Origin of the sequence: Haloglycomyces albus DSM 45210, from assembly GCF_000527155.1 — a bacterium.
GTDB classification, from domain to species: domain Bacteria; phylum Actinomycetota; class Actinomycetes; order Mycobacteriales; family Micromonosporaceae; genus Haloglycomyces; species Haloglycomyces albus.
The window spans coordinates 3,221,540-3,279,210 of record NZ_AZUQ01000001.1; the positions used below are offsets into that span (position 1 = coordinate 3,221,540).

At 61.8% G+C, this 57,671-nt stretch carries 48 protein-coding genes and 1 pseudogene (2 of these 49 running past the window's edge); 6 read left to right on the forward strand and 43 right to left on the reverse strand.

From position 1 onward, the window contains the following. On the forward strand, nt 1-243 hold the 3' end of the coding sequence (locus tag HALAL_RS0114885) for a TetR/AcrR family transcriptional regulator (protein WP_025274759.1). It extends 351 nt beyond the left edge of the window; 243 of the gene's 594 nt are visible here — the last part of the coding sequence; the start codon falls outside the window, past its left edge; the stop codon is at nt 241-243. Between the two features lie 22 nt (nt 244-265). Here HALAL_RS0114885 and HALAL_RS0114890 read toward each other — a convergent pair whose 3' ends face one another. The 14 genes from HALAL_RS0114890 to pyrR all read right to left on the reverse strand — a co-directional run bounded on the left by HALAL_RS0114890 (nt 266) and on the right by pyrR (nt 17,586). After that, a complete protein-coding gene (locus HALAL_RS0114890; protein WP_025274760.1) occupies nt 266-1,270 on the reverse strand; it encodes a zinc-binding dehydrogenase in 1,005 nt (334 codons plus the stop codon). A 163-nt stretch (nt 1,271-1,433) separates the two neighbouring features. Beyond that, a complete protein-coding gene (locus HALAL_RS0114895; protein ID WP_169732457.1) occupies nt 1,434-3,398 on the reverse strand; it encodes a primosomal protein N' family DNA-binding protein in 1,965 nt (654 codons plus the stop codon). A 77-nt stretch (nt 3,399-3,475) separates the two neighbouring features. Continuing rightward, complete coding sequence (metK, locus tag HALAL_RS0114900) at nt 3,476-4,669, reverse strand: methionine adenosyltransferase (protein ID WP_025274762.1); 1,194 nt, start codon at nt 4,667-4,669, stop codon at nt 3,476-3,478. Between the two features lie 257 nt (nt 4,670-4,926). Next, nucleotides 4,927-6,120, reverse strand: a complete 1,194-nt coding sequence (gene coaBC, locus HALAL_RS0114905) for a bifunctional phosphopantothenoylcysteine decarboxylase/phosphopantothenate--cysteine ligase CoaBC (RefSeq protein ID WP_025274763.1) — start codon at nt 6,118-6,120, stop codon at nt 4,927-4,929. A gap of 124 nt (nt 6,121-6,244) precedes the next feature. Then, nucleotides 6,245-6,514, reverse strand: coding sequence for a DNA-directed RNA polymerase subunit omega (gene rpoZ / locus HALAL_RS0114910; RefSeq protein WP_025274764.1), 270 nt, complete (start codon nt 6,512-6,514; stop codon nt 6,245-6,247). A 70-nt stretch (nt 6,515-6,584) separates the two neighbouring features. After that, the gene (gene gmk, locus HALAL_RS0114915) at nt 6,585-7,163 is read right to left on the reverse strand and encodes a guanylate kinase (RefSeq protein ID WP_025274765.1); all 579 of its coding nucleotides are present in this window, start codon (nt 7,161-7,163) and stop codon (nt 6,585-6,587) included. A gap of 20 nt (nt 7,164-7,183) precedes the next feature. Continuing rightward, entirely contained in the window at nt 7,184-7,507 is a 324-nt protein-coding gene (mihF, locus tag HALAL_RS0114920; RefSeq protein WP_025274766.1) for an integration host factor, actinobacterial type, read from the reverse strand. A gap of 495 nt (nt 7,508-8,002) precedes the next feature. Next, on the reverse strand, nt 8,003-8,920 hold the full coding sequence (gene pyrF, locus HALAL_RS0114925; RefSeq protein WP_025274767.1) for an orotidine-5'-phosphate decarboxylase: 918 nt from the start codon (nt 8,918-8,920) through the stop codon (nt 8,003-8,005). Nucleotides 8,921-9,085: 165 nt separating this feature from the next. Then, a complete protein-coding gene (locus tag HALAL_RS0114930; RefSeq protein WP_025274768.1) occupies nt 9,086-10,171 on the reverse strand; it encodes a quinone-dependent dihydroorotate dehydrogenase in 1,086 nt (361 codons plus the stop codon). Between the two features lie 130 nt (nt 10,172-10,301). Further along, a complete protein-coding gene (carB, locus tag HALAL_RS0114935) occupies nt 10,302-13,604 on the reverse strand; it encodes a carbamoyl-phosphate synthase large subunit (protein ID WP_025274769.1) in 3,303 nt (1,100 codons plus the stop codon). After that, nucleotides 13,597-14,781 (reverse strand): glutamine-hydrolyzing carbamoyl-phosphate synthase small subunit, encoded by a 1,185-nt coding sequence (gene carA, locus HALAL_RS0114940; RefSeq protein WP_025274770.1) that lies wholly within the window; start codon nt 14,779-14,781, stop codon nt 13,597-13,599. The genes carB and carA overlap by 8 nt, the downstream gene beginning before the upstream one ends. After that, a complete protein-coding gene (locus HALAL_RS0114945) occupies nt 14,781-16,082 on the reverse strand; it encodes a dihydroorotase (protein ID WP_025274771.1) in 1,302 nt (433 codons plus the stop codon). Before HALAL_RS0114945 ends, carA begins: the two co-directional genes overlap by 1 nt. Further along, nucleotides 16,079-16,999 carry an aspartate carbamoyltransferase catalytic subunit gene (locus HALAL_RS0114950; RefSeq protein WP_025274772.1) on the reverse strand — a complete coding sequence of 307 codons (921 nt, stop codon included), beginning with the start codon at nt 16,997-16,999 and terminating at the stop codon, nt 16,079-16,081. The genes HALAL_RS0114945 and HALAL_RS0114950 overlap by 4 nt, the downstream gene beginning before the upstream one ends. Then, nucleotides 16,996-17,586: a bifunctional pyr operon transcriptional regulator/uracil phosphoribosyltransferase PyrR gene (pyrR, locus tag HALAL_RS0114955; protein ID WP_025274773.1), complete on the reverse strand. Its 591-nt coding sequence runs from the start codon at nt 17,584-17,586 to the stop codon at nt 16,996-16,998. Before pyrR ends, HALAL_RS0114950 begins: the two co-directional genes overlap by 4 nt. A 725-nt stretch (nt 17,587-18,311) precedes the next feature. Between pyrR and HALAL_RS0114960 the strand changes: the two genes are divergently transcribed. Continuing rightward, nucleotides 18,312-18,812 carry a transcriptional regulator gene (locus tag HALAL_RS0114960; protein WP_025274774.1) on the forward strand — a complete coding sequence of 167 codons (501 nt, stop codon included), beginning with the start codon at nt 18,312-18,314 and terminating at the stop codon, nt 18,810-18,812. Between the two features lie 164 nt (nt 18,813-18,976). On the opposite strand, the gene nusB is transcribed toward HALAL_RS0114960, so the two are convergent. From nusB to gsmA, 15 genes and pseudogenes are all read right to left on the reverse strand, one after another. Then, nucleotides 18,977-19,489, reverse strand: a complete 513-nt coding sequence (nusB, locus tag HALAL_RS0114965; RefSeq protein ID WP_211240483.1) for a transcription antitermination factor NusB — start codon at nt 19,487-19,489, stop codon at nt 18,977-18,979. Between the two features lie 2 nt (nt 19,490-19,491). Further along, nucleotides 19,492-20,052, reverse strand: coding sequence for an elongation factor P (gene efp / locus HALAL_RS0114970; protein ID WP_025274776.1), 561 nt, complete (start codon nt 20,050-20,052; stop codon nt 19,492-19,494). Between the two features lie 219 nt (nt 20,053-20,271). After that, nucleotides 20,272-20,787 (reverse strand): P-loop nucleotide/nucleoside kinase family protein, encoded by a 516-nt coding sequence (locus HALAL_RS0114975; protein WP_025274777.1) that lies wholly within the window; start codon nt 20,785-20,787, stop codon nt 20,272-20,274. A gap of 134 nt (nt 20,788-20,921) precedes the next feature. Beyond that, on the reverse strand, nt 20,922-22,418 hold the full coding sequence (locus HALAL_RS0114980) for a YfcC family protein (RefSeq protein ID WP_025274778.1): 1,497 nt from the start codon (nt 22,416-22,418) through the stop codon (nt 20,922-20,924). A 63-nt stretch (nt 22,419-22,481) separates the two neighbouring features. Further along, the gene (locus HALAL_RS0114985) at nt 22,482-23,990 is read right to left on the reverse strand and encodes a YfcC family protein (protein ID WP_025274779.1); all 1,509 of its coding nucleotides are present in this window, start codon (nt 23,988-23,990) and stop codon (nt 22,482-22,484) included. Beyond that, a complete protein-coding gene (locus HALAL_RS17850) occupies nt 23,987-25,012 on the reverse strand; it encodes a VanZ family protein (protein ID WP_025274780.1) in 1,026 nt (341 codons plus the stop codon). Before HALAL_RS17850 ends, HALAL_RS0114985 begins: the two co-directional genes overlap by 4 nt. A gap of 58 nt (nt 25,013-25,070) precedes the next feature. After that, nucleotides 25,071-25,496: pseudogene (aroQ, locus tag HALAL_RS18300) on the reverse strand (type II 3-dehydroquinate dehydratase); the annotation flags it as partial. Next, the gene (gene aroB, locus HALAL_RS0114995; protein WP_025274781.1) at nt 25,493-27,052 is read right to left on the reverse strand and encodes a 3-dehydroquinate synthase; all 1,560 of its coding nucleotides are present in this window, start codon (nt 27,050-27,052) and stop codon (nt 25,493-25,495) included. The pseudogene aroQ and the gene aroB, both read right to left, overlap by 4 nt. After that, a complete protein-coding gene (gene aroC / locus HALAL_RS0115000) occupies nt 27,045-28,232 on the reverse strand; it encodes a chorismate synthase (protein WP_025274782.1) in 1,188 nt (395 codons plus the stop codon). Before aroC ends, aroB begins: the two co-directional genes overlap by 8 nt. 70 nt (nt 28,233-28,302) lie before the next feature. After that, a complete protein-coding gene (locus tag HALAL_RS0115005; RefSeq protein ID WP_025274783.1) occupies nt 28,303-28,890 on the reverse strand; it encodes a prepilin peptidase in 588 nt (195 codons plus the stop codon). Nucleotides 28,891-29,232: 342 nt separating this feature from the next. Continuing rightward, nucleotides 29,233-32,172 carry an excinuclease ABC subunit UvrA gene (gene uvrA / locus HALAL_RS0115015; protein WP_025274784.1) on the reverse strand — a complete coding sequence of 980 codons (2,940 nt, stop codon included), beginning with the start codon at nt 32,170-32,172 and terminating at the stop codon, nt 29,233-29,235. Between the two features lie 218 nt (nt 32,173-32,390). Then, nucleotides 32,391-34,484 (reverse strand): iron ABC transporter permease, encoded by a 2,094-nt coding sequence (locus tag HALAL_RS0115025; RefSeq protein ID WP_025274785.1) that lies wholly within the window; start codon nt 34,482-34,484, stop codon nt 32,391-32,393. Then, a complete protein-coding gene (locus HALAL_RS0115030; RefSeq protein ID WP_025274786.1) occupies nt 34,485-35,468 on the reverse strand; it encodes an ABC transporter substrate-binding protein in 984 nt (327 codons plus the stop codon). 107 nt (nt 35,469-35,575) lie between these two features. Continuing rightward, the gene (locus HALAL_RS0115035) at nt 35,576-36,403 is read right to left on the reverse strand and encodes an ABC transporter ATP-binding protein (protein ID WP_025274787.1); all 828 of its coding nucleotides are present in this window, start codon (nt 36,401-36,403) and stop codon (nt 35,576-35,578) included. Nucleotides 36,404-36,485: 82 nt separating this feature from the next. Continuing rightward, nucleotides 36,486-37,562: a sporangiospore maturation cell wall hydrolase GsmA gene (gsmA, locus tag HALAL_RS17855; protein ID WP_084472039.1), complete on the reverse strand. Its 1,077-nt coding sequence runs from the start codon at nt 37,560-37,562 to the stop codon at nt 36,486-36,488. 181 nt (nt 37,563-37,743) lie between these two features. On the opposite strand from gsmA, the gene typA reads away from it, so the two are divergent. Beyond that, entirely contained in the window at nt 37,744-39,612 is a 1,869-nt protein-coding gene (gene typA, locus HALAL_RS0115045; protein WP_025274789.1) for a translational GTPase TypA, read from the forward strand. Between the two features lie 109 nt (nt 39,613-39,721). Here the strand turns inward: typA and HALAL_RS0115050 are convergent, their stop codons facing one another. The 5 genes from HALAL_RS0115050 to mraZ form a co-directional block, all read right to left on the reverse strand. Beyond that, nucleotides 39,722-40,636: a PAC2 family protein gene (locus HALAL_RS0115050; protein ID WP_025274790.1), complete on the reverse strand. Its 915-nt coding sequence runs from the start codon at nt 40,634-40,636 to the stop codon at nt 39,722-39,724. A gap of 161 nt (nt 40,637-40,797) precedes the next feature. Continuing rightward, entirely contained in the window at nt 40,798-42,957 is a 2,160-nt protein-coding gene (locus HALAL_RS0115055) for a peptidoglycan D,D-transpeptidase FtsI family protein (RefSeq protein ID WP_025274791.1), read from the reverse strand. Between the two features lies 1 nt (nt 42,958). Continuing rightward, a complete protein-coding gene (gene ftsL / locus HALAL_RS0115060; protein WP_025274792.1) occupies nt 42,959-43,504 on the reverse strand; it encodes a cell division protein FtsL in 546 nt (181 codons plus the stop codon). A 2-nt stretch (nt 43,505-43,506) separates the two neighbouring features. After that, entirely contained in the window at nt 43,507-44,466 is a 960-nt protein-coding gene (gene rsmH, locus HALAL_RS0115065; protein ID WP_025274793.1) for a 16S rRNA (cytosine(1402)-N(4))-methyltransferase RsmH, read from the reverse strand. Next, nucleotides 44,463-44,930 (reverse strand): division/cell wall cluster transcriptional repressor MraZ, encoded by a 468-nt coding sequence (gene mraZ / locus HALAL_RS0115070; protein WP_025274794.1) that lies wholly within the window; start codon nt 44,928-44,930, stop codon nt 44,463-44,465. The genes rsmH and mraZ overlap by 4 nt, the downstream gene beginning before the upstream one ends. A gap of 344 nt (nt 44,931-45,274) precedes the next feature. On the opposite strand from mraZ, the gene HALAL_RS0115080 reads away from it, so the two are divergent. The 3 genes from HALAL_RS0115080 (at nt 45,275) to HALAL_RS0115090 (ending at nt 48,926) form a co-directional block, all read left to right on the forward strand. Further along, on the forward strand, nt 45,275-46,519 hold the full coding sequence (locus HALAL_RS0115080; protein WP_025274795.1) for a MurT ligase domain-containing protein: 1,245 nt from the start codon (nt 45,275-45,277) through the stop codon (nt 46,517-46,519). Further along, nucleotides 46,509-47,222 (forward strand): type 1 glutamine amidotransferase, encoded by a 714-nt coding sequence (locus tag HALAL_RS0115085; protein WP_025274796.1) that lies wholly within the window; start codon nt 46,509-46,511, stop codon nt 47,220-47,222. Before HALAL_RS0115080 ends, HALAL_RS0115085 begins: the two co-directional genes overlap by 11 nt. A gap of 81 nt (nt 47,223-47,303) precedes the next feature. After that, a complete protein-coding gene (locus HALAL_RS0115090; RefSeq protein ID WP_025274797.1) occupies nt 47,304-48,926 on the forward strand; it encodes an MDR family MFS transporter in 1,623 nt (540 codons plus the stop codon). Between the two features lie 46 nt (nt 48,927-48,972). On the opposite strand, the gene HALAL_RS0115095 is transcribed toward HALAL_RS0115090, so the two are convergent. The 9 genes from HALAL_RS0115095 to sufB form a co-directional block, all read right to left on the reverse strand. Then, nucleotides 48,973-50,091: a S1 family peptidase gene (locus tag HALAL_RS0115095; RefSeq protein WP_025274798.1), complete on the reverse strand. Its 1,119-nt coding sequence runs from the start codon at nt 50,089-50,091 to the stop codon at nt 48,973-48,975. Between the two features lie 269 nt (nt 50,092-50,360). Further along, complete coding sequence (locus HALAL_RS17060) at nt 50,361-51,026, reverse strand: acVLRF1 family peptidyl-tRNA hydrolase (protein WP_025274799.1); 666 nt, start codon at nt 51,024-51,026, stop codon at nt 50,361-50,363. A gap of 603 nt (nt 51,027-51,629) precedes the next feature. Continuing rightward, nucleotides 51,630-52,010 (reverse strand): metal-sulfur cluster assembly factor, encoded by a 381-nt coding sequence (locus HALAL_RS0115105; protein WP_025274800.1) that lies wholly within the window; start codon nt 52,008-52,010, stop codon nt 51,630-51,632. Further along, nucleotides 52,010-52,495 carry a Fe-S cluster assembly sulfur transfer protein SufU gene (sufU, locus tag HALAL_RS0115110; protein ID WP_025274801.1) on the reverse strand — a complete coding sequence of 162 codons (486 nt, stop codon included), beginning with the start codon at nt 52,493-52,495 and terminating at the stop codon, nt 52,010-52,012. Before sufU ends, HALAL_RS0115105 begins: the two co-directional genes overlap by 1 nt. A 36-nt stretch (nt 52,496-52,531) precedes the next feature. Next, nucleotides 52,532-53,800, reverse strand: coding sequence for a cysteine desulfurase (locus HALAL_RS0115115; protein WP_025274802.1), 1,269 nt, complete (start codon nt 53,798-53,800; stop codon nt 52,532-52,534). A 251-nt stretch (nt 53,801-54,051) separates the two neighbouring features. Beyond that, on the reverse strand, nt 54,052-54,810 hold the full coding sequence (sufC, locus tag HALAL_RS0115120; RefSeq protein WP_025274803.1) for a Fe-S cluster assembly ATPase SufC: 759 nt from the start codon (nt 54,808-54,810) through the stop codon (nt 54,052-54,054). A 36-nt stretch (nt 54,811-54,846) separates the two neighbouring features. After that, nucleotides 54,847-55,182 carry a bifunctional 3-phenylpropionate/cinnamic acid dioxygenase ferredoxin subunit gene (locus tag HALAL_RS0115125; RefSeq protein ID WP_025274804.1) on the reverse strand — a complete coding sequence of 112 codons (336 nt, stop codon included), beginning with the start codon at nt 55,180-55,182 and terminating at the stop codon, nt 54,847-54,849. Continuing rightward, the gene (gene sufD, locus HALAL_RS0115130) at nt 55,179-56,354 is read right to left on the reverse strand and encodes a Fe-S cluster assembly protein SufD (protein ID WP_025274805.1); all 1,176 of its coding nucleotides are present in this window, start codon (nt 56,352-56,354) and stop codon (nt 55,179-55,181) included. Before sufD ends, HALAL_RS0115125 begins: the two co-directional genes overlap by 4 nt. Nucleotides 56,355-56,502: 148 nt before the next feature. Then, nucleotides 56,503-57,671, reverse strand: partial view of a Fe-S cluster assembly protein SufB gene (gene sufB, locus HALAL_RS0115135; protein WP_025274806.1) — the 3' portion only. Its footprint extends 265 nt past the window's final position; the window shows 1,169 of its 1,434 coding nt (coding positions 266-1,434); its start codon lies beyond the right edge, outside the window; it ends in the stop codon at nt 56,503-56,505.

A 57,671-nucleotide genomic window follows, 5' to 3' on the forward strand; every position in this document is an offset into this window, starting at 1 on the left:
CGCCGTGACCCGATGGCCGCCGAAGCACTGACCGAGGTCGACACCATTCGGCTGGAGTTCTTCAAAAAGATCTTCATCGACGAAGGATTCGCGCCCGAGCAGGCCCATCAACGCGCGTACCTGGCCTATTGCCTCATGATGGGAGACAGCGTCATCAACAAGTCCCTCCCCGATCACATCGACCAGGAGCAGTTCACCGAGCTGGCGATGACAATCCTGTTCCAGAACGAACAGAGACAATAGGCCGGTCCGTCATATACGCGATTTACAGTTTCACGATCATCTTCCCGGTGTTTCCGCCGCGCATCATGGACAGGAACGCCTCGACCGCATTGTCGATGCCCTCGACGATCGTCTCCCGGTTGGGAATGGCTTCCTCACGCAGCAGTTTGGCCGCGAACGGTGCGAATTCACCGCCCAGGTGCTGGTAATTTCCCACCGTGAAGCCGCGCATGGTCAGGCTGTGCGAGACGACCTTGACCAGATTCCTCGGCCCGGGGGCGGGTTCGGTGGCGTTGTATTGGGATATCGCACCGACCGCCGCGATACGGCCGTGAAAACGCATCCGAGCGATGGCCGCCTCGAGGTGTTCTCCCCCGACGTTGTCGAGGTAGACGTCGATTCCGTCCGGCGCGACGTCACGCAGTTGTCCGGATACGTCGCCGGCTCGGTAATCGAATCCGGCATCGTATCCGAATTCCTCGGTAAGGCGCCGTACCTTCTCTTCACCACCGGCCGAACCGACGACTCGGGACGCTCCCAGCGCACGTGCGATTCCCGCTGAAACACTTCCGACGGCGCCCGCGGCGCCGGAAATGAACACCACGTCGCCGTCGCGTACCCCCGCGATCTCCTTCAACGCCACATAGGCGGTCAGGCCGGTCAGTCCCAGCACTCCCAGGTAGCTGGACTCGGGAGCCAGGTTCGGATCGATCGTCTCCACCGCCGTGGCGTCGACCAGCGCATACTCGCGCCATCCCTGGAAGTGCCGGACGATCGTCCCCACCGGCACCTCGGAAGTATTGGACTCGACGACCTCACCGGTAGCGGTCCCGGTCATAGGTTCGTCGAGGCCGAACGGCGGGATATAGGATTCACCTTCGTTCATGCGCCCACGCATGTACGGGTCCACCGACATGAAATGATTGCGCACCAATACCTGTCCGCTGCCAGGCGACGGTACGTCCACCTCCCGGAACGCGAAGTTCCGCGTCCCGGGCTCTCCGTGCGGGCGTTCGGCGAGATGCACTTCTTTACTCTTAACCGACAATTCCTTACCACCTTCGGCTCTTTCGATCCGCAATACTCCATCGGCCTTCGCGGTCGACAACGCACGGACCGAGTTTAAAAAGTTTCATGCAGTGCAACGAAAATCGCGACTCGGGTGTTCCCGATTCCGATGTGACAAAACGCTCGGATATTACCGGCAGGTACTACGCAATGTGGCGGGGTTCCATGACCGTTCGGACCACGGCGGACTTTGCCTCCGCACGCCGGGCGTTGACCTGAGCAAGCGCCCGGGCCAGGTCGGGAGCGTGCCGACGTCGCACCCGCAGAAGAAGTCGCTCATTGTCCTCGTCCACCGGCAACGGCCCCAGGCGTTCCACCGCGAAATCCACGGCGTCCTCCACGGAATCGGCCACTCGGTCCGGCTCGCCTGAGATTCCCTCCAAGGCGGCCATCCGCATGACCGGGGGAAAACCCAACTCCCGACGCTCCTGTAGTTCACGAGAGGCAAACCATCGTGCGTTCCAGCGTATGAGCGCCTGAACAGCGGGTACCGCCCCATCCGCCACCGCTACGACCGTCGCACTCGATCGCGCCAGCGTGGCCGCGTTCATCCACTGCCGGAGTGCCTCCTCTGAGGCGTCCAGTTCCGCACGAGTCAGCTGCGACCACGTGTCCACCAGCACGACCGCTCCATAGCCGTCGAGTGCCGCAGGTTCGACTCCGGGGGTCGACACGACGATTCCGTTGGTGACCGCTGAAGTGACCGGATCGTCGCCAGTAGAGATCAACACCGGGGTATCACCGAAGGCGAAACGCAGTTCCTCTGCCGTACGGGCGACTCCGCGTACCGTGGCACGGATCCGTCGACCACCGCAATGAGCACAGGTGAAACCCTCGCGGTGCCCGCACCACCCACAGAGGAATTCACGGGACCGGCCCGGGAGTCGCAGCGGCCCCGAACACTGCGAGCACCACGCTCGTTCATAACAGTCAGCACAGGCTACACCGGGTACGTAACCCAACCGAGGGACCTGAACCAATACCGGCTGACCGTCGTTCAAGGCCGATCGCATCGCCTGCCAGGCCACCGGCGGGATGCGGGAACGGGCATTGGCCGCGTCCCGTTCCAGTTCTTGGGTATCGCCGGTGGGAGCAATATGAGGCAATGCGTCACGCAGGTACTCGCGCTGTGGAACCACGTCATGCGCCCAACCGTTTTCGGCGAGGAGCTGAGCTTGGGCGGTTCGCGCGCATCCGCCAATGATCACCGCACTGTCGCTCATCGCCGCTCGGGTCAGCAACACTTCCCGGCTGTGACAGTAGGGCGCATGTCGTTCTACATAGGATTCATCCCCGTCGTCCCAGATGGCCAAGAGGCCGATATCGGCGACGGGAGCGAAGACGGCGGCTCTGGTTCCGGCCACGATGGGGACCGCCCCTCGTTTGGCGGCCAAATAGGCGCGGTATCGGGCGGTGGGCCCTTTGAAGGCGGACAAGGTCACATAGGAGTCTTCGCCGACGAGGTGCCGCAGTGCCAAGTCGAGACGGTCGAGATCCCTTTGGTCGGGCACGAGCAGAACGACGCCTTTACCCTGCGCTGCGACGATACCGGCGACTTCGGCAAGGCGGAGCGCCCAGTCCTCGCCGGGAAGCGCGTCCCAAACGACACGAGGACGGATACCTTCGCGCAGGGCGCGAATGAATGCCTCGCCTGCGATATATCTTGAAAAACCATGCTGCGATGGCGCACCGACGTCAGGGGCCGTCGGACTTACTTCACGCTCCACCGACTTACGGCGATCAGGCACGGCCAAACGGATCACGTCGGCGAGCGTTCCAGCATAGCGATCGGCCACTTTTCTCGCCAAGGAGGCGATTTCGGGCGTCAGCACGGGCTCGAGGGAAATAACTCTGGCGATGTCGCGAATCGGGCCGCGATAGGCACTCTCGCCTTTCCGTTCCAGTACAAAGCCCGTAAGACGCTGTCGTCCGAAGGGGACTCGAACGACCGACCCCGGCCATACCCGTTCCGCCATGGAATCCGGTATCGAATAATCGAATACCTGGTCCAAATGAGGCAAGGGCTGATCGACCGCGACGGTGGCGAAACGTCCCTGACGTCGCGGACTTTCCAGACCGGGCAAGGCCGTGGTGGGTGAGTCGGACATAGGACCAATGGAACCACCAAGGTACGACCGTTTCACGTCACAGTTCCTACCTTGGTGGTACCGGTAATCGTCGGCCGTTAGTTGATCGCGGCTTTCAATGCGGCCGCACGCTCGGTGCTTTCCCAGGTGAACTCCGGCAGCTCCCGACCGAAGTGCCCGTAAGCGGCGGTCTTGGAGTAGATCGGACGGACCAGATTCAAGTCACGGATGATCGCTGCGGGGCGCAGATCGAAGACCTCCCGGACCGCTGCCTCGATTCGCTCCGGCGCGACGCTTTCGGTTCCCTGCGTGTCGATGGCAATGCTTACCGGGTGCGCCTTCCCGATGGCGTAGGCGACCTGGATTTCACACCGTTCGGCCAGACCGGCCGCGACGACGTTCTTCGCCACCCAACGCGCCGCGTATGCCGCCGAACGGTCGACCTTCGACGGATCCTTTCCGCTAAAGGCGCCACCGCCATGGCGAGCGTATCCCCCATAGGTATCCACAATGATCTTACGTCCGGTCAACCCCGCATCGCCCATCGGACCGCCGATTTCAAAGCGACCGGTCGGGTTGACCAGAAGGTCGTAGTCACTCACGTCCAATTCCAGCCCCTCGGTCACCGGAGCGATCACGTGCTCGGCGATGTCGGGAGCCATGAGAGTGTCCAGAGAGATGTCGGGGGCGTGCTGGCTCGAGACGACCACGTTGTTCAACCGCACCGGACGCATGCCGTCATACTCGACCGTGACCTGCGTCTTTCCGTCTGGACGCAGGTATGGAACGATGCCTTCCCGACGTACTTGAGTCAAACGCTCCGCCAAGCGGTGTGACAACGCGATGGGCAGCGGCATGAGCTCGGGCGTCTCACGGCAGGCATAGCCGAACATCATACCTTGATCCCCCGCACCCTGTAGGTCCAAGGCATCGCGTCCTTCACTGTCCTGACGCGATTCAAAGGCCTCATCGACACCTTGGGCGATGTCGGGCGACTGGCTACCGATCGATACCGACACGCCACAGGAAGCGCCGTCGAATCCCTTTTTGGAGGAGTCGTAGCCGATCTGCAGGATTCGATCCCGCACTATGGCGGCCACGTCGGCATAGGCACTGGTCGTCACCTCACCGGCCACATGAACCTGACCTGTGGTAATCAGCGTCTCCACCGCCACACGGCTGGTGGGGTCCTCACCGATCAGCGCGTCCAAGATCCCGTCGGAAATCTGATCGGCGATTTTATCCGGGTGGCCCTCAGTGACCGACTCAGAGGTAAATAGGCGACGTGCCACGATACTCCTCGAAATAGTTTGACACCGCGTCAAGCCGCGAATGCGTAATTACACGATTGACGATTGCAGGATTCCATTCTAGGCCACATATATGATGTCACCCAATCCTTACACGCCTGGATGCGACGCCAATCGCGTTCAATATTCGAGAAACCGACGCTTTTCCGCACACATTTTGTTCTTTAAGCCGTCAACACCACGGCGACGAAGGCGCCCCATACGCCTCGGAGTGTTTCCCATCATTCCCTCGGTCGTTTTCAACCCGGCGGTAACCCAGTCAATCGCTCAGCGACGACACGGAGCAGCTCATGAGCCACCTGTTCCTTGGCTACGTCGCCGAAGCTCGCCACCGTCCCATTCGAGTCCAAAATGGTGACCGAATTGGTTGCCGCGCCGAATACCCGTCCATCGGACACATCGTTCAATACCACCACATCGGCATTTTTACGGTGTAGCTTTTCCGCGGCGTGACGGTGTCCGTCATCCGTTTCCGCCGCAAAGATCACCATCACCTGCCCATCGTCCTTTTTCCTACCGATCCCTGCGGCGATATCGGAATTGGGGGCCAATTCAAGCGACAAAGACTCACCCGTACGTTTCATTTTCTGTGCGGAATATCGCGCGGGTCGATAATCCGCCGGGGCGGCGGCCAGAATAACCGCATCGGCGCCCTGAGAGGCCGTTTCCGTCGCCTTGGCGAGGTCCTCGGTGGTTTCCACCCAAGTCACGTTCACTCCCGCCGGAACCGAACGTTCCACCTGCCCGCACAGCAGGTCGACCTGAGCTCCCGCCGCCGCGGCCGCCGCGGCGATCGCCATTCCCTGGTGGCCGGACGAACGATTTCCGATGAATCGAACGGGATCGAGTGCCTCACGCGTTCCACCGGCCGACACCACGATCCGCCGCCCGCGAAGATCCGGCAGCTCGCCGAAGGTGAACGCACGCAGGAATCCCGTAATCTCCGCCGGTTCGGGAAGGCGGCCCGCCCCACTGTCGGCACCGGTCAAACGCCCAACGGACGGTTCAATAACGACGTTTCCCCGGCCACGCAAGGTCGCGATGTTGGCCTGGGTCGCCGGGTGCTCCCACATTTCCGTGTGCATGGCGGGAGCGAAAACCACCGGGGAGGTCGCGGTCAACAGTGTGGAGGTCAACAAATCGTCCGACCGCCCCGTCGCGGCGCGGGCCAGCAGGTCAGCGGTGGCCGGAACGACCGCGACCAAATCCGCGCTCCGCCCCAAGGCGACATGCCGCACTTCCGAAACCGACTCGAACACCTCGGAGGTGACTTCGTGTCCCGACAGCGCCTCCCATGTGGCTTTACCGACGAATTTGAGCGCGGATTCGGTGGGGATAGGCACGACGTCGTGCCCGGATTCGGTGAGCGCCCGCAGAACGAGCGCGCTCTTATAGGCCGCGATTCCACCACTGATTCCCAGAACGATTCGCACTGTTGTTCCTTTCCGCCCGCCATATTCCGGTCGGTTCGATCGGTCAGAACCGAAAAACGGCCCAGAGGCGATTGTTTGCCTCTGGGCCATTATAAGGATCGGAAGTAACCGACCAAAACCGTAACTACCGGTTGTTATCCAAGTTCTTGGTTTCGAGCAGCCCCTTGTCGTACTCACGCAGGGCGATCGACAGCGGCTTCTCTTCGGGAGTGGTCTCTACCAGCGGTCCCACGTACTCGAGAAGCCCTTCACCCAACTGGGAGTAGTAGGCGTTGACTTGACGGGCCCGTTTCGCGGAGTAGATCACCAGCTGATACTTGGACTGGGTCCGGTCGAGTAGTTCGTCGATTGGCGGATTGGTAATGCCGACTGGATCGGCTACAGTGCCAGGCACGTGTCTTCCTTCGCAGATGGGTTTGATTTTATGTTGTCCCAGAGGGCGACCGACTTATTATGACTTGATGTCAGTGCACCGCTTTAACTGGGGATCCGAGCAATTCTACCAATTCTGTGGCCGCCTGTTCAACCGAATCATTCACAATTGTGTGGTCGAACTCAGTTTCAGCGGCAAGTTCTTCGCGTGCGGCCTGCAGGCGTCGTCCGATCGTGGCGTCGTCCTCGGTTCCACGACCGGTCAACCGTCGCACCAGTTCCTCCCACGAGGGAGGCGCCAGGAACACCAACTGGGCTTCCGGCATGGACTGTCGCACTTGCCGCGCCCCCTGTAGGTCGATTTCCAGCAGGGCGGGTAGACCGGCGGCGAGTTGGTCGTCCACCGCTTTCCGAGGAGTCCCGTAGAAGTTTCCCGAGAAGGACGCCCATTCCAGGAACTCCCCCGCAGCGATCATCGCTTCGAACCGTTCGTGCGAAACGAAGTGGTAGTCAATCCCGTCGGTCTCTCCAGGGCGCGGGGCGCGAGTGGTGGCACTGACCGACAACCACACCCACGGGTACAGCTGTTGAATCAGGGCCTTCACGCTCCCCTTACCCACCCCGGAGGGACCGGCGAGGACTGTCAGGCGTTGCGCGTTGATGCTGCTCACAGGTCAACTACTACCTGAATTTAAGCGTCGTCGGAATTGAATTCCGCCAAAAGGGCCGCGCGCTGGTGCTCACCCAGGCCACGCAGGCGACGCGAATCGGCGATCTTCAGCTTCTCCATGATCTGCACGGCGCGCTTGTCGCCGATGCCGGGGAGGGCCTTCAATACAGCCGAGACCTTCATCTTGCCGGAGATGTCGTCGGTCGCAGCGGACTTGAGAACATCTTCCAGGCTCTTCTCACCTGATTTGAGCTGATCTTTCAGTTCGGCGCGTGCCTTACGGGCAGCGGCCGCTTTCTTCAGTGCTTCTTGACGTTGTTCCGGCGTCAGTTTAGGGAGCGGCACGGGGTCTCCTTGCAGTCTATCGATCGTTTCATCCTTGGCTCCAATCTAACAGGACCAAAGGACCTGGTTGGGCACCAGTGTATCGAACACCTGTACCGAACAGGCGTCTGTCCACCAGTGCTACTCCGTCGGACATCGCGCTGGCATCTCCGACGGCACCGCTTCCGACGTGTCTTAGCAGCACATCAGCGAAACGGTCAGCTATTAGCTGAGCATAGTACCTGGCAGCCGCCCATTTCCAGTCAGGCGGGCGAGTGCGAGGCACTTCTCAACCAACCCCCTGCGACCACCGGTTTCACATGAAAGCTCTCACATGATCACCTCGGTCGCAGGCACACCGGGTTGACAACCCGACACCGGCGTCACCTTTGAGCGCTCACGACGCAGGTAACACCGGATACCGATTGAAGCATACCCAGCTCGGGAACTGTAACGCTTGATCCCGACACGCTGACAGCCGGGGACACGGTCAATTTCGTAGATAAAGGTGCCGATTTATAAGCCGATCGAATTCAAGATCTCTTCCTGCCGCCGCTTCATCGCCTCGCGAAGTCGCACCTGCGACGGCCCCTCCCTGGAAATTTGCCTCGAATAAGCAGGTATGGCCAGTTTCCGCGCCGGTCCCAGGACTCGCGCCAGATCGCCCGGCTTGCCACCCTGCGTACCCATTCCCGGAACCAGGATAGGACCATTGAGGTGGCTCAGATCGTGAGCGGAATCACGGTGCTTGGTAGACGTGTGAGTAATGCCGTAGGTGGACTCACTCATTCGAGCATCATCTGCCGATACGCACGGACCGATCGTCGCGCCCACGACAACTCCGAACGAGCCCATGGGATCGTCGTCGTCATTGTGTTGGGCGACTTCGTCGATCACCGTTTGCGCCACCGTCTCGCCGTCCCGACGCCGTGCCAACTGCAATTGCTTTCCCTCGGGATTCGACGTCCGTGCCAGAACGAACAGACCTTTACCGTGCGCGTTGGCGAGATCGAAGGCCGGCCGCAGAGCTCCCACGCCGAGATACGGACTGACCGTGATCGCGTCCACGGCCAAGGGAGAGCTGGGATCCAGATAAGCCTGGGCATACGCTTGCATGGTGGATCCGATGTCGCCGCGTTTGGCGTCCAGAATCACCTGGAGACCGGCGTCCTTGGCCGCCGCGATCGTCTTCTCCAATACCGCCAGCCCCCGGGAGGCGAAGCGTTCAAAGAAGGCCGCCTGCGGTTTGATCAGGCCCACTTGACCGCTCGCGGCCTCGATCATGGTCATGGCGAAACGCTCGACGGCGTCCGGTTCGTCGTCGAGGCCCCACGCCTGCAAGGTCGACGAGTGCGGGTCGATCCCCACACACAGCGGTCCGTGCTTCTCGAAGACACGGTCGATTCGGGCACCGAATGGCGCTGAGTTAGGCACCGCAGGCACTTCCTTTCGGGAGTTCACACTTCTGTTCACACATCATCGCGGAGTTCGTTCGGGGAGACACCGGAATACGGTCCCGGTTCCACCCGTGGGGGACGTCGTCCTTGAGTGTAGATCGCGGTTCTTCCGCTCACCAGCCCGAGACGCACAGCTCACGTCCTAACGTCGATGGGCACTGTGCCGGTGGGCCGGCGGAATGGTCAACCTGCGGCGATAGCGTTTAACGCCCTGCTTCACGGGAGCCAGGCCCTGATAAATCAAGCCACTGTACACCTGCACCAGGGACGCTCCCGCCTCGAACATGGCTTCGGCGTCGTCCCCGGTCATGATTCCACCGGAACCGATGATCGGCAATCGTCCCTCCGTCTCGCGGTGAATGAATTTCACCACCGAGCGCGACACGTCGGTCAGCGGGCGCCCCGACAGCCCGCCCGCTTCGCCGGCGAGCGCCTGTTCCCGCTGGGCGACGCCGTCCCGGAGCAGGGTCGTATTGGTGGCGATGACTCCGGAGACCTTCGCGTCCTGAGCCACCTCCAGCATCTCGGCGATCGCGGACTCGGTGAGGTCGGGCGCCAGCTTGAGGAAGATCGGTCGCAGCGGGCGCCCGGCGGCCTGCGCGACGCCCTCCGTATAGAGGGCCTTGAGCAGATCGCTCAGCGCCTGAGCGTCCTGTAGACGCCGTAGCCCCGGGGTGTTGGGAGAGGAGACGTTGACGGCGAAATACGAGGCATACGGGTACAGAATCCGCAACGACTGCAGATAATCCTCCGTCGCCTCCTCCAATGGGGTGATTTTGGTTTTCCCGATCGACACCCCGATCGGGCAGTTCACCTTGGGCGATTCCGCCAAACGACGTGCGATGGCGTGTGCGCCGTCGTTGTTGAACCCCATGCGATTGATCAAGGCCTGACTCTCGGGTAGGCGAAACAGGCGCGGAGAGGGGTTTCCCGGCTGCGCTTGGGCGGTCACGGTACCGACTTCGGCGAAACCGAAACCGAGAGCCGGCCAGGCCGCGAGCGCTTCGGCGTTCTTGTCGAGTCCGGCGGCCAGTCCGACGGGGTTGGGGAAGGTCATGCCGCAGACGTCGACGGGGACTTGGAGTTGGTTGACGCGTTGCATCTGCCGCCGTAGCCAGGGGGTTTCGCTGACGCGCCGGAGCTGTTTGAGCGTCATGGCGTGCGCCGTTTCGGGGTCGCCTTTACCTACTTTGAACAGTGCCGGTCTGGCTAGTTTCCGGTAGAGCATTGCGTCCCCCTATTGGCAGTTGTCGTCTCATGTCCGGTGTCGGCGGTCTGGGTTGTCGTGGTGTCCCGGGGCGTAGCCCCGGGACGGTGTTCCTCATCGGCCGTTCCCGTTGTCGTGGGAACGGCCGCTTTTATTGTCGTCCCAACCGTTGCAGGGAGGTGGCGGCGAGTTCTCCGCGTGAGGCGGCTTCGATTCCCATGACGGCGGCTCCCGCTCCTTGAATGGTGGTTATGCAGGGCACGTCGGCCACGACGGCGGCGGTTCGGATTTCCCATCCGTCGGTTCTGGGCCCGGACGAGGCGGACGGAGTGGTGATGACCAAATCGATGTCACCGGATTTGACGAGTCCGACCGCGTCCAGGTCGTCGTCGGTGCCTGCCTCGGAGTGGCGTGTCACGGGTGTGAAGGCGATGCCGTGGCGTTTGAGCACCAGTCCGGTCCCCACGGTGGCGTAGACTTCGAATCCCAGTGCCACCAGTTGTTGGATGGGGAAGACGATGGAGCGTTTGTCCCGGTCGGCTACGGATACGAAGACCTTCCCTCGGCTGGGGAGGTGCCCGTAGACGGCGAGGGTGGACTTGGCGAAGGCACGCCCGAAGGTGGTGTCGATGCCCATGACCTCACCGGTGGATTTCATTTCCGGACTGAGGAGGGCGTCGATTCCGCCGCCTTCGCTGGTGCGGAAGCGCTTGAACGGAAGGACCACTTCTTTGACGCTGATGGGAGAGTCGGGCGGTAGGTCGGTGCCGTCGCCTTCGGCTGCCAGGATTCCCTCTTCGCGCAGTTGGGCGATGCTGCTGCCGGACATGATGCGGGCAGCGGCTTTCGCCAGTGGGTATCCGGTGGCTTTGGAGACGAACGGTACGGTGCGGGACGCACGTGGGTTGGCTTCCAGCACGTAGAGTTGTTCGTCTTTGAGCGCGTATTGGACGTTCATGAGCCCACGTACGCCGATCCCTCGGGCGAGCCGTTCGGTGTAGTCGCGGATTTCGTTGATGACGGTCGCTCCGAGCGTGATGGGCGGCAGTGCGCAGGAGGAGTCTCCGGAGTGAACTCCGGCCTCCTCGATGTGTTCCATGATGCCGCCGAGGTAGAACTCGTCGCCGTCGCTCAGGCAGTCCACATCGATCTCGATGGCGTCGTCGAGGAATCGGTCGACCAGCACCGGGTGTTCGGGACTGGCTTCGGTGGCGCGGGCGATGTAGCTCTCTAGGCTGAGTTCGTCGTAGACGATCTCCATTCCGCGTCCCCCGAGCACGTAGGAGGGACGTACCAGTACGGGATACCCGATGCGCGCGGCGACTTCTTTGGCCTCGGTGAACGAGGTGGCGACGCCGCCGTCGGGTGCGGCGAGGTTTTCGGTGTGGAGGAGTTTTTCGAATTCGCCGCGGTCCTCGGCGGAGTTGATCGCCTCCGGGGAGGTTCCGATGACCGGCAGCCCGTCGGCTTGCAGGCGATCGGCCAGCGCGAGAGGGGTTTGTCCTCCCAGTTGCACGATGACGCCCACGACCCCGGGGCCCCCGGCGGTCAGGCCGCTTTGGTGCTCGGCGTGGTAGACCTCGGTGACGTCTTCGAACGTCAGTGGTTCGAAGTACAGCCGGTCGGCGGTGTCGTAGTCGGTGGAGACCGTTTCGGGGTTGCAGTTGACCATGATGGTCTCGTAACCGATGTCGCGCAGCGCTTGGACGGCGTGCACGCAGGAGTAGTCGAATTCGATACCCTGACCGATCCGGTTGGGACCGGAGCCCAGGATCATGACTTTGGGTCGTGCCGACGGTTCGACCTCGGTTTCGTCTTCATAGGACGAATAGTGGTACGGGGTGCGGGACGCGAATTCGGCCGCGCAGGTGTCCACTGTTTTGTAGACCGGACGCAGGCCGAGGCGGTGGCGTAGGGATCGCACGCCGTCCTCACCGGCCAGTTCAGGGCGCAGCGCCGCGATCTGTGCGTCGCAGCATCCGGCACGCTTGGCTTTACGCAGCAGAGCGGTGTCCACGATGTCGGCGGCGACGATTTCGGCGCGCAGTTCGACCAGTTCGGCGATCTGGTGAAGGAACCAGGGGTCGATCTCGCACGCGGAGTGCACCTCGTCGACGGTGGCGCCCAGTCGCAACGCACGTTCGGCGGTGTAGAGGTTGCCGTCGTGGGCGGTACGGAGTGCTTCCAGGGTGGATTCCTTGGTCGCGTCCTTCGGATCCGGTGTGGTCCAGAACCCGTACGCGGCCGTCTCGTCCGAACGCAGCGCTTTTTGTAGCGCCTGTTTGAAGGTGCGTCCCAGAGACATGGCTTCGCCGACGGACTTCATGGTGGTGGTCAGGGTCGGGTCGGCTCCGGGGAACTTCTCGAAGGCGAAGCGCGGAACCTTCACCACCACGTAGTCGAGGGCGGGCTCGAAGGCGGCGGGTGTGGCCTTGGTGATGTCGTTGGGAATTTCGTCGAGTGAGTAGCCGATGGCGAGTTTCGCCGCGATCTTGGCGATCGGGAAGCCGGTGGCTTTGGACGCCAGCGCCGACGACCGGGACACTCGCGGGTTCATTTCGATGACGATGATACGACCGTCGTCGGGATTGATGGCGAACTGGATGTTACAGCCGCCCGTGTCGACTCCGACTTCCCGGAGAACCGCGATGCCGATATCACGCATCTCCTGGTATTCGCGGTCGGTGAGGGTCATCGACGGCGCGACGGTGACCGAGTCGCCGGTGTGGACGCCCATGGGGTCGATGTTTTCGATCGAGCACACGATGACCACGTTGTCCTTGTGGTCGCGCATGAGCTCGAGCTCGAATTCCTTCCAGCCGAGTACGCTCTCTTCGATGAGCACCTCGGTGGTGGGTGATTCGGCGAGACCGTTGCCGGCGATGCGTTCGACGTCTTCGTTCGTGTAGGCCATTCCGGACCCCAGACCACCCATGGTGAAGGACGGCCGAATGACGGCGGGCAGGCCCAGGTCGGCGATCGTCGCCCAGACTTCGTCCATGGAGTGGCAGGTCGCCGAACGTGGTACCTCTCCCCCGGCCTTGGCGACGACTTCTTTGAATTTCTGGCGATCTTCACCGCGATGGATGGCCTCGAAATCGGCACCGATCAGTTCGACGCCGTATTTCTCCAGGATGCCCCGATCGTGGAGTTCGATGGCCGCATTGAGCGCGGTCTGTCCTCCCAGGGTGGGCAGCAGTGCGTCGGGCTTCTCGGTGGCGATGATGTCTTCGATCATTCCCGGATCGATCGGTTCGACGTAGGTGGAGTCGGCGATTTCGGGATCGGTCATGATGGTAGCCGGATTCGAGTTGACCAGTGTGACTCGGATTCCTTCGGAACGCAGGACCCGGCAGGCCTGGGTTCCCGAGTAGTCGAATTCCGCGGCCTGTCCGATCTGGATCGGACCCGAACCGATGACGAGTACGTGGTTGATGTCGCTGCGTTTAGGCATGGTGGTGGGCCCCTTTGTGAGTGTCGATGAGCTGGACGAGACGGTCGAACAGGTAGTCGGCGTCGTGCGGACCGGCGGCCGCTTCCGGGTGGTACTGCACCGAGAAGGCCGGCACGTCGCGACAGGTGAGCCCTTCGACGACATTGTCATTGAGGCAGACATGGCTGACCTCGACCTCTCCGAATTCCGTCTGGAACGTCGGCGTGGGGCCGAGGTGTGCGGTGGGGTCGAATTCTCCGCCGTCGGTGGCGGCCGCATCGGGCATGCGCAGAGCGAAGCCGTGGTTATGGGCGGTGACCTCCACCTTCTCGGTGTGACGGTCGAGAACGGGCTGGTTGATACCCCGATGACCGTAGGCGAGTTTAAAGGTCTCCAAGCCCAGTGCCCGACCCAGGATTTGGTTTCCAAAGCAGATTCCGAAGACGGGTACTCCACGTCGCAGGAGTTCCACCGTCGTGGCGACCTGAACCTCGGCGGTAGCGGGATCGCCGGGGCCGTTCGATAGGAACACCGCGTCCGGTTCGACCGACAGGAGCTCGTCGACACCCGTATGAGCGGGGAAGACGTGGGTTTCCACGCCGCGTTCCGCGAGACGGCGTGGGGTATTGCGTTTAATACCCAAGTCGAGGGCGGCGACGGTGTATCGCGGTGGTTCGTCGGGACCGACCACGTATTTTTCCTCGGTGGTGACCCGGTCGACGAGGTTGGCACCTTCCATGCCCGGGCTGTGGCGCACTCGTTCGGCCAACGCCGCGACATCGGTGGATTCCGAGGAGATTCCCACCCGCATGGCACCGTGTTCCCGCAGGTGTCGGGTCAACGCTCTGGTGTCGACTCCGCAGATGCCCACGACCCCCTGCTGGGCGAGGGTGTCTTCCAGCCCGCGCGTACTGCGCCAATTGGAGCGGATGTGGGAGGGGTCGTTGATGACGTATCCGGCGACGCGGATATGGTCGGATTCGTCGTCCTCGTCGTTGATGCCGGTGTTGCCGATCTGCGGTGCCGTCTGCACGACGACCTGACCGTGATAAGACGGGTCGGTCAGGGTTTCCTGATACCCGGTCATGGCGGTATTGAAGACGCCCTCTCCGAAGGTTTCTCCCACGGCTCCGTAGGCCTCGCCGTGGAAGGTGCGCCCGTCCTCAAGTACCAGAATGGCTGCTGCTCGCGTACTCATTAGTTCTCCCCCATCGCTTCGGTGAGTTGTCCGTTTCGGACGGTGGCGTTTCCACGCAGAAAGGTCGCATTGACCGTCACGGGCAGTTCCATACCCGCATAAGGTGTGTTGGTCGACAGGGAGGACAGCTCGTTGCCGTATACCGTCCACCTGCCGCCGGGGTCGACCAGGGTCAGGTTCGCCTCGGCGCCGATGTCGAAATCGTGTCCGTGTGCCCGCAGCCCGGCGATCCGCGCCGGAGTTCGCGAGGTTCGTTCGGCCACCAGGTTCCAATCCACGTCTTCCGGCCCTCCGAGCGCTTCCACCGCGATCGACAGTGCCGTCTCCAAGCCCAGCATTCCCGGACGAGCCGCATTCCATTCGCAGTCCTTGTTCTCAGCCGAATGTGGAGCGTGATCGGTGGCGACGGCGTCGATCGTCCCGTCGGCAAGCGCCGACCGCAGTGCCTCCACATCGTCGTTTTCCCGCAGCGGCGGGTTGACCTTGAACACCGGGTCGTACCCCTGCGCGGCGTGATCGGTCAGGATCAGGTGATGCGGGCACACCTCGGCGGTGACCGCAACACCGCGTTTCTTCGCGGCCGCGATGATCTCGGCGCTGCGGCGAGTGGACACGTGGCAGAAGTGGACCCGGGCGTCCAGATATTCCGCTAGGAGCACGTCACGGGCGATAATGGACGTTTCGGCGACTTCGGGCCACCCGACCATACCGAGCCGTGCGGACACGGCCCCTTCATGCATCTGAGAGCCCTCGGTCAAACGCGATTCCTCGGCGTGTTGGGCGATCAGCCCGTCCACCGACGCCGCGTACTCGAGAGCACGCCGCATCAACAACGGGTCGTTAACGCATTTACCGTCGTCGGAGAACATCCGCACCCGGGCCTGGGACTGAGCCATCTCTCCCATCTCGGCGAGGCGACGGCCTTCGAGCCCTTGGCTAACGGCACCGATGGGCTGTACGTCGACGTACCCGGCACGGCGTCCCAGGTCCGCCACCTGTTCCACCACAGCGGGGCTGTCGGCGACCGGGGTGGAGTTCGCCATGGCGCACACGGCGGTGTAGCCGCCCTTGGCGGCCGCCTGCGAGCCGGACAGTACCGTCTCCGATTCCTCGTATCCGGGCTGGCGTAGATGTGTATGCAAATCCACCAGCCCCGGTAGGGCGACCAGGCCGTCGGCGTCGACGACCTCGGCGTCGGCGATGTCGAGTCGTCCGGTTTCCACCAGGCGGCCGTCGGCGATCAGGAGGTCACTACGCCCCCGTCCGAGAACGTCCGCCCCTTTGATCACGGTTTTCTTCATTCGTCGTCTCCATTGGTAAGCAGTAGATACAGGGCGGCCATTCGAACCCAAATGCCGTTGGTGACCTGGTCGACGATGGTGGTGCGCGGTGAATCGGCCACTGCGGAGGCGATTTCCAGGCCACGGTTCATCGGTCCCGGATGCATGATGGGCGCTTCCTCGGGAAGGCGTGCGGCGCGTCGTTGATCAAGACCGTAGCGCAGCGAGTACTCCCGCTCGGAGGGAAAAAACCCACCCAGCATTCGTTCCCTCTGTACACGCAGCATCATAATCGCGTCACTGTCAGGGAGCGCGGCGTCAAGGTCGTACCCCACCTCGGCCGGCCACGATTCGATACGACGCGGCATCAGTGTGGGCGGTCCGATCAGGCGCACATTCGCTCCCAGGGTGTTGAGGAGCCAGACGTTCGAGCGCGCCACTCGGCTGTGCAGGATGTCGCCCACGATCGTGACGGTGCGCCCGTCCAGCCTTCCCAGCCGTTGCTGCAGGGTATAGGCATCAAGTAGCGCTTGAGTGGGATGTCCGCGTAGACCGTCCCCGGCGTTGAGTATGGACGACGGCAACCAGGTGGCCAGCCGTTCGGGAACCCCGGCGGCGCCGTGGCGCACCACGACCGCGTCGGCTCCCATCGCCTGCAGGGTCAAGGCGGTGTCCTTCAAACTCTCGCCCTTGTTGACGCTGCTGCTCTTGGCCGCGAAGTTCACCACGTCGGCGCTGAGCCGTTTGGCGGCGGTTTCAAACGAGGTGCGGGTACGGGTGGAGTCCTCGAAGAAGAGATTGACGACCGTACGGCCACGGAGCGCCGGCAACTTCGGCACCTCACGGCCCGATACGGCCCGCGACATCTCCTCGGCTTGATGCAACAGCAGCTCGGCCTGCTCACGACTCAGATCAGCGGTGTCGATCAGGTGCTTCACTCGATCTCACCCCGTAGTTCGACCGCGTCGGTCTCATCGTATTCGTTCAAAAGCACCGATACGTTCTCACTGCGTGAGGTCGGAATGTTCTTCCCAACATAGTCGGCACGAATCGGAAGTTCCCGGTGACCGCGATCGACCAGGATCGCCAATTGCACCGACGACGGTCGCCCCAGGTCATAGAGGGCGTTGAGCGCCGCTCGGATAGTACGTCCGGAATAGAGCACATCGTCCACCAGCACGATGCGCTGGCCGTCCACTCCCCCGGTCGGAAGATCGGTCGGGCCGAGCGGGCGCAGGCGATTCTGCCCCAGGTCGTCGCGATACAGAGTGATGTCGAGCGTTCCGGCCGGAATGGAATTGCCGGAAAAGCGTTCTATACGGTCGGCCAGTCGGCCGGCCAATGCTATTCCACGGGTTGGAATTCCCAATAGAATCGTGTTTTCGGCACCCTTGGTCTTTTCCAAGATTTCGTGCGCCATACGGTCCAGTACCCGCGCGATATCGGAATGCGCGAGTATCTCCTTACCGTCTGGCTCTGCCGACCCAGACGACTGGGAACCCGTTTTTCGGGCAGGCGTTGCCACGGTTAACCTCCTTTTCCGCCTCACGGGACGGTACTTAAAGAATGGTTCGCTATATGCAATATTGTGACCACAATGTCCGTTTTCAACGGAGACATAACTGTGGTTGTCTGAAGAAAATTGTACGCGGCCATTTCCAAATCGCACACCCGGCGGCAAGAATGTGAGGGACCCCTACAGTCCGTTTCACACGTTTGGTACCGTTTGACAGTCGATAGGAGTAAGCGGCCCCACCATTGAGCCCTTGCCGGTGGGTATCCTCCCACGATGATCACCGACGGGCTCGACGCCCGGTTGGTCACCCGATACGGGAGGGTTCAGGCGGCTGACCGGTTCCGACGCCGCGTTCGGCCTCGCGAACAGATCGGAGGGCTCGCGGCATGACTACTATTGGCATACAGGGCCGATTAAACCGGCCAGGAACGCCATGTCCGCGGCAACCCGGAAGGGGTCACCGTACCCACCGGAAACAGCGGACGGGCCATATGGCCTGTCTCAGAGGCCCTGAGGCAAAGATCGCTCGCTCGGGCGGAAAGGGGGTTAGCACACCATGGTCTATCTGCGACAATCGCGGCCCTACGACCAATCGGCGCGGCTCTCTCCATCGTGCCTGAGAAACGAGAAGTCTTACACAATCGGGGACGGAGCGCTTGTTCCGGTCACCGGTTGTAGTCAACAATAGGAACCGCCCCTTATTTATACGACACATACTTGGAGTTGATCTCAACGTGGCGACATCCGAATACGCTAAAAGCCTAGGCAACCGCCTACGCGACATTCGCATGCAACAAGGTCTGTCTTTGCAGGGTGTTGAAGACAAATCCGATGGTCGCTGGAAAGCGGTCGTCATCGGGTCCTATGAGCGTGGTGACCGTTCCATCACGGTGTCGCGGTTGTCGGAACTGGCCGACTTCTACCGTGTGCCGGTCTCTGAACTGCTGCCCAACGAATTGCCGGAGCCGATTGAAAAGCCTGAGAAGATCGTTCTCAACCTTGAGGCTCTATACGACCACCCGGACCCGGATTTGGAACACATTGCCAAATTGGCCCGTAACATTCAACAGCGTCGTGGCGACTACAATGGACGGATTCTGTCCATCCGTGCCGACGACCTGGCCACCCTCGCGGTCGTATACAGCACCACCCCGAGCGGACTGGTAGAGAAGCTCGAAGACTTCGGCGTCGTTGTACACGATGTACAGGCCTTCTTCACCAAGGAAGGCGAGTAGAAACGCCCCAAGCGGACAGCTGAGCATGCATTGGTTCCGGGCACTGTGCCCGGAACCAATTTTTTGTCATCACGCCAGAACCATACTGATCGAATACCCATGGTTCAAACTCGGATTACAGTGCACACTGAGCCTGGGAACGGTCCACCGCTGGATTCCGGGGCTTACGACGATTCGGAGCCGGTGTCGTCCGAATCCGAGGCCGTGTCCTCCTCCGGTCCCCGTTCGTGGGCCACTTTGTCCAAGACGGCGTTGAAGAACGCCGGATCATCCACAGAGCTGAGATGTTCGGCCACTCGAAGTGCCTCTTTGATCGCGACCGGCACGTCGACATCGTCCACATGCCTCAACTCGTACACCGCTATCCGCAGAATATTACGGTCCACAATCGGCATACGTTCCAGCGACCAACCGATGGCCGCGTCATCGATCGCACGATCGATCGAAGCGCGATGTTCGCTGACGCCGCTCACCAGCTGCTGCGAATAGCTCGGGAGGCGTGGTGCCTCGTGCGGGTCGTCCATGTAGCGCCGCCGACGTTCCCCCAGTACCAATTGAGGGTCCTCCCGGCGGCTGTCGGCCTCATAAAGGATTTCCACCGCTCGCGCTCGAGCGCGGCTACGCGCGCCCAGTTGAGCATCAATCTTACGCTGCGATTTTTTATTTTCTGAAGTCACGATTATGATGCCCGGGACAGATACTTGCCTTCGCGAGTGTCGATTTTGACCTTCTCGCCGGGTTCAATGAACAGCGGAACCTGTACCTCGGCACCGGTCTGCAGCGTGGCAGGTTTGGTGCCGCCCGAGGAGCGGTCTCCCTGCAGGCCTGGGTCGGTGTGCTTGATTTCCAGTTCAACTGCGGCGGGAAGCTCGACGTACAACGGCTTTCCTTCGTGCATGGCGACGGTCGCCGGGCTGTCCTCGAGGAGGAACTTGGCGGCGTCACCGACGATCGACGGCCCCAGCGGGATTTGGTCGTAATCGTCAAGATCCATGAACACGAAGTCCTCGCCGTCCTGGTAGAGGTACTGCATGTCGCGGCGGTCGACATTGGCCGTCTCCACTTTCACACCGGCGTTGAAGGTCCGGTCCACGGTCTTGCCGCTGAGGACGTTCTTCACCTTGGTGCGGACAAAAGCGGGGCCCTTGCCCGGCTTGACGTGGAGGAACTCGACAACCTGCCAGAGATCGCCGTCCAGTTTCAGGACCGTGCCGTTCTTAAGGTCGTTCGTGGTCGCCACAGATAATTCTCCGTAAATAGCGGAGGGCCGCAACACGTTATGGAGTCAACCCTCGGAATTGATTTCGGTACACCGACTCTTTATCATACCGGTCGTCACCTGCCTTATCCCCTAGCAGGGGTCGGGAAGGGTTAGTGCGCTCTCAACCGATGTTCCCACCGGAAGGGACGTTCTTTGCAGTCGACTCGCTCAGGAACGGGGGATCGACTTTTCTCCCGTTCATCGTCCATCGAGAATACGCCGAGCCACCTCTTCACTGTTCACCCCGTCGGTATCGATCACCGTCGCCTCGTCCTTCAGCCACCCCATGGCCGCCTCCCAACGGTCACAATGATCCAATCGCCATTCTCTCGCCTGCGGTTCGGCACCGTCGTTCTCGATTCGCTCTTCCAAGGTGGCGCGACCGGCGTAAAGAACGAAGTGTCGGTATTCGACCTGCGACTGGTTCATACGATCGCGAATCTCGCACCAATATTCCCTGGTCAGGACGGTTTGCGGAACGACGACAGGGGCTTTCAGGCTGCCACCCAATTGTGCGACGACCTCGCCGGTCACCACACGCCAGGCGGGCCAATCTTGAAAATTCTCCACTGGGAACTGGTCGTTGAGGAACTCCGTCAAGAATCCGCCGATACGTTCGGAGTTAAAAACCTTCGCTTCGGGAACCAGCTCCACCAGCTTCTTAGCGGTGGTCGTCTTCCCGACGCCAAAGGTTCCGTTAATCCATATAATCATATGACCATTTCATCATGAGGCTCGGTCGTCCTAGCGCGAACGGATTCCCATCGACGCGTCGTCAAATTATCCCGGCAATTCTATGGTCACCGCGACGCGGGATATGGATCGGTGGAGAAGCCCGACATCCGGATTTACGCAATCCATGCCGCCGCCGCTAGGAAGGCGCACACGGCCAGAAACAGGATTCCCATCAGCGGGAGCACGAAGCGAAGATACCTGTCATAACGCACCTTGGCCAAGGCGAGACCGCCCATGACCACCGCAGAGGTGGGGGTTATCAGGTTGACCCAGCCGCTGGCCGCTTGCCAGGCGGTAACGGCCAGGGAACGTTCCACTCCGGCGAAGTCCGCCAAGGGAGCCATGATGGGCATGACCAGGGTTGCCGCTCCCGAGGAGGACGGGACGAGGAAGGAGATGGGGATGTTCACGGCGAACACCGCCATCGCGAAGACTCCCCCGTCGGTTCCCGATACGACGTTTTCCAGGGAGTGCAGCACGGTGTCGGTGACGTAGGTGTTGGTCATGATGGTGGTGACGCCGCGCGCAAGGATGATGATGAGACCGGCTCCGATGAAGTCTCCGAATCCCGTGATGATTCCATCGGTGGTTCCCTTTTCCCCGAGCCCCGCGATGGCTCCGGTCACGCAGGCCATGATCAAGAAGAGGGCCGACAGCTGCGGGAAGTACCAGTCCAGCTGCCAGGCGTAGGAGTCCGCTTGCGGCCCTTCGATCACGCTGGCCCACGGCACGATCGAGTAGATCATGAACGCGAAGGTGGCGGCGACGAGCCACAAGATGACGCGTTGTCGCGCGGTAGGCGGCTCGGGCATAGGACTGTTGGCGGCGTCGAAGTCCCGGTCGCCGTCGAGATAGCCGGAAAGGGACCGTTCGGGGTCGCGTTTGACGCGAGTGGCATAGCGCAGGACGTAGGCTATGACGACCGACACCAATACCAGCCACATGACGGCACGGAGAAGAATGCCGTCGCCCACTGAGACGCCGGCGATGCTGGAGGCGATTCCGGTGGCGAAAGGGTTGACGGTGGAGCTGAGGACTCCGATGCCGGCTCCGGCGATGATCACTCCCACGGCCGTCATCCGGTCGTACCCGAGTCCCAAAATGAGCGGCACGATGATGACGTAGAAGCCCAGGGTTTCCTCGGCGAATCCCTCGACCGTCCCGGCGAGCGCGAACACGGCCATGATGACCACGATGAGGCTCAGCGACCGGTGACGGAGTCGATGCGAGAGTCGTGAGATTCCGCGTTCGAGGGCCCCGGTCTTCATGACCACGGTGATGTAGGCGCCGACGGCGAGGACGTAGAAGAATATTCCGGCGGAACCGTAGAGTTCGCCGCTGGTAGTGGGGCTGACAAGCCCGCTGTCGGCGTTGTGTAGCCCGTAGAGTCCGTTGATCGGGCTCATGACGAGGTGTTCGAGACGTTCCCAGATGCCGAGGGTGACGTCGAACGGTTGGTAGGTTCCCTGGATGGGTCGTCCGTCGGCGTCGAGTTCGTACTGTCCGGGTGGGATGGCGAAGGCGGCCGCCCAGACGATGAGTGTGACTGCCACGAGGACCGTGTAGGCGGTGGGGAAGGTGAATTTCTTCTTGTGGGCAAGGGTGGTCATGGGCTAAGTCCGTTCGTCACCCGTTTGGGCGGGACATTGTAGGGAATCGTCACGTCGTCGGTTCTAACCAATCCAGGCAGCCATCGCGAGGAAAGCGCAAATGAGCAGGAACAATATACCCATGAGCGGCAGCACGAAGCGAAGATACCTGTCGTAGCGGACCTTGGCGAGCGCCAGTCCACCCATGACCACTGCCGTAGTGGGAGTGACGAGGTTGATCCATCCGCTGGCCGACTGCCAGGCCGTGACGACTAGGGAGCGGGGCACTCCGGCGAAGTCGGCCAAGGGGGCCATGATGGGCATCGCCAGAGTGGCGTGGCCGGAGGTGGACGGGATCAAGAACGCCAGAGGAATATTAACAATGAAAACGCCGATCGCAAAGACTCCGGAGGAGGTGCCGGATACCACTCCTTCCAGGGAATGGAGCACGGTGTCGGTGATGTCGGTGTTGTTCATAATGACGGTGACACCGCGTGCGAGGACGATGACGAATCCCGCTCCGATGAAGTCGCCGAACCCTTTGACTATTTCAGTCGACATGGCTTCTTCTCCGAGGCCGCCGACGATACCGACGGCGACGGAGGCGAGAAGGAACAGGGCGGTGAGTTCGGGGAAGTACCAACCGAGTTCCCAAGCGTACGAGGTTGTTTCGGGTCCTTGGATGACTTCGGACCAGGGCATGATCGCGAAGATCATGAACAGGAAGGTCGCGACGACGATGGTCAGGGCGGCTTTATGCCGTCCGTTAAGCGCTTCGGGTTCATGGTCGGCGACGATGTCGCGGTCGCCAGGCTGGAATCCGGAGAGGGAGCGGGCGGGATTGTTTTTCACGCGTTGGGCGTACCAAAGGACGTAGGCGACGGTTACCGCTGTAAGGACAAGGAACATCGCCAGTCGCCATTCGATACCGTCGCCGATGGGAATTTCGGCGGCGGAGGAGGCGATTCCGGTGGCGAAGGGATTGACTGTAGAGCAGAGGACTCCGACTCCCGCGCCGCAGATGATGGCTCCGACAGCGGTCATGCGGTCATATCCGAGGGCGAGCATCATCGGAATGATCAGGGCGTAGAAGCCGAGGGTTTCCTCGGCGAATCCTTCGACGGTGCCGGCGAGCGCGAACACGGCCATGATTCCGACGATGAGGAGGAGAGAGCGGTGTCGTAGCCGGTGGGCCAGGCGTCCGATGCCGCGATCAAGTGCGCCGGTCGCGAAGGTGACGGTGATGAAGGCGCCTACGGCGAGGACGAAGAAGAACACCGCCGCCGCGCCGTACAGTTCACCACTGAGGTCGGCGCCGACCCGTTGACTGTCGGTGTTTTGGATTCCGTACAGCCCGTTGATGGGTGATAGGAGGAGGTCGTGGAGACGGTCGAGAAATCCGTAGTCGGTGTCGATGCGTTCGTAACTGCCTGCGATGGGGCGGCCGTCGTCATCGAGCCGGTACCGTCCGGGAGGGATGAAGAACGCTGCGATCCACACGCCGAGTGCGACGAGGGCGAGGACGGTGTAGGCGGAGGGGAATTTCCAGGTTGTGGATGGTTGTTCGGTGGCGTCGGGCGTGTCGGTGCTCATTGTCGAGTCCCTGCGGCAAACCGTTGTAGGAGGGCGGTTTCGGCGAGCGTGTTGTTGCCCGGTTCACTGAGTTGTACTCGTTCGTCGAGGCGGGGACGGACGTACGGTTCCCTGGCGGGCGTCGTGGTGTCGATTTCCGTTCGGTCGAGACCGATCCCGGCGTTGGCGGGTCCGTCACGAATCTGTTTACTTATGAAGTGTGTAGCCGGTTTCGTTTCAGCCGAGTAGGTGACTTCGGCCGGGAGTGTTTTGAGGACATTGGTCGCCCCCGGCACAAGTCCGGCGATGACGTCACGGAGGCTGTTGCTGGAACGATCCACTGTTCCATGGAAGCACTCGTCATGGCTCGGGTCAGACGATTCGGAGGATCCGGATTCCCGTGCGGTGACCGTTTTCGAGTCAAGCGATAGGTTGAACTTAAAGTTCCGACAACTGTGCCATGTCGCCCGCCGGGGTAAACGGGGTTCTTCCAAGAGGTCAGCATCGGGTTCAGTCGTGTGGCGCAGGTGTAGTCGCCAATATCGGTAGGAGAGAAAACAACCGAAGTACGCTCCCAGGCTGTTGAGCATCAGATCGTCGATCGAAGCGACACGCCCGTTCGAGGAGACATACTGGACGGTTTCGATAGCTAGGGAGAGTGTAAAACCGATCAGCAAGGCGTGAACGGGCCGCAATGGGAACCGCACCAACAGCGCGGCGGTCAATACCGCGAAGAGAACGAGGTTGCCACCGATCTGCACGGCCACATAATCCCACTGGGTGCCCAGATTCGTCATATCGGTGAACGGAACCGTGTAGAGCACGACGGCGGGCGCATCGGTCGGGGTCAATGCCATGACCACCAACGGCAAGGTCACCACGCACGCGGCGATGTCCCATGCCGCGATGGCCCACGGGCGACGCGATCGGTCGGTCCGAGCCCGTCTCCACGCCATCACGAGTATCGCACCGCACAGCAGTCCCAGTACCGGCCCCAACTGGTACAGCACTACGTCGGCGAACCAATGCCGGTAATTGATCATCGCGGTTGTCGTATTCCGCCTTCACTGTCGATCCGGACGGCTCTGAAGACGATTCCGAGGTCAATCGGGCCAGCTGCTGCAGTGCCAAGCGGTATCCGTCCACACCCAAGCCCACAATGACGCCGGTGGCGTGCGGGGAAATAAAGGAGTGATGACGGAATTCCTCCCGAGCGAAGACATTCGACAGATGAACTTCCATCATCGGTGCCCTCAACTGGGCGACCGCATCCGCGACGGCGACCGAGGTGTGAGTCCACGCGGCCGCGTTCATCACGACCGGTGTCGATTCGTCCGCCGCCTCGTGGATCCACTCCACAAAGCGGCCTTCGTAATTGGTCTGACGAACCTCGACATCGTAGCCGAGTTCCCGGCCGACGTCTTGGCACAGTCGCACAAGCGAAGCGTAATCGTTCTGGCCGTAAATCGACGGCTCACGCTTACCGAGCCGATTCAGGTTCGGCCCGTTCAACACTACGATCTTCACGACGATACCTTTCCGAACGCTTCGGCTTGCAGTGACGCGGGGACGTCGGACACCGCCGCGGGTTGCGCGATGTCGTCCAGAAGAACAAAACGCTGCGTGGAACCCCGGTTTTTCTTATCGACCACCATGGCGTGACGCAATGAGTCCCAATCGGACCCCGAATACGAGGTGGGAAGGCCGACCGACTCCAGAATACGACGGAGTCGGCGCGTCACGTTCACACGTTCGGTGAGAGCGCCCAACTCGGCGGCGTACACCATCCCGATCGCGACGGCGAAACCGTGGCGAAGCCGGTACCGTTCCTGTTTTTCAATCGCATGCGCCAGCGTGTGCCCAAAGTTCAACCACACGCGTTTACCCTGTTCGGTAAGATCCTCCCCCACAATATCGGCCTTCACCGCTATGGCACGCCGCATCAATTCCGGGACCAGAGAACCGTTGGGATCCAGGGCTCCGGCCGGATCGTGCTCAATGAGGTCGAGAATGGTCGTATCGCAGATGAATCCGGCCTTGATGATTTCCGCCAGCCCGTTGGACATCTCCTCCCGCGGCAGAGTTCGCAACATACGGGTATCGCAAAGCACCGCCTTAGGTGGATGGAAGGCACCCACGAGATTCTTCCCGGCGGCGGTGTTGATTCCCGTCTTACCACCTACAGCGGCATCAACCGCCCCCAACAGACTGGTGGGCAGGTGGACGACGTCGACTCCGCGCAACCAGGTGGCGGCCACAAACCCCGCCACATCGCTGACGGCTCCGCCTCCCACTGAGACGACCGCATCGGTACGGGTGAAGCCCTCTTCGCCTAGGGCTTCCCAGCACTGACCGACCACGTCCAATTCCTTGCCCGCTTCGGCGTCCGGAATTTCCAGTGTGACAATACGGCGCCCTTGGGGTAGAGCCGCCAGAATGTCCCGTACCTGTGGTTCCACGGTCGGGGAGTATATGAAGGCGATTTTTTCGGCATCCGGCAGGACCTCGTCCACAAGCGTGGCCGTTCCCGGTCCGATGGTCACCGAGTACGGACGCGCGGCGTCGGGCACCTCGACGGCGCTCCAGCGTGTCAATCCGGCGATCGTGCGGGCCAGTTGCGCGGGTGAGGAACCGGTGGTGTCAATCTCGTGCTCGGCCACTTCTGCGTACCAGGGCAGCCGTTGCTCGGCGAGTGAGCGCAGTGTGGCCCTGGGGTTGATGGCCAAGAGAGGACGCGGGGCGTCGAGTTCGGCCCGGCGCAATGCCTCGGTAATGGCGACCTGAAGGTGGATGACCGTCTGACCGCTCAGTAGTTCACGTACTTGTGGAGAGGAGACCGCCCCTCCCCCGAGCGAGATGACGCCGTCGTGCTCGGCGATGGCGGCCGCGACCGCCTTCCGTTCCAGTTCCCGGAAATGGTCCTCCCCGTGGTTGACGAAGATGTCGCTGACGCTCGTTCCGGCCGTACGGGCGATGTCGTCGTCGGTGTCGCGGAAGGGCAGGTCGAGCAGAGCGGCCAGTTCGTGTCCCACGGTGGTTTTCCCGGCTCCGGGGAGGCCGACGAGCACAATCGGTTTACTCATCGACCGACACCGCCAACCCGTTGAGGTATCCGGCGGCATTGCGGGAGGTCTCGACGATGTTGTCGCCGCCGAACTTCTCTAGGGCCGCTTCGGCTATCACATAGGCGACCATGCTTTCGGCGACCACTCCCCCGGCGGGAACGGCGCAGACGTCGGAGCGTTGGTTGATGGCCTCGGCGGCTTCACCGCTGTCGACGTCGACCGTCTGCAACGGTCTGGTGAGCGACGATATGGGCTTGAAGGCCGCGGAGGCACGCAGCGGCTGCCCGGTGGTGATGCCACCTTCCAGACCACCCGCGCGGTCGGTGAGGCGGTGCACGCCGGTATCGGTGGGAACCATTTCGTCATGAGCTTGGGAACCGAAGGACTGCGCTTGGGCGAATCCGTCTCCCATTTCAACGGCCTTCACCGACTGAATGGACATCAACGCGGCAGCGAGCCGAGCGTCGAGTTTACGGTCCCACTGCACGTGACTGCCGAGCCCCGGAGGGACGTTGAATCCGATGATCTCCGCGACTCCGCCCAGCGTGTTGGCGTCCTTTTTGGCAGCGTCGACTTCGGCGACCATGCGTGCGGAAGCGTCCGGATCGACCGTCCGCAAAGGATCGGCGTCGATGGACGGAAGATCGTCGGCGGAGGGGCGCCGGTCGGTCGCAATCGATACCGAACCGATCGTGGTGATATGCGAGAGGACGTCGATCCCATACGCCTGTTTGATAAAGGCTTTGACCAGAGCACCACCGGCCACGCGTGCGGCGGTCTCCCGCGCCGAGGCCCGTTCCAGAATAGGACGGGAATCACGATGGGAGTACTTCTGCATTCCGGCAAGGTCGGCGTGTCCGGGTCGTGGACGCCGCAGGGGCGCATTGCGCGCCAACCCTTCCAGTTCGTCCTCTGGAACCGGGTCGGCGGCCATGACCTTCTCCCATTTGGGCCATTCGGTGTTGCCGATGCGGATGGCGACCGGTGAGCCAAGGGTGTATCCATGGCGAACTCCGCCGATGAACGAGACGTCGTCGGCCTCGAACTTCATTCGCGCACCACGTCCATACCCCAAGCGTCTGCGAGCCAGCTCAGCGGCGATCACCTCGGTAGTGATCGCGATTCCGGCGGGCAGTCCGTCAACGGTCACGACCAGTTCGGGGCCGTGCGATTCTCCAGCGGTCATCCATCTCAACACACCGGTAGTCTCTCATGTCAACGCTGTCTGACCGGGCGAGACCTGGTGGTGTCTCAGGTCCTGAACACATTCAGGCACTGACAAGGAGGGCAAGTGCACTACCGGTAACCATGGCGGGGCCGTAGGGAAGCCGGCGACGTCGACGTACGAGAGCCGCCACCGCCCAAGGGGCGGATACGACGAGAGTGGCGACGACGGCGATGAGAGGAGTCGTGCCGTCGTTCCAGGCAAGACTGAAACTGAGCATTCCGGCCAGTTTCACGTCGCCCATGCCGAGTTGCCCGGCGAGAACTCCCAGGGCATACGCCGTCATCACGATTCCGGCGGCAATCGGGATTCGTACCATACGATCGGCGTCGGCGGTGGCGATCACGACGGCGGCCAAAAGCGGGTATGGGCCGAGAGTCAAGAGATCGGGCAAGCGGAATTGGTAGTGGTCTATCCACACGGCCGGCAGCCCGGCCAGAACGGTGACCCCGAGGGCCAGATAGTGGAGGGGGTCGGTGGCGCTGTAATGCACGACCAGGACGGCGCCGACCGTGGCGGCGGTGAACAACCGGATCGGGGGACGACGAGCGACCGCCAGGGTGACAATGTGGCGCAAGAGGGGACTGAGCACCATGGCCACCAGAACGAGAAAGGGGACCGCCGAGGGCATTATGTCGCCCTCAGCGGTCCGTCAGCCGGTTGTATTCGTGTTACCACACAACCTCGCAGTGAATTGTTGCGCTTTGGGGCGCAACGGTTTCTGGGTGCGTGTCACTTTAGTGAGCGAATGGGGGTTGACGGTGGCGACACGCCTTGGACGCTTCTGTCGGGATGCCGACACCGCTCATGTGGGTGATGATCACACTAGAGATCCCCGCCGCAACGAATGGAACCCGACGGATTGACGGTGCCCGTGACCGGCACCCCTACCCAAAAAAGCAACTCCGCCGACCCGAAATGGATCGGCGGGGCGACGGTCCGCGGTGTGCCGCCGTTGCGACGGCGCACTTGATTACGGCATAATCTTTCCCTTATTTCCGGCGGTGGCACGTTGACCGGCAATGGTTGAATCGGGTGACGTCGTGCTGCCCGTCAACAGCGGCCGGAGGAATCGTCCGGTGTGGCTGGCCTCGATGTCGGCGACTTCCTCGGGAGTCCCCACGGCCACCAGTTCACCACCCTTGTCGCCGCCTTCCGGACCGAGATCGATCAACCAGTCCGACGACTTGATGATGTCGAGGTTGTGCTCGATCGTAATGACGGTGTTTCCCTTGTCCACCAAACCTTCGATGACCCCCAGCAAACGCCGTATGTCCTCGAAGTGCAGTCCCGTCGTCGGTTCGTCCAGAATGTAGACGGTTTTGCCGGTCGACCGCTTCTGCAGTTCCGAGGCGAGTTTCACGCGCTGAGCCTCTCCACCGGACAACGTGGGAGCGCTCTGTCCCAATCTGACGTAACCCAAGCCCACCTCCACCAAGGTCTTGAGGTGCCGGTGAATCGACTGAATCGGCTCAAAGAACTCGGACGCCTCCTCGATCGACATTTCCAGTACGTCGGAGATCGTCTTGCCTTTGTAGTGCACCTTCAAGGTGTCGCGGTTATAGCGCGCCCCATGGCATTCTTCGCAGGGTACGTACACGTCCGGCAGGAAGTTCATCTCGATCTTGAGTGTGCCGTCTCCGCTGCAGGTTTCGCAACGCCCGCCCTTTACGTTGAAAGAGAAGCGTCCCGGACCCCAGCCGCGTACCTTGGCTTCGGGCGTTCCGGAGAACAGCTTGCGGATCTTGTCGAACACTCCGGTATAGGTCGCCGGGTTGGAACGCGGAGTCCGTCCAATGGGAGACTGATCGACTCCAACGATCTTGTCCACGTTCTCGGTTCCCGTGACCGTGCGGTGTTTCCCGGCGACAAGCTTGGCCCCACTGATCTCGGCGGCCAAAGTGTTATACAGAATGTCGTTGACCAGGGTCGACTTTCCAGATCCGGACACCCCGGTGACGGTAATGAGCGCTCCGCCGGGGAACGGTACCGTAATGTCACGCAGGTTGTTCTCACGCGCGCCTTCGATGACGACTTGACGATCGGTGTCCGGCACCCGTCGGCTCGGCGGAATTTCAATACGCTTGCGATCGGCGAGGTAATCGCCGGTCAACGAGTCTTCATCGGCCTTCAACCCGGCGACGTCACCCGCATAGACCACTTGGCCGCCGTGCTCGCCGGCTCCCGGACCCACATCGACCACGTAGTCGGCCACATTGATGGTGTCTTCGTCGTGTTCGACGACGATGAGCGTGTTGCCGAGGTCGCGGAGTCGGGTGAGCGTATTGATGAGTCGATTGTTGTCGCGCTGGTGCAGACCGATCGACGGTTCGTCGAGCACGTACAGAACACCGACGAGGCCGGCTCCGATCTGGGTCGCCAGGCGGATGCGTTGCGCTTCCCCACCGGACAGTGAACCGGCGGAGCGAGCGAGGGACAAATAGTCCAATCCGACGTCGAGCAGGAAGCGCAGACGTTCGTTGACTTCTTTCAGAATCGGAGTGGCGATCATGACGTCGCGCTCCGACAGTTCAAATCCGGCGAAGAACTCCTTGGCGTCGGTGATGGAGAGGTCGCACACGTCGGCGATGCTCTTGCCCTCGATCGTCACCGCCAGCACCTCGGGTTTCAAGCGAGCGCCGTGACAGCTGGAGCAGGGAATCGCGCGCATGAACTGTTCGTACTTTTCGCGGGTCCAGTCCGAATCGGTATCGGCGTGTCGCCGCTGCACCCAGGGAATGACGCCTTCGAAGCGCGTCTCGTAGGCGCGACGATGTCCACGTTTGTTGCGGTACGACACCTGGAGCGTTCGGTCGAAGCCGTACAGAACCGCGTTCTGTGCTTTCTCGGGCAGTTCGTCCCACGACGTGTCGACGGAAAAGTCCATCGCCTCGCCCAGTGCGATCAATTGATACAGGAAGTAGTCGCCCATGCCGACCGAGGACCAGGGTGCGAGTGCTCCTTGGCGAATCGAGGCCGCGTGGTCGCGGATGACCAGTTCGGGGTCCACCTCTTTGCGCATTCCCAGTCCCGAACATGTGGGGCAGGCACCGAACGGCGCGTTGAAGGAGAACGTCCGTGGTTCGATTTCTTCCAGGGCGATCGGGTGGTCGTTGGGGCACGCCAGCTTCTCTGAAAAACGCCGAAAGCGATCCGGGTCGTCTTCCGGTTGGTCGACGAACTCGATCTCCACCACTCCGTCGGCCAGTCCGAGAGCGGTTTCGATTGAATCGGTCAACCGCTGTAGGGCGTTGGGTTTCAGGGCGATGCGGTCGACGACGACTTCGATGTCGTGTTTTTCCTGCTTTTTCAGTTTGGGGACGTCGGTGAGGGTATAGACCGTCCCGTCGACGCGAGCGCGCACGTACCCCTGTTGCTGTAGGTCGTGGAAGAGGTCGACGTACTCTCCCTTGCGTCGACGCACGACGGGCGCGAGCACCTGAAAACGGGTTCGTTCGGGAAGTTTGGCCAGGTGGTCGGTAATCTGCTGGGGAGATTGCCGGGTGATGGGCTCGCGACAGATCGGACAGTGGGCGATACCGATGCGTGCGTAAAGCAGGCGCAGGTAATCGTATATCTCGGTGATCGTACCGACTGTGGAGCGAGGGTTGCGTGACGTCGATTTCTGATCGATCGACACCGCTGGAGACAGTCCCTCGATGAAGTCCACATCCGGTTTGTCCATCTGCCCCAGGAACTGGCGCGCGTAGGCCGACAGCGATTCCACATACCGGCGCTGCCCTTCGGCGAAGACCGTGTCGAAGGCCAAGGACGACTTTCCGGAGCCCGAGAGGCCGGTAAAAACAATGAGCGAATCGCGTGGAAGATCGACGTCGATGTCTTTAAGGTTGTGTTCGCGTGCTCCGCGCACCACGATTGAATTCGAGGACGATTCGTACGTATTGCTTGCCACAGGCCTAACCTAACCTCCGGGTATGACATCTCAGGGCGACCGTCTCCGATCCGGGAGAGAGTGCTGTTCCTCACGGTGGAGACCGAGGTTCGTCCCCGATCGACGAGTCTGACGATGGACTGTACCGATACCGCGTTCACGGCGTTCCAACTGACTATGATAACTCGCCGCGGGCCGGTCGCGTACCTGTGTGCGCCGCAACTCCGGCGATTCATTGTCTAGGCGCGAGAACGCCACAGCAAGTAGATGAAGTAGGGCGTGCCGACCATGGCGCAGACCAGTCCGGCGGGGATCTGAGCGGGCGCGATGATCCAGCGTCCGATCGTATCGGAGACGCTCACCAGGATCGTACCGATCAACATCGCCACCGGAAGGACCGCCGCCGTCCGCGTTCCGACGAAGGCACGGGCCATATGCGGCGCGACGAGCCCGACGAAACCGATCACGCCGACCGTCACCACTGCCGACGCGGCCAGAACGGCGGCCAGTCCCAACACCAGCAGACGGGTTCGTTCCAGACGGAGCCCGACCAGGCGCGGGGTGTCCTCGTCGAGTGCCATCAGATCGATGTCGCGGCGGTAGCTGAACAGGAAGGGCACGATGACGGCGAGCGCACAGGCCACGGGTACCAGACGTGCCAGGGTACGTCCGTAGGTCGTACCGGAGAGCCAGGTCAGGGCCTTGGGGGTGTTCCAGGGGTCGGAATAGGTGATGATGACGACCGTCAGAGCGGAGGCGATGGCCGAGACGGCGATGCCGATGAGGACGAGTCGCGCGGTGGACAGTCCTCCCTTCCAGGCCAGGAGGTAGATGAGTGCGAAGGTTCCCACTGCGCAGAGAGTTGCGATTCCCATGATCGACCAGGTACCGGCCTGTGGCCACCAGGTGATCAGCGCGACGGCGCCGACTCCGGCACCGGCGGTGACTCCGAGGATTCCCGGTTCGGCCAGGGGGTTGCGGCAGACGGCTTGCGTGGCGGTTCCGGAGGCGGCGAGTGCGGCTCCGGCCAGGAGGGCGGCGAGTACGCGGGGCCAGCGTTGGTCGAGTATCCAGGTGTAGGCGGCTCCAGTTTGGCCTTGTAGCCAGTTGAGGATGTCGCCGCCGAGCATGATCGTTTCGCCGGCCAGCAGCCCGAGGAACATGGCGGCCACGGTGGCGGCTGTTAGGGCGACGAGCAGGGTGAGGTACGCGGCGCGGCGCATTCCCACGGTTCGTACGTCGGTGGTGGGTGTTCCGACCGGGCTGTCGGTGATGCGGCGAGCGACCCAGACCATGATGCCTGCGCCGACGACCGTGGTGGCCACCCCGATGGGGATGATGACGGTGACTCCCGCGCCGAGGAGACCTCGCATGGCCACGTCGGCCGATAGCAGCACGAGCATTCCCACTAGTGCCGATAGAGGTAGCAGTACTCTATGCGCACTGAGGCCGGGTAGGCGCTGTGCGATACCGGCGGCAATGACCGGCGCGGCCAGGCCGACGAATCCGACGGGACCGGCGATGGATACCGCACAGGAGGCCAGGAGCAGTGCGAGGATTACCCCGATCAGCCGCGTGCGCTTTACTCGAATCCCCAGGCTGCTGGCCGTATCGTCGCCTAGGCGGAGTACGTCGAAGCGTCCCGCCATGAGGATCGCGGCGGCGAAGCTGAGGCCGATGACCCAGGTGGAGTCGAGGAGGGCGTCGAAGTCGGTGAGGTTGAGGTTTCCCGATCCCCAGGCGAAGAGTCCGGTGGTGCGTTCCTGGAACAGCAGCAGGAGGACGTTGGTGAGTGCGGTAGCCGCCAATGCGGTGGCCGAACCGGCCAGGATCAAGCGGGTCGTGGACGCTCCACCGCCTGCCGACAGCAGTAGCACTAGTCCGGCCGTCGCGAGTGCGCCGAGGAAGGCCACTCCAATGCCGAGGTTGAACGGAAGGGTAATGCCGAATGCCGCCACGGCGGTGACGGCGAGGTACGCTCCGGCGTTGACGGCGAGGGTATCGGGGCTGGCCAGTTTGTTGCGGGATATTGATTGCAGTAGGAGTCCGGACGCTCCGAGCGCGCCTCCCACCGCGATGGCGGCGGTGGTCCGGGGCAGTCGTGAGGCGGTGACGACATTGGCGACGTGTGATGGGGCGTCTCCGAATATCAGCGACCAGATATCGCTGAAGCTGACGGTCGATGTTCCTTGGGCGAGGTGAAACGCCGCCACGACCATGATCGCGATGCCGAGTCCGGCCATGGTGGCGATACCGGCTAGTCGTTGTCGGCGGGCATCGCCTCCGGCCGGGACGGTTGGCGTGGACGGTTGTGGCGGCGTTTCGGTGTGCATTTAGCCGACGTAGATCTCTTCGAGTACGTCCAGGAAGTGCAGCGTGGCCGCCGGGCCGCCGAAGGTCCAGGTGCCGTGCGGCAGTTCTTCGAGACGGTCGTTCTGGACGAACTCCAGGGACGCCCAGATGTCGTTGTCGGACAGTACTTCGGTGTAGATGTTGCTGTTGTCGGAGTTGGAGTGCATGAAGATGAGGTCGTTGTCTTTGAATTCGGCCAGCGATTCCACGTCGGTGTTGGACAGACCCCACTGCCCGTCGCTTTCTCCGTCCCAGGCGTTCTCCAGCCCGACGGCCTTGGCGACGGCGCCGAGGTTGGAGCGTTCGGTGAAGAGGCGAACGGTCACCGCCGAGTCTTGGACGTGTCCGTCGGCGAGGAGGAAGGGAACGTCGGCGTTGTCGGATTCGCTGATGGCTTGGGTGACTTCGTCGATGCGTTCGTCGACGTCGTTCAGCAGCTCCTCGGCGGCGTCTTCGGTTCCGGTCGCGGTCGCGATGCGTTCGACGTCGCGGGCGGTCGAGCCGAGGGGGTCGTCTTCGGTGTTGCCTTCGGTGACGAGAACGGGGACGAACTCTTCGAGCTTGTTCACCAGTTCTTCGTTGCGCATTTCGGCGACGACCAGGTCGGGATTCAGTTTGGCGATGGCGTCTTCCGAGGGCTCCTTACGAGTCCCCACATCGGTGGTGACGTCCTCGTCCAGAGGTTCGATGGCACCGGCCCAGGTTTGGTAGCCGTCCATACCGGCGACGCCGACGGGGTCGACGCCGAGGCTGGTGAGGATTTCGGCTTCCTTCCATTCCAGCGCGACGACGTCTTCGGCCGGGCCGTCCAGGGTGATTTCCTTGTCCCGGGAGTCGGTCAGGACGATCTCCTCGCCTGACGACTCGTCGTCGTTCGAGCCCGCTTCGGTGGTTCCACAGGCCGACAGCGCTACGACGCTGAGCAAACCGAGTCCGAGCCCGGTCATTGTCATGGTGTTTTTCATGTTTTCCTTTGGTGTTCGTTGTCGGTGAGCCGGAATTCGTCCGCCTGTTTTGGACCGCGGTCGACTACGGTTCCAGGTGGTCTGAGTGTTTCCGGCTCGGTTTCGTTCTATGCGGTCGCTACCGCCGAGGTGCGACGCCCGTAATGTCTGCCTCTGGGTTGGCAGTTCAAACAACCCGTGGCGGGATCGTCGCTGACGTCGATAGGAATTCCGTAGACCGAGCTGAGATTCTCAGAGGTCAAGACCTCTTCAGCCGGACCGGTGGCCACCACCTTCCCTTGGGACAGCAGCACAATGGCGTCGGCCACGGCGGCGGCCTGATTGAGGTCGTGCAGGACGACCCCTATCGCCACCGTGTGCAGTTCGGCCAGGTCGCGGATCAAATCCAGGGATTCGACCTGATAGCGCAGGTCGAGGTGGTTGGTCGGTTCGTCTAGCAGCAGGGTGTCGGTATTCTGAGCCAGAGCCATGGCGAACCAGACCCGCTGTTTTTCACCCCCGGACAGAGCGTCGACCGAACGCTGCGCCATATGGGTGACTCCGCAGATGTCCATGGCGCGGGCGATGTAGTCGGCCCCGTCGGCGTCGCCGTTTCGAAAGCGACCACGGTAGGGATGACGCCCATAGGCGATCAAATCGACCACGCGAATCCCTCCGGGGCTGGGACGCGATTGCGCCAACAGCGCCACGTGACGGGCGAATTCCTTGGGATGCAGGTGTTCGGCCCGCGTGCCGTCCGGGAATGAAACGCTCCCGTCGGTGGGTTGGTGCAGCTGTGCCATGGCACGCAAGAGAGTGGACTTGCCACTGCCGTTGGGCCCGATGAGGGCGGTCACCCGCCCGGGGGTGAGGTTGAGGGAGGCACCGTCGACTGCGTTCATCCCGCCATAGGACAGGCGCAAGTCGGTACCTGTGAGTCCAGCGCGATCCGGCATGAAGTTAGGGTAACCTACCCTATTTTTTGACCCACATCGGGTTAGGCTACCCTAAAACAAGAGAATCGGAGCTGGTCACGACCTAGTCGTACTGATATAGATCGTATCCGTCCATAATATCGATCAGTTTATCGGCGTACTTCGGATCGGTGGCGTAGCCGGCTTTCTGCAACTGCCGGGCAAATTGCCGCGGATCGTCCCTCACCGCCATCGCGTCGGCGTATCGCGACCAGGTCGAAAGCAGCTCACCGTGATCACGGTAGGAATCGGCGGGTGATCGATAGGCGCGGAACGTCGCCTCCACATCCGAACACTTTCCCGTCGGAGTGCACTCGAAGGTTCCATAATCACGACACCCCAACGCGAGGTCGCCCGGAGATCCGAAACACTTCATTCCAAAGAAGTTGTGGTCCTCCCGGGCGAGCGCGCCATGGCCCCACGCCGATTCCAAAACGGCCTGCGCCAGGGTGACCGATGCGGGTACTCCAGTGTCGTCCTGAGATTTCTGAGCGGCGGGTGCGTGCGTTTCGAGGAAACCCGCGTTCCCACCCTTCGGAATCGACGGTGCCTCCTGCCCACACCACGGCAACCAGGCCGCGCCGTCACTCCAGCGCACATAAAATCCGGAGATGAAGCGCTGGTCACTCAAGCGAAGCCAGACGTGATCGTCGAAGATGCTCTCTCCCCAGGTCTGGCACTCCACATCTACCGTCGCACCGTTGGCCACTCGATCGACCGGCCCGCGTTTGACGTTCGCGGCGGGCCGTACATTCAGATAGGAACCGGGAGTGTGGACCGTCGCCTCGGTGGCTCGCGGCTCGCCTCCCGAACACCAGGGCACCGGGTTCTCGCCTCGTTTTAGGAACGCACCGCTGATCCAGCGTTTCGGCCCTAGAGCGATCCATGTGCTTGTCGAAGAGACGGCCCCACTGATGTGCTCGCCGCGCACCTGACACACCGGAGATACCGCCGACCCGTCGTTCACGGCGTCGACGATGCGATGCTCCACTGTCGGGCCGGATCGCACGTTCAAGCTCGACCCGCCCGTGTGGACGACCGTGGCGGCCTCCGAGGCGACGGCCGCGGTGGGCACAACAAAGACACCGCTCAATGCCGCTACCGCGATGGCGACTCCTACCCGAAAATACGATTTCCTCATGAATGATGAGCTTAATAGTCATGACGAAAGCTATGAGCGTTTTACAGATTTTCCTTCGATTCGGGCTTAATCGACGTTTTGCGGCCGATCCGTCGCTTCCTTGCCTTTGTAAGATGGTTCTCAGTCTCACCTGGGCGGCCTGAGCCCCACACAGTGACCCGAGTCGGTCACAATGGCCCATGTGCTTAAAGAACGTAAAGACCTGCGCAATATCGCGATCGTCGCCCACGTCGACCATGGAAAGACCACCCTGGTCGACGGCATGCTGCGCCAAGCGGGCGCCTTTCGCGAGGGAGCGCACGTCGATGAACGAGTCATGGACTCCATGGACCTGGAACGCGAGAAGGGGATCACCATTCTCGCCAAGAACACCGCCGTACATTACGCGAATCCCGACGGCGACGATATGGTGATCAACATTATCGACACCCCGGGGCACGCGGATTTCGGCGGCGAAGTCGAACGCGGCCTGACGATGGTCGACGGGGTCGTGCTCCTGGTGGACGCCTCCGAAGGACCGCTACCGCAGACCCGCTTCGTGCTGCGCAAGGCGCTGGAGGCCCGCCTGCCGATCGTGTTGGTGATCAATAAGGTGGATCGACCCGACGCGCGCATCGACGGGGTCCTCAATGACACCTACGACCTGTTCCTGGACCTTGACGCCGACGAGGATCAGATCGAGTTCCCGATCGTTTACGCCGCGGCCATCGACGGTGTCGCCTCCACAACCCAGCCGGAGGACGGTCAGGTTCCCAGTGATTCCGAGAACCTCAAACCTCTGTTCGATGTGCTGTTGGAGACCATTCCCGCTCCGACCTATACCGAGGACAAACCGCTCCAGGCTCAGGTCACGAACCTCGACGCCTCACCGTTCCTCGGCCGCCTCGCGCTCTGCCGCGTCCATGAGGGAACGATCTCCAAGGGACAGACGGTCGCCTGGTGCAAACGTGACGGCACCACGACCAATGTCAAGATCTCCGAAATGCTCATGACCGAAGGTCTGGAGCGCAAGAGCGCCGAACGGGCCGGTCCGGGCGACATCATCGCGGTGGCCGGAATCTCCGACATCATGATCGGAGAGACCCTCGCCGACGCCAACGAGCCCGAACCGCTTCCGCTGATTACCGTGGACCAACCTGCCGTTTCCATGACCTTGGGGACCAATACGTCTCCCTTGGCGGGGCGGGTCAAGGGCTCCAAGATCACCGCCCGACTCGTCAAGGACCGCCTCGACAGCGAATTGGTGGGTAACGTGTCCATCAAGGTCGCCCCGACCGAACGTCCCGACACGTGGGAGGTCCAGGGACGTGGTGAACTGGCGCTGGCGATTCTGGTGGAACAGATGCGCCGCGAAGGTTTCGAATTGACGGTGGGTAAACCGCAGGTGGTCACCCAGGAGATCGACGGTAAGCTCTGCGAACCGGTGGAGCGCCTGACGGTGGACGTCCCCGAGGACTATCTGGGAGCGGTCACACAGCTTCTCGCGACGCGCCGGGGACGCAATGAGAAGATGATCAACCACGGCACCGGCTGGGTGCGCATGGAATGGCTCATTCCCGCACGCGGCCTCATCGGATTCCGAACCGAGTTCTTGACCGTGACGCGTGGAACCGGGATCGCCCACCACGTCTTCGAAGGCTACGAGCCGTGGGCCGGCGAAATCAAAACCCGCCAAAGCGGTTCCCTCGTCGCCGACCGGTCCGGCAAGGCCATGTCCTATGCGATGTTCAATCTCCAAGAACGCGGGACCCTGTTCGTGGAGCCTGGAACCGAGGTCTACGAAGGCATGATCGTCGGTGAGAATTCACGTCCCGACGATATGGACGTCAACATCACCAAGGAAAAGAAGTTGACCAACGTCCGTTCCGCGGCCGCAGACGAGTTGGAACGTCTGGTTCCACCGCGCCGCCTCTCATTGGAACAGGCACTCGAATTCTGTCGTTCGGACGAGTCGGTTGAGATCACACCCGACAACATCCGCATCCGAAAGACGATTCTGAATCTCAAGGAACGCGGCCGAGCCGCCGCCCGGGCCAAGCACGGCCGCTAATCACGACTCCGGTAAAAGTCAAGGCCGGGAGGACGCAGTCGATCGTCCTCCCGGCCTTGACTTGTGCCTGACCGTAAAAATGCGGTAGGCCGGGTCGGCACCGAAACTCTCAATCGTCGCGACGCTTATCGTCCCGATCGGCCAGGAATCGTTCAAAGGCCTCCCCGAGTTCGTCGGCGGTCGGCATACGTCCTTCTTTCAGCATGTCATCGGCGTCGGCGGCCTCAGTGAACGAATCGTACTGCTCCTCAAGGGAATCAACGACTGACGCTACTTCCTCCGACTCATTGACCTGCTGTTCGATCTCGTCGTGTATCCGTTTGCCGTCCTCGTCAAGAGCGGCATCGGACGGCAGACTGAGACCGGTGGCGTCCTCGATCGCGCTCAAGAGGCGAACCGTAGCGGCCGGGTAGTTCATCTGCATGACGTAATGCGGCACGTGCACCGACAATCCGACGACGTCGCGTCCCGACTCTCCCAGGCGATACTCCAAGAGCCCCGCCATATGTCCCGGTACGGTGACTTCGTTGAAGACCGGTCGGTTGTCGAAGACCAGTTCCGGCCGCGAGGCGTGCACGGTCAAACCGACCGGTCGGGTATGCGGCACACCCATCGGTATGCCTTGGAAACTCACCGACACGGGAATATTCCAGTGATCGATGAGGCTCTCCACCGCGTCGATGAAACGCTCCCAGGCGAAATCAGGTTCCGGACCCCGCAGAAGCAGGAATGGATTGTCGTGTTCGTCGCGGAGGAGATACACCATCAACGACGGTGCGTCGTAATCGCTCCACCGGTCGATCTCAAAAGTCAATGGGGGACGGCGAGATCGGTAATCGATGAGTTGATCCACATTGAATGAGGCAACCGGGGTGTGTTCGTACGCGTCCAAAAGGAAATCCACAACGCCTTGCCCAGCCGAACCCGCATCCATGAATCCTTCAAAGTAGTACAGCAAAGGCGCTCCCCGCACATCAGCCGGTTCGGAGAGAATGTCACAGAGTGTCCACGGGTCTTGATTCAATGGCCAATTTCCTTACTGTTGGTTGACTCCAATGCTAACGCCCACCACCGGAATATTGTTCCACCTCTCCGGGAGGTGTCTGCCACGCGCCAAGCGTGCCCGGGACATACGCCCAAGCTAACGACCGACTGACGCGACCGGACCGGTGGGTCGAGCGAACGTCACCCCCATTCGTGGAACTCAGGCTTGTCGACATCCGAAGGTGCGACGCCGTAATACTCCAAAGCCAGTTCGTTCAGTTTCCCGAAGGCGTCTCCCGTGGTGGACCCACCACCGACTTCGGAGGGCACGTAAACGCTGACGGCGACAACGTAACGCGGGTCGTCGACCGGGCCGAAGCCCACGAAATTCGCCACGTTCCCCTCGGCATACCGACCGTCTTCAGCGTACAGACCGGTACCGGTCTTTCCCGCGATCCGATAACCGTCCAACTGAGCATTGTGTCCAGTACCGGTATCGGCTTCGATCGGAGCCTGCAACAGGTACTGCATGTCCTCGGCCGCTTCCTGCGACAGAACCCGACGTCGCTCTGGTTTCTCGGAGTCGACGGCAGAACCGTCGTCGTCGAGACGTGCCGAGATCAGACTCGGTTGGACGTACTCTCCGTCGTTGGCGATCGCACCATAGGCGGCGGCCATCTGGATGGTCGTCGTGGTGTCCTCGTGCCCGATCGGTATCGAACCGTACGAGGTCCCCGACCACTGGTCGGGCGGAAGCAGCATTCCCGACGCCTCCCCGGGCATTCCCAGTCCGGTGGGAGTTCCCAGCCCGAATTCCTGTTGATACTCGTAAACCGTGTCCGCGCCGAGTTCATCGGCGATCATGATCGTTCCGGTGTTCGACGACTGCGCCAGCATCCCTTCCACCGACAGTTCGGCACCCCCGTGGGGATAGGAATCGCGATACGTCTCATCGCCTTTGGTGATCGTCTGTGGAACGGCCATAACCGTGTCACGCTCGATGACCCCTTCGTTCAACCCGGCACCGAAGATCAGTGCCTTGTGGACCGAACCGGGATCGGTCACCTCACCGGTCGCATAGTCCCGCATCTGCTCGTCCGACAGGTCTCCGGGACGGGCGGAGTCGTAGGTCGGCGTCGACGCCAGCGACAGCACCTCTCCGGTGGCGGAGTCGAGAATGACCGCTGAACCGAATTCGGCACCCGCCTCCGACACGGTGTCCTGGAGAATGCGCTGGGTCTTGTACTGCAGATCGGAATCGATGGTGAGCTGGAGGTCCTTTCCGGGAACGGTGGGGTCCTCGCGGTAATACGCCCCGGGTATACGGTGCCCGTCCACACTGCGTTCATAGGCGATCTCGCCGTCCTTGCCCGACAGCCAGTCGTCATAGGACGCCTCTACTCCCAACAGCCCGTTGCCGTCGAGGCCGGTGAAACCCAAGATGTTGGCCGCGACGTCCCGCCACGGCACGACACGTTTCTCGTCATGCCCGACGATCAACCCCGGCTCCCCCAGTTCCTTCACCTGTTCTCCGGTCGACAGATCCACTCCACGCTGCAGAAAGCGAAATTCGACCGGTTTCCCCTCGGTGTCGGTTTCGGTGGCGAGGAGAGGTTCGATTTCGGAGGCACTGCGCCCGATCAAAGGCGCCAGAGTTACCGCGAGGTCGGCCGGTTCGCCGGTGAGGACCGTAGGATCGACCGCGATGTAATTGGCTTCCACCGTGTAGGCCATGCGGGTCCCGTTTCGGTCCATGATGGTGCCCCGTTGTGCCGGGACGGGCTGTACCGTCAAGCGTTGTTCATGGGCCGAGGCCGCCAGGCTGGCCGCGTCGAACACCTGCAGCTGAATCAGTCGACCCCCCGAAACCACCAGGAGAATAATGATGAAGGTGGCCATGATGCGCAGTCGCCGGTGGCTATTGCCCTGGCGGGGAAAGCCGTGGAGCGACCGAACCGTGCCGGGGGAATCCGGTGCGGCACCACGCTGACGCGGTTTGACCGCCGGGCGCGTGGTGCGCCGTTTGGGGTTCGAGCCGCCTCGACGTGCCTTCGGCTCGCGAGCGGTGTCGCCTTCCCCGGACGCTACGGTTCCGCTCCGCCGTCGGGTATCGCGGGCGATCGGGGTGGCTTCGGTGGCACGCCGTTGCCGCGAGCGCTGTGCGGCGCGTCGACGACGTTCGGCCCGGTCGTCTCCGGAGCGCGCCGCCGGTGGTTCGGGGGGATCTTCTCGCTGCGCGGAGGTGCGTTTGCGGCGGTTGGGGTTGGATTCGCGCAGCGTCCGTCCGCGTGGGGAGTAGCGGCGGGCGCGCGATATCGCCGACGGGTCGCGGTGCTGATCTGATTCGTCTGTGGGCGGCAATCTAGTTCCCGTTCCTCGGAATTTCGTATGTCTCGCCGGTCTCCAGGTCGAGGTAGGTTACCGTGTCCGGTTCTTCCATGCCGAGACGTTCGGCGGCGGCTTCCAAATTGTTCAGAGTGTTGAGGCGCGACAGGTCGTCTTCCAAGGCCTGTTCGGTGCGGGTCATTTCGACCTTGTCGTCACGCAATTCCTGCAGATGGAAGGAATCGCTGTTGATGGTGGTGTTGAGCAGCAGCAGCCCGACGATGGCGACCACGATCAGCGACAGTAGTCCCGCCACAAAGGCGGGCCGAGGCAGGGCGGTCAGGTCGGGGGCCGGTACCGCTTGGCGTCGTGGACGTGGTTGCCGCTGCGGCTTGGGTTCCGGTTCCGGCGACTCGATTTCGACCGGTTCGGGGTCCACGGCCAGGTTTCCGGTGGCCACGGTGGTGGGTTCTTCGGGCGCGACGTCTTCGGCTTTGCGTGCCCGTGCGGCGTTGGCGCGGGCGCGGCGGCGTGCCGAGCGAATGATCGCATCACTGTTGGCACGCGGTCCTCGTGCGGTCATGATCAACCTCCTGGTGACGAATTGTCGAGTTTTTCGGCACCGCGCAGGCGAGCGGGTGCGGAGCGTGGGTTGCGGGCGCGTTCGGCGGAACCGGGTTGTTTGGCGCGGTTGGACCACGGCTTGAGTTGTGGACCGGTTCCGGGCAGTTCCACCGGCAGTCCTGGAGGCGTGGTCGATTTCGCGCGTTCGGCCAAGGCCCGTTTGGTGATGCGATCTTCGAGTGAGTGATAGGACAGTACGGCGATGCGTCCTCCGGGCCGCAGGAGGTCCAGTGCGACCGGCAGGGCACGTGTCCAGGTGTCGAGTTCGCCGTTGACTTCGATTCGCAGAGCCTGGAAGGTGCGTTTGGCCGGGTTCCCGCCTTTGCGCCGCGCGGCGGCGGGGATGGCCTCGCGAATCAACTCGACGAGCATCTGTGAGGTCACGATCGGTTGGGTGTCACGAGTGTTGACGATCGCCGACGCGATCCGTGGTGCGAACTTCTCTTCTCCGTATTCTCGCAGAATACGGGTCAGGTGTGCGTGGTCGTAGGTGGCGAGGATGCGTTCGGCGGTGAGGTAGTCCCCGGGGTTCATGCGCATGTCCAGGGGCGCGTGTGCCGAGTACGCGAATCCGCGTTCGCGTTCGTCGATCTGCATGGAGGAGATTCCGAGGTCGAACAGCACGGCGTGTACCGAGGTGTGGCCGAGTTCGCGAACGACGGCGTCGATCTGATCGTATACGGACTGGACGGGGATGAACCGGTCACCGAATGCGGCAAGGCGTTCCCGGGCGATGGACAGGGCGTTGGGGTCGCGGTCCAGTCCGATGACGGTGAGTTCGGGGTGGGCGGTCAACATCGCCTCGGCGTGACCGCCGGCGCCCAGGGTGGCGTCGACGGCAATGGCCTCCGGCGTGCTGAGTGCCGGATGTAGGTAGGCGAGAATTTCTTCCAGCATGACCGGATCGTGGGGAGTGTTCATCGGCTGTGCTCCTGTGGCTGTGTTGGATCGGGGGCGTCGTCGGCCGTGCCGGAGTCGTCCGCACCGTGGCTGAACAGCTTCTCGCTGGAGTCGAGGTATTCGTCCCAGGATCTCGCGTTCCAGATTTCGATGCGATTGGCGGCACCGTTGACAACGACATCGCGCTCAATTCCAGCGTAAGCACGCAATCGGGCAGGTAGGGTCACGCGCCCTTGTCCGTCAGGAGTTTCGTCATGCGCTGAAGCGAAGAACACACGATTGTAGGCTCGGGTGGCGGCGTCGGCCGTGAGGCTCTGGTTGAGTTCGGCGGCCAGCCCGGTGAAGGTGTCGAGGGTGAAGACGTAGAGGCAGTGTTCCTGTCCCTTGGTGATGACCAGGCCGTCGGCGAGCGCGGGACGGAATTTGGCGGGGAAGGCGAGACGACCCTTGTCGTCGACCCGTGGGGTATGGGTCCCGAGAAACATTCGTCTCACCTCCTGTCCGTCGCTTACGCTCCATTTTGTGCCCTTCGAGCCCCACTTTACTCCACAATTCCCCACCCGAGGGTCCGATTTTGCCTCAAATTCGGGGACGCAGGGTAGTTTTACCTGTTCATATTCGGTGGAGTGAAGTGGAATGCATTGCTTTCCGGTGGCGCAGGTGCGGATGAGTTCGATCGATATGCCACACTTGCCATGGCGTGTTGAAGCGGAGGCCAAGGCTGGTCAACACGGATATACGCCCGGTAGTCTCGAACCTTATCGAGTGGTGAACGGGGCCCTGACGGGGTTTCCGGAACTGTGACGAGCGGAAAGGTCTGGTGCCAGCGTTGAGCGGGAAGCTAACGCCGCGTGCGAAATTCGCAACGGTTCTGTTGCGAGGTGCGGCGGCACTGTCGCGTGCTACGGGTCGCGGAGACGGCTCGGTCATCGGCGGTCGGGTTGGATTGGTCGTCGAGCCGGAGCTATTGAACCTCCTGGCCGAAGGTCGCGGCGTGGCCTTGGTGTCGGGGACCAATGGAAAGACCACCACGACCCGGTTCACCACCGCCGCGATGGAGGCGGCGGGTAAGGTCGCGACCAACTCCTTCGGTGCCAACATGCCGACCGGACATACCACCGCTTTGGCCAAAACCCCGGATGCTCAGCTGGCCGCTTTGGAAGTCGACGAGCACTATCTGGGTCAGTTGCTGGGGGCGACCCAGCCGAAGGTCGTGGGATTGCTGAATCTCAGTCGCGACCAATTGGACCGTGCCATGGAAGTGACCTCGCTGGCGGCGAAGTGGCGCGAGATCGTGGAAAAGGACATCCACGACAGCATCGTGGTCGCCAACGCCGACGATCCCCTGATCGTGTGGGCCGCCCAACCGGCGACACATATCGTATGGGTCTCCGGGGGGCAGAATTGGACCGCCGATTCCTCGATCTGCCCCGTTTGCGGAAAGCATCTGGACCGATTCGGCGAGTTCTGGCGCTGCACGCACTGTGGATTCACCCGGCCTAACCCGGTGTGGACGGTCGCCGACGAAGGATCGGCCGTCATCGCGCCCGACGGCAGTCGCGTGGAACTCGATCTGCAACTTCCGGGGCGCATTAACCGCGCCAATGCGGCGATGGCTTTGGCGATGGCCGCGCAGTTCGGGGTGTCTCCGCATCAGGCGGCCCCCAATCTCTCCACCGTGCAATCGGTGGCCGGACGGTACGCCACAGTGGAACGCGATGGTCGCCGTCTACGGCTACTGCTGGCCAAGAACCCCGCGGGTTGGCTGGAGAACTTCGACATGATACGGCCCGACCTACCGGTCATCTTGGCGCTCAACGCTCGGGAGGTCGACGGTTTCGACACCTCGTGGATCTACGACGTCGATTTCAACTCTCTGCGCGGTCGTTCTGTTCTGGTCACCGGTGACCGGCGCACCGACCTGGCGGTTCGTCTCGAGATGGACGATGTCGACTTCACCGTCGTCGACGACGTCTCCGCGGCCATCGGCCACGCCTCCGCCGGTGACGTCGAAGTCATCGCCAATTACACCGCGTTCCAAGACATTAGGAAAGAGTTCAACCGTGTCAACTAGTTACCTTCGCGTGGTATGGCTGTATCCGGACCTACTGTCCACTTACGGAGACCGGGGCAATCTTCTCGCCATCGCCCATCGCGCTCGGAAGCGCGGTATCGAAGTGGAGCCGATCTCGGTTCGATCGGATCAACGCGTTCCCGATCAGGCCGATATCTATCTCATCGGCGGCGGTGAGGACGGTCCGCAATCGGTGGCCGGTGACCGACTGATCCAAGACGGCACCTTGGCCCGCGCCGCCGACCGCGGTTCCCCGGTGCTGGCCGTCTGTGCGGGATATCAGCTGATGGGAGAGAGCTATTACGCCTCCGGGGAACGCCACCCAGGGCTCGGCGTTCTCGATTTGAAGTCCGATCGCGGTCAGACCCGTGCGGTGGGAGAGGTCGCGGGAGACAGCGATCCGAACCTGGGCATCGGACGTGTCACCGGTTTCGAAAACCACGGCGGACGTACCCACCTTGGCGAGGCGGTCCAGCCCCTCGCCCGAGTGTCCAACGGGATCGGCAACGAAGGCGGCACCGAAGGAGCATGGGCGGGACACGTGATCGGGACCTATATGCACGGTCCCGCGCTGGCCCGCAACCCGCAGCTGGCCGATCTGTTGATTCGCTGGGCGGTCGGTGCGGCACAACTGAATCCCTTGGACGACACCTGGCCGGAACGTTTGCGCAGCGAACGGTTCCACGCCCTCATGGAGGCCTAACCCGACAGCGGTCCGGCGAATCGGGAACGGTTTTGACTTTTAGCCGGTAACGCCCACATTTCAGTCCTTACGATGGACGCTGTGACTACCGACTCCGAAACCAAGGTCCCCGGCACCCTTTTGAGCCGACGCGACCTGATCACCCTTTTCGGTGCCCTCATGCTCACCATGTTCATGGCGGCGCTGGACCAAAGCATCGTCAGTACCGCCCTGCCGGTCATCGTCAGCGACCTGCAGGGCATGACCGAATACACCTGGGTGATCACCGCCTACCTGGTCGCACTCACCGCCACCACTCCCCTGTACGGAAAATTTTCCGACCAATTCGGACGCCGCCGGGTCATCGTCACCGCCATCGTCATCTTCCTCGTCGCCTCCGCTCTGGCCGGGATCGCACAGAACATGTGGCAACTGGTGATATTCCGGGGCCTCCAGGGAGTCGGCGCGGGTGGACTCATGACGCTGTCGTTCACCGTGGTCTCGGATGTGGTCTCACCGCGCGCTCGCGGTAAGTATCAAGGCTATTTCGGAGGAGTCTTCGCACTGTCGTCAGTGCTGGGGCCCGTCCTAGGGGGATTCTTCGCCGACTTCGACTGGCGCTGGATTTTCTATATCAACATCCCCGTGGGCATCATCGCCGTCATCGCGGTCAACACCGTCCTCGCCCGGCACCCCGCACCGCGACAATCCCACCGCATCGATATTCTCGGAGCGAGTCTGCTGGTACCTGCGGTGGTATGCCTTATGTTGGCGTTGACCTGGGGCGGTAACGACTACGCGTGGTCGGATCCGGTCATCATCGGTCTGTTCAGCACCGCGGCCGTATTGGCCGTTGCCTTCGCCGTCGCCGAAACCCGCGCCGCAGAGCCGATTCTTCCACTTCGGATGTTCCGCCGGCCGACCTTCTCCTTGGCCGCCGGCATCGCGTTCATATTCGGAATCGCCATGTTCGCCGGACTGGTCTACATTCCCCTGTTCCTGCAATCGGTTCGGGGCTATTCTCCGACCCAGTCCGGACTCATGCTCCTACCGATGGCGGCTTCGGTCGTATCGGCTTCCATCCTCGTTGGGCAGTTGACCACCAAGACAGGGCGATACAAACCTTTCCTCGTCATCGGTGCCACCACCTCCACCGTCGGCCTGGCTCTGTTCAGCACCCTGCACGTTCACATCGAACTCTGGGTCGGAGCAATATACCTGGTCGTCATGGGAATCGGCATGGGAATGTTCATGCAGCCCCTCGTACTGGCCATGCAGAACATCGTCGCTCAAGAGGACCTCGGTGCCGGAACGGCGACCAACAACTTCGCCCGTTCCCTGGGAGGTGCGGTCGGCACCACGGCACTCGGCGCGGTCATGACCTCGTCGCTGAATTCCGGAATGGACGAACGTATGGACGACGCCGTGGCCCAACTGACCCCACAGCAAGCTCAGAACCTACAGGAAAGCGATTTCGACAGCTCGACATTGGAATCGCCGAACGTCATTCAACATCTGCCGGGGCCGGTCAAGGAAGCCGTACAGTATTCGTTCACCAATGCTATGGACACGGTGTTTCTCGTCGCCGCCGCCATCGCGGCCGTATCGATCGTTCTGACGTTCTTCCTGCCCGATTTGACCTTGCGGGAGGACGTCCACACTCCCGAGTCGCGCGACACCAATGCTCAGGCCGCCGACGCAAACGCCACCAAACACATCGGCTGACGTGTCGCAGCGTGGGGTACGCCTAAGCAGCGCACCCCAGCCGGTATTACTCGTTCCAGCCTATCGAGTAACCACCCGAACCGCTGTAGCTGTAGGCAACCCAACGGTAGTATCCAGCGCTACCGGAGTAGTCCACTGTTTCCTCCGAGTCCGCGGAGGTGGAGCTCGCCACCGTTTGCCAGCTGCTTCCGGTCCAGCTCTGCAGGTAGAGATCGAAGTCGGTTCCGCTCTCACCCGACAGGCAACCGGAGTGGCTGCCGGACGACGAGTAGAAGTATCCCGGGCTGCCGGGGTGGGAGTTCTGTCCACCCGAGCTCAGGGTTCCCGACTCCGAAGAGTCGTAGTCGGTGCAGTTCCCGGGATCGCCCGGGTCACCCGGGTCGTCGCCGTCCACGTACTGGTCGATCCAGCCTCGGTAGTCGGCCACGCTCGTGTAAATCACGTTCGTACGTCCGCAGGTGGAGTCATAGCCGCCGGCACGCGAGGTGTCACCGACCAGAGTCCACGATCCACCGGAGTTGACCAAGGCCGGTCCACCGGAATCGCCGTAACAGGCGGTGTCCTGCGTGGTTCCGTTGATGCACAGGTCTCCGCTGATCGCGGTCTGACAGTTCGAGTTGCTGATAACGCTCGTGTCGAGCTGCTTCAGATACTGCGAACCACTGTCGCAACCACGCTCGGGGCAGGTCTGTCCCCAACCCAGCAGGCGCACGTCACTGCCTACCGACGGACGTGAGTCGGTCATGGTGACCGGCTCGTAGTCGACCGCGTAACTGAGTTCCAGCAAAGCGATGTCGTAACCGCTGCCGTTACCATAACTCGGGTGGTTGATATACCGTTCCACCGGTACCACTTCACCACCGCTGGAACGGTCATGCGAACCGAGACGCACCGACAGCCCACTGGAGGTACAGTGTGCCGCCGTAACCAGCCACCGGTCCGACACCAATGAAGCACCACAGTAGTGCTGCCCATTGTTCTGAATCGAGGCCATGAACGGATAGTCCTCTGTAGCCGGACCGCCACCGACGATATTGGCGCTGACGTCGTCGTTCGCCTGCGCGGGCGCGGTCAGGCCCAATCCAAGCGCGATGGAACCGGCAATGACCAGCAACCCACGCCTGAATCGGGACCATGTTCGGGGAGAGAATGACATCATCGACATTCACATCTTCCTGTCCTTTGTTGTGTCACACGGGCCTCGCAAATCGAAGACTGATACGTCCACATTCGCGATAGCGTGCATGTCACTGACAGATTCTATAGTGCGATGTCGATATTTACCATTGAATGAATATAAATAGTACATATTGCTAGATACTGTGGCGGGAACCGTGGAGCGACACGGCACCTTGTTCGCCCCCTGGATGAAGCCAAGGGAAAACCCTAGTGAATACCCGTCTCCATCAAGGGTGATCAAGCGGGTCCAGCGCTCTAAGGATCTACAATGGTCATCGTCAGGGAGTAAACCCGCTTGTACAAATCGTTCACCAGCGCCCGTCTCGGCTCTCCGATATCACCAAAATGTATCACCGTTTCCGGCAGCGTCAGGCGAGGATCGTCCACAATCCCATCGACGACTCCCCCGGTCACTACCAGATCAAGCGCCTCGGCTCCCAGAATGCGCACCGCTGCCTCGGTCGCCTTCTTCCGAGCCGCCTTCTCCTGCTCGGCACGACGACGTGCAAACCGTTGCTGGGACTGGCCACCGGCTTTGGTTCGGCCCTGTACATACGACGTGTCGGTCTTGGAAGCAATGAACCGACCGTCCTGATCGACCACCGCGACACTATAGGCCCCTTTGCGAGCCAGTAGAAAACCAATCCGACGCGGTAGGCGCGTTTCAACGGCCACCCGATCAGCAACGTCACGAGCGCCGTACCCGTCCGACGCCCATCTCTCCATAGCGGACGGATCGAGATTCCATTGCATGGTGACCCGCGTACCGTTCTCGGCCAGCAACTCGCCACCGGCATCGGTCAACGACGTACGCACGATACCGCCGTTACGCCGTTCAAAACGCTCGATCCAACCCTCCAGACGAGCCGGTTCGACTTCAACGGCACGTCCTCCCCCGGCCACGGGGCGCGCTTTGCCCATCGTCGAGCACACCTCCTCAAAGCCGCAGTCGATACGCAAAAAATTAAGCGCCTGAGCAAACTCCCAGGCACTTGTTGAGATCGTACGCAGCGCCCTACCTGATCGCCGGAACCAGGCATTACACGCGAAAACCAATAAGCACATTAATAGGAGCGACGGTAATGTGAGCTGTAGCCCCAAGAAACCTCGACCACTACACCAACTCGTGACATAACCGGCGAACTTCAAACGAAACGCAGAAGCGGTAGAGCTGCCTGTGTCCCTAAAGAGCGCCGACATCACACTTTCCCCGAGGACGAGCCAACCGGCGAGCCGCAAGTGCGAAGCACGACGCGGCGATAGAGCCGCCTGTGTTTTCCAAAAGAGCTCTACCACCACACCCTCCCCACGGATAAACCAACTGGCGAGCCGCTAGCACTGAAAGTGCGACGCGGCGGTAGAGCTGGAAAGGAGCTCAGGTTGTTCCAGGTGCTTCAGATTTGCGCGCGGAGGACTCGCAGCGGCCTCATGGCCGCAAGAGGCCCCCACAGCGCAAATATGGAGTGCCTGGGGCAAGCTGAGCGGTCACCCTACCAACCAAAAGCTGAGCGGTCACCTCACCAATCAGACGTTGAAGCCGAGAGCTCTTAGCTGGTCCCGACCGTCGTCGGTGATCTTGTCCGGGCCCCACGGCGGGATCCATACCCAGTTGATGCGTACATCGTCGACCAGACCGCCGCCCGCGCCGGTCGTCAGGGCCGAGCGGGTTTGGTCTTCGATGACGTCGGTCAGCGGGCAGGCCGCCGACGTCAGGGTCATGTCCAGAGTGGCGATCCGCTCATCGTCCACGTGCACCCCGTACACCAGGCCCAGGTCGACGACGTTGATACCCAGTTCAGGGTCGACGACGTCCTTCATGGCCTCCAGGAGAGCCTCGGTCTCCTGGTCGGTGGCGGTGCTTTCGCCGGTTTCGGTGGCCGCGGCGTCGGCTTGCGTTTCAGTCATTACTGCACTCCTCCATGCGGATTGGCAGCGGATTCGCTATTGTCGTTGTCGGTCGCTTGAGCTTTGATCAAGGCGTCTTTGAAGGCCATCCAACCCAAGAGAGCGCACTTCACACGCATAGGGTATTTCGAAACTCCGGCGAAGGCAACCCCGTCTTCCAGCGTCTCTTCGTTGGCTTCACCTTGGCCCTTCGAGCTCATGAGGGTATTGAACTCGTCCAGACGTTCCTGAGCGGTGGCAATGTCCACCCCGTCCAGAAGCTCGTACATGACCGACGCGGAGGCCTTGGAGATCGAACAACCGACGTTGTCATAGGACACGTCGGCGACCTTGTCCCCCTCCAAGTGCACTCGTAGGGTGATTTCGTCCCCACAAGTGGGGTTCACCTGGTGCGATTCCCCTTCGTAGGGGTCGCGCAAACCCACCCCGCGCGGGTTCTTGTAGTGATCGAGGATCACTTCCTGATAAAGCTCGTCGAGGTTCATCTGGTCTTCCTATGCTCGCTGCTCGAATTCACCGGTCTAGGCGAAAACGTCACGTACTTTGTCCAACGCCGACGCCAAACGGTCTATTTCCGACTTGGTGGTGTAGATATAGGCCGAGGCGCGGGTCGTGGCATTCACTCCAAAGCGAATGCACGTGGGCTTCGCGCAGTGGTGTCCGACGCGGACGGCGACGCCGTGCGCGTCGAGCACCTGGCCGACGTCGTGAGGGTGCACCCCGTCCAAATCGAACGACACCGTCGCTCCGCGCCCGATCGGCACTTTGGGGCCGATAACGGTCAAGCCGTCCACCTGGTCGAGCGAATCGAGCATGTAGGCGGCCAGTTCCTTCTCGTGGGAACGCACATTGTCCATTCCGATCTTGTCGAGATAGTCGATCGCTACGTGCCATCCGACCGCTTCGGTGATGGGAGGCGTTCCGCCTTCGAACTTGGCCGGTGGCGGGGCGAAGGTCGTACGTTCCATCGTCACCGTGGACACCATGGATCCACCGCTGATGAACGGCGGCATGGCCTCCAGCAGCTCGGTCTTGCCCCAGATCGCTCCGATTCCGGTCGGACCCAGCATTTTATGCCCGGTGAAGATGTAGAAATCCACCCCGAGTTCCGTCACGTTCACCGGGATATGGGGAGCCGCTTGAGAGCCGTCCATGGCGACCAGGGCACCCACCTCGCGAGCACGTTTGACGATCGCCTCGGTCGGGTTGACCGTTCCCAGCAGGTTGGAGACGTGCACGAACGACACGATCTTGCACCGGTCGGTGATGACCTCGTCGAGGTTTTCCAGTTCGATCCGTCCGTGATCGGTGATCTCCAGCCATTTCAGGGTGGCTCCGGTTCGCTCGGCCAACTGTTGCCAGGGAACGAGGTTGGAGTGGTGCTCCATTTCGGTGATGACGATCTCGTCGCCGGGACCGAGCTGAAATCGGGCGTCGGCCCCTCGCTCGGCCGAGGCGTTTTGGAAGGCATAGGCCAGCAGATTGATGCCTTCGGTGGAGTTTTTGACGAATACGATTTCTTCAGCCGCCGGTGCCCCGATGAAGTCGGCTATGCGTGCGCGTGCCCCTTCGTAGGCCTCGGTGGCTTCCGCCCCCAAGGTGTGGACCGACCGCGAAATGTTCGCATTGGACTGCTGAGTGAATTCGCGCATCGCCTCGGTGACCTGAATCGGGCGCTGCGAAGTCGCCGCTGAGTCCAAGTAGGCGAGCGACTGTCCGTTGACGTCCCGGTTCAAGATGGGGAAGTCGGCGCGGATGGCGTCCACGTCGAAGGTGGGTGCTGTATTCACGGCATTCCTTCTTCACTGTTGCGAGGGGCGTGGATATAAGGCGCTTGGCCGACCCGTGTTCCGTTGTGTCGATCCGGTCGTCTCGTCGGTGTCGACGACGCCGTCCCCGGGCCGGTCATGAGGGTTTCAATTGTAGAGGGGCTGTGAAGAGCCGGAGCGGCGCCGCGCGTACGCCGCCGCTCACCGCCACAACGTCGCTGTGGCGGGTGCGTCCGGTCCGTGTCGTCCGGACGGCACCCGACGGCGCGTTGCTACGCGGCTGCTTCCTCGTAGGCCTCGTAGCCCTCTTCTTCCAGTTTATCGGCAAGTTCCGGTCCGCCTTCCTCGGCGATCCTTCCCTTGACGAAGACGTGTACGTAGTCGGGCTTCACGTACCGCAGGATGCGCGTGTAGTGAGTGATCAGCAGCATGCCGGTGTTGTTGTTCTCCTTGGCTTCGTTGACGCCTTTGGAGACCACACGCAGGGCGTCCACGTCGAGACCCGAGTCGGTTTCGTCGAGGATGGCCATCTTGGGTTTCAGCAGGTCCATCTGAACGATTTCGTGACGCTTCTTCTCGCCACCGGAGAAGCCTTCATTGACGTTGCGGTTGATGAAGGCGGGGTCCATTTTCAGCTCGTCCATGGCCGTGTTGAGCTCCTTCATCCAGGTGCGGATCTTGGGAGCTTCACCGTCGATGGAGGTCTTGGCCGTGCGCAGGAAGTTCGAGACCGATACACCGGGAACTTCGACGGGGTACTGCATGGCGAGGAAGAGTCCGGCGCGAGCGCGTTCGTCGACTTCCATCGCGAGGACGTCTTCGCCGTCCAGCGTCACCGAGCCCGAGGTGATTTCGTATTTCGGGTGTCCGGCCAGCGAGTACGCCAGGGTCGACTTACCCGAACCGTTCGGTCCCATGATCGCGTGGGTCTCGCCGGATTTGATGGTGAGGTTGACACCGTGCAGGATGGGCTCGGCACCGTTGTCGGTGTTGACCGAGACGTGCAGGTCGCGAATTTCCAGTGTGCTCATGTGTTTTGGTTTCCTTTGATTCTCAAGTCTGTGTTGTTATTCCGCACCGTCGTTCGGTGTCAGGTCGAGGTAGACTTCGCCGTCCCGCACTTCCACCGGGTACGTGGCCACCGGAATGGTGGCCGGCGGTACCGTCGGCTTTCCCGTACGCAGGTCGAAGGTCGACCCGTGCAGCCAGCATTCGAGAGTGCAGTCCTCGACGTCGCCTTCGGAAAGAGCGATTTTGGCGTGACTGCATTCGTCTTCCAGCGCGAATACCTCGTTGCCTTTACGCACGAACGCGATCGCGAGGTCATCGATCTCCGCCCGGATGGCTTCGCCGTCCGGCAGGTCGCTGAGCGGACAGATGTGGATGAAGTCGTCGCGGGTCATCGAGTCTCCTGCGCTTCATCGAGCCGGGCCATCACCGCCGAGATGAGGTGCTCCCGCAGTTCTTCGTTGGGCACCTTCACCAGGATTTCGTTGAAGAATCCCTGTACGACGAGACGGCGGGCCTCGTCCTCCGGAATACCGCGTGAACGCAGGTAGAAGAGGTGTTCCTCATCGAACCGTCCGGTCGCGGAGGCGTGTCCGGCCGATACGATCTCACCGGTTTCGATCTCCAGGTTCGGTACCGAGTCGGCTCGGGCTCCGTCGGTGAGGATCAGGTTTCGGTTGATCTCGTAGGTGTCGGTTCCGGTCGCTTCGGCTTCGATCAGGACGTCACCGACCCATACGGTGTGCGCTTCCTGTCCCTGCAGGGCACCGCGGTAGTTGACGTTCGACCGGCAGTCGGCCACGGCGTGGTCGACGAGCTGACGGTGTTCCAGGTGTTGACCGCCGTCGGCGAAGTAGAGACCGTAGGCGTCCACGTCGGCTCCGCGCCCGGCGTAATCGACCGTGAGGAAGTGCCGTACCAGGTCACCGCCGAGCGTGACGGCCAGATGGTTGAGCTTGGCACCGTCACCAAGGCGTGCCTTTTGGTGCTGCAGGTGAACGGAGTCGCGGTCCCATTCGACGATCGAGGTGAGGCTGAGCTCGGCATGGTTGCCGACGTTGATCTCGATGTTGTCCGACAGTGTGACGCTGCCGGTGTGACGCATGATGACCGTCGCGGACGCTTCTTCCGCCACGTCGAGGTACATGTGCGCGTAGTTCGCGCCGTCGTTTCCCTGTCCGGTCACATCGAGTACCACGGTCTCGTCCACGGTGCCTTCGATGCTCACCAGGAGGGCGTCGCTGGATTTCTCCCAGGCGAGCGCGCTGGTGCGTTCGAAGGGCGTCAGGATTCCGCCGAGACGCGGGTCGTCCTTGGCGATGGTTTCGACTTTGACTCCGGTCGGCAGGTTTTCGGCCTGACGGTCGAGAGTCGTGGCCGTTGGCGTGTCGGCTTGGTCCAGGCCGGCGAGTCGTTTGACCGGGGTAAAACGCCAGTCTTCTTCCCGTCCGGTGAGTTCTGGGAAATCGGCGGCCCGGAAGGAACGCAGGGCCTGTGACTTGGTTTTCGGCGGCTTCTCCGAGCCCGCACCATGACTGTGCGGCCGTGAAGCTAGCTCAATGCTCATGTTTGGTGTCTGTCTTTCCGTTACGTCTCGTTGTTTTGCCCGGCTTACCAGGTGAAGGATCCTGCTGCCGCGTCGGTTCGCCCGGGGCGACCGGTTCGGGCGAACCGGGCACCGGCGCGGGTACCTCGCAGCAGGACACCCGGTACCGTTAGCCGACCGCGCCTTCCATCTGCAGCTCGATCAAGCGGTTGAGCTCCAGGGCGTACTCCATGGGCAGTTCCTTGGCGATCGGCTCGATGAAGCCGCGCACGATCATGGCCATGGCCTCGTCTTCGGTGAGACCGCGACTCATGAGGTAGAACAGCTGGTCCTCTCCGACCTTGGAGACGGTGGCCTCGTGCCCCATGTCGACATCGTCCTCGCGAATGTCCACGTAGGGGTATGTGTCGGAACGGGAGACCGTGTCCACCAGCAACGCATCACATTTGACCGTCGAAGCGGACTTGCTGGCACCTTCGTTGACCTGCACGAGTCCACGGTAGGAGGTGCGGCCACCGCCACGGGAGATGGACTTGGAGATGATCGACGACGAGGTGTTGGCCGCGGCGTGCGTCATCTTCGCTCCGGTGTCCTGGTGCTGACCCTGTCCGGCCATGGCCACCGAGAGAACCTCGCCCTTGGCGTGCTCACCGGTCATGACGACGGCGGGGTACTTCATGGTGACCTTGGAACCGAGGTTACCGTCGACCCACTCCATGGTGGCTCCCTCTTCGGCGAGCGCACGCTTGGTTACCAGGTTGTACACGTTGTTCGACCAGTTTTGGATCGTGGTGTAGCGAACGCGGGCGTCCTTCTTGGCGATGATCTCCACGACCGCCGAGTGCAGCGAGTCGGAGGAGTAGACCGGCGCGGTGCAACCCTCGATGTAGTGCACGAACGAGCCTTCGTCGGCGATGATGAGCGTACGCTCGAACTGCCCCATGTTCTCGGTGTTGATACGGAAATACGCCTGGAGAGGAATGTCCACGTGGACGCCCTTGGGGACGTAAATGAACGATCCACCGGACCACACCGAGGTGTTCAGGGCGGCGAACTTATTGTCACCGGTGGGGATGACGGTGCCGAAGTACTCTTCGAACAGCTCCGGGTGTTCCCGCAGTCCCGTGTCGGTGTCCATGAAGATGACGCCCTGTTCCTCGAGGTCTTCACGGATGGAGTGGTAGAGCACGGTGGACTCGTATTGCGCCGCCACACCGGATACCAGCTGCTGCCGCTCGGCTTCGGGGATTCCGAGCTTGTCGTACGTCTTTTTAATGTCCTCGGGAAGGTCTTCCCAGGATTCCGCCTGGTTTTCCGATGCTTCGACGTAGTACTTAA

Excerpts from the sequence above, each read along its gene's own strand:
- HALAL_RS0114895 (WP_169732457.1), bottom strand. The coding sequence starts at position 3,398 with ATGTCCGACTCACCCACCACGGCCTTGCCCGGTCTGGAAAGTCCGCGA.
- HALAL_RS0114930 (WP_025274768.1), bottom strand. The coding sequence starts at position 10,171 with ATGCTCTACCGGAAACTAGCCAGACCGGCACTGTTCAAAGTAGGTAAA.
- carB (WP_025274769.1), bottom strand. The coding sequence starts at position 13,604 with ATGCCTAAACGCAGCGACATCAACCACGTACTCGTCATCGGTTCGGGT.
- carA (WP_025274770.1), bottom strand. The coding sequence starts at position 14,781 with ATGAGTACGCGAGCAGCAGCCATTCTGGTACTTGAGGACGGGCGCACC.
- HALAL_RS0114945 (WP_025274771.1), bottom strand. The coding sequence starts at position 16,082 with ATGAAGAAAACCGTGATCAAAGGGGCGGACGTTCTCGGACGGGGGCGT.
- HALAL_RS0114975 (WP_025274777.1), bottom strand. The coding sequence starts at position 20,787 with ATGATTATATGGATTAACGGAACCTTTGGCGTCGGGAAGACGACCACC.
- HALAL_RS0114980 (WP_025274778.1), bottom strand. The coding sequence starts at position 22,418 with ATGACCACCCTTGCCCACAAGAAGAAATTCACCTTCCCCACCGCCTAC.
- HALAL_RS0114985 (WP_025274779.1), bottom strand. The coding sequence starts at position 23,990 with ATGAGCACCGACACGCCCGACGCCACCGAACAACCATCCACAACCTGG.
- HALAL_RS17850 (WP_025274780.1), bottom strand. The coding sequence starts at position 25,012 with ATGATCAATTACCGGCATTGGTTCGCCGACGTAGTGCTGTACCAGTTG.
- aroB (WP_025274781.1), bottom strand. The coding sequence starts at position 27,052 with ATGAGTAAACCGATTGTGCTCGTCGGCCTCCCCGGAGCCGGGAAAACC.
- HALAL_RS0115005 (WP_025274783.1), bottom strand. The coding sequence starts at position 28,890 with ATGCCCTCGGCGGTCCCCTTTCTCGTTCTGGTGGCCATGGTGCTCAGT.
- HALAL_RS0115025 (WP_025274785.1), bottom strand. The coding sequence starts at position 34,484 with ATGCACACCGAAACGCCGCCACAACCGTCCACGCCAACCGTCCCGGCC.
- HALAL_RS0115030 (WP_025274786.1), bottom strand. The coding sequence starts at position 35,468 with ATGAAAAACACCATGACAATGACCGGGCTCGGACTCGGTTTGCTCAGC.
- HALAL_RS0115035 (WP_025274787.1), bottom strand. The coding sequence starts at position 36,403 with ATGCCGGATCGCGCTGGACTCACAGGTACCGACTTGCGCCTGTCCTAT.
- gsmA (WP_084472039.1), bottom strand. The coding sequence starts at position 37,562 with ATGAGGAAATCGTATTTTCGGGTAGGAGTCGCCATCGCGGTAGCGGCA.
- ftsL (WP_025274792.1), bottom strand. The coding sequence starts at position 43,504 with ATGACCGCACGAGGACCGCGTGCCAACAGTGATGCGATCATTCGCTCG.
- rsmH (WP_025274793.1), bottom strand. The coding sequence starts at position 44,466 with ATGAACACTCCCCACGATCCGGTCATGCTGGAAGAAATTCTCGCCTAC.
- mraZ (WP_025274794.1), bottom strand. The coding sequence starts at position 44,930 with ATGTTTCTCGGGACCCATACCCCACGGGTCGACGACAAGGGTCGTCTC.
- HALAL_RS0115095 (WP_025274798.1), bottom strand. The coding sequence starts at position 50,091 with ATGTCGATGATGTCATTCTCTCCCCGAACATGGTCCCGATTCAGGCGT.
- HALAL_RS17060 (WP_025274799.1), bottom strand. The coding sequence starts at position 51,026 with ATGGGCAAAGCGCGCCCCGTGGCCGGGGGAGGACGTGCCGTTGAAGTC.
- HALAL_RS0115105 (WP_025274800.1), bottom strand. The coding sequence starts at position 52,010 with ATGACTGAAACGCAAGCCGACGCCGCGGCCACCGAAACCGGCGAAAGC.
- sufU (WP_025274801.1), bottom strand. The coding sequence starts at position 52,495 with ATGAACCTCGACGAGCTTTATCAGGAAGTGATCCTCGATCACTACAAG.
- sufC (WP_025274803.1), bottom strand. The coding sequence starts at position 54,810 with ATGAGCACACTGGAAATTCGCGACCTGCACGTCTCGGTCAACACCGAC.
- HALAL_RS0115125 (WP_025274804.1), bottom strand. The coding sequence starts at position 55,182 with ATGACCCGCGACGACTTCATCCACATCTGTCCGCTCAGCGACCTGCCG.
- sufD (WP_025274805.1), bottom strand. The coding sequence starts at position 56,354 with ATGAGCATTGAGCTAGCTTCACGGCCGCACAGTCATGGTGCGGGCTCG.